The following is a 57,671-nucleotide window of genomic DNA, read 5'->3' as shown; positions in this document are numbered from 1 at the left end:
TAGCAAGATCAATTCTTCTGGAGTAATATGTCCTACTTTATTCTTTCGCGGATCACTGTGTGGCTCCAATACGATCTGCAGTTCGTTTTTATATTTGCCAAAGCGGTCATTCCCAACGACAACATCTCCTACGACAAATTCAAACTCAGTATCATGTACTTTGTTTTCGTCTTTTTGGTATTTTTTTCGAACTTCCGTTGATCGGATCACTTGGTCTGTGATGTCCCCTCGACGAACATGTTGCTCTTCCAATACGATTTGCCGTTCCACCTCATTTACATTTGCAACAAATTCAATTCTAAAAACAGTCTGGTAACGATCCAAATGCCCTAATGACTTCAATTCTTTTTCACTTGCGTATGCGTTTCCAATAATTATATCATCAATTAGGTTTGTGGCAAACAAATGCTTGGCCGCTGTTTCGACAGAAAGATGGCGATGCATTTCTAAAGTAGGCAGTCCATCATTGATATCCCATGGCCCGATTGTACCTGATTGTGAGGTAATGAAGGCTGCCGTTCGAATACCGTTTTTTTTGAATCGTTCACTACTTGATTGGAAAAAATGATACGGCAAAGCCGTTCCTTCTTGCGGGTAAAAATTATGACAGCCATATAGAAAAGATGTATTTGCCTGATGCGTCAAGATATTTTCTAGATAAGCGACATCATTACTCATATTCAACTCGATGGCCAAGTGATAAGGATTAAAAGTCAAAAGTGCTTCTTTTCGCCCATCAAATCCTAAGTCCAAGCGAATGCCATCTGCGCCTAATCTATGGAAAAAACCTAAATCATCATAAGAAATATTCAATTGTTCAAAGATAGCCGGCGAAACATCTACTATCGTTTCAAATCCCCTCTCTTTTGCAAAAAAGATTAATTGCTGGAATTTTTTCTGAACGACTTCCGGATCTTCCGTGACCTCAAGCATACTCATAAAAATCCTGCTAAATCCATACTGATGGGCTGTTTCGATATACTCACGATCTTTTTGAGGATCACTGTGGTCTGGGTAAAGGGAAATGCCTAATGAACGTTTCATGGTTTGTTCTCTTCTTTCTTTTCAATTATAGTCGTTCTTCGGTAACACCATCTGTCAGAGTGAGATCTGCTTGCTCTTTCGCTTGCTCCTCTGCTTCTCTAGTCAATTGTTGTTTTTCAAATACTTTGAAGAATGGATAATAAATAGCCAAAGTAATCAAGAAATTACCAATAACCAATAATCCTGCTGCAACACTCCAGTTCGTGCTCATCCAAGCAGCAATCGGCGCAGGCATCGCAAACGGCAAACGCGCAACCATCATTGGCACGACACCGCTGACAGTGAGAATATAAGAAAGAGTGGTCGTCACAAGAGGGGCAAGAATAAATGGAATCCCCAAAACTGGGTTCATCACTACTGGTGCACCGAAGATCATCGGTTCATTGATATTGAACAAACCCGGTAAAATGGACAAACGTCCTAAGCTTTTTAAATACTTGGATTTAGAAAACATGAATAAGACGACCAACGCAAGAGTGGTTCCTGCTCCGCCGATCCAAACGAACCATTGTAGAAATTGTTCAGTAAAAATATTTGGCATGGCGTGAGCACTTGTCCCTGCATTAAATGCATCGATATTTTCAGCAATCGAAATATCCCAAAACGGACGAATAACCGGACCCATGATTGCCGGACCATGGATTCCTAACACCCAGAAGAAACAAATCAGAAAGACAGTTAAGAGACCGCCAAACAAGCTGTTACCCGCTAATACACCTTTCAAAGGCATAAGTAGTTGACTCAAGAATCCATTTAAATCGAATCCAAGCATATGGCGAATGATCCAAAAGAAAATCAAGATGACTGCTCCTGGTATCAATGCAACGAAAGAGTTTGTTACTTCTGGCGGCACACCATCTGGCATTCGGATAGTTATTTTTTTCTCGATAAAAAACCGGTAGATCTCTACTGAAATAATTGCCGTAACGATCGCCCCAAATAATGAGCCCGATCCTAGATTAGCGATGTTGATGTAACGTCCGGCTGTGATTTCTCCTACATCTTCTAAGATGCGTGTAGGAGGAGCTGCCACGATTAGAAAAGACATTAATGCCAAGATACCTGCCGTCAATGAATCAAGCCGATAGCTTTTCGCTAAAGAAGAAGCAATCCCGAATGTCGCATAAAGAGCAAGGATACCAACTGTATAGCGAAAAGGAATATCTAATATCTCACGGTAAGGTTCAATGACTGCCGCAACTGATTCAATCGGGATATTCAGTAAAATCGTAAAAAATGAGCCTACGATCGTCAGTGGCATAGTGGCAATGATTCCTTTTCTGATGGCAGTCATATGTCGCTGAGTACCGATACGATTGGCTACAGGCATGATTTTTTGTTCGATAATTCCTATAAATTTATCCATTTTTCTTCTCCTTTTATAACATTATAATGTTTACAATTGAATAATAACATACTTTACTATAATTTGTAAACGCTTTTCGAAAGATGCATCCCTCCTTTGTTCTTTTGGTTTTACAAAGAAAAGGAGGTGCAACAAAAGTCGTGTCACACCCCTTTATTCAGAATATATGGTCATCCAGAGTCGGTCTTACATCTACGGTAACATGTACGACCAATTCAAAAACATGAGAAGCTGTTTTTTGAACTTGTTCCTTGTGACTCAAAGCTGAACGGCAGGGCTCATGACCTCTTGGTAAACGGTGTTCAAAAGCCAGTTTCTCGGTATTAAGCCAAATTTATGCAAAAATGTAGAAAGCCATTTTCACAAAATTTTTCTTAATACTCGAAACTAAGCGACTTTTTCACACCCTCTTTTTTATTTATGTTTCGTAATCAATATGGTAAGGATGCAGCTCCGTATGATAGATTGCTTCTGAATATTCAATCATTTTCCCTATTTGCGTAGACGATTGCCGTATCCGTTTGATGCCAATCTGTGCGTCTGTTTTCAGAATTTCTTGTTCTTCTTCTGTTAAAAATACTGCAGAGAAATCATCAGAAAATGAGTCAATGGTATACCCTTTTTTTGTCAGCAGACGATACAAAGATTCTTTGTCAAATTCTTCTCTGCTGAATTGCAACATTTCTTGTGGAAGATAGTGGACAAAATAAATATAAGGCTGATTGTTCAAATAATATAAGCGCTTAAAACAAACAGCTTGCTCACCGAAAAAGGAAAACAAAGGATCTTCCTTCTTTATATGGACCAATTGCAAATCCAGCGTTTCTTTCCGAACTTCATATTGAGAGTTCTTCAAGATCTGCGTAAAACTTGCCGCTTTGGATAATCGATTGTAAGGACGATTGCTTAGAACCGTCGTCCCACGACCACTTTTCTTTTCGACATATTCATCTGATGCCAGCAGCTCGATTGCCTTTCGGACAGTGATTTTGCTGACTTGAAACAGTTCTTCTAATTCACTTTCTGTCGGCAGCATCGAACCGACTGGATACTTTCCTGAGAAAATATCTTCTTTAATTTTATCTGCGACTTCCAAGTATAGTACACGTGTCCTTTTCATAACGTCACCCTTTGCTTTACTATTACTAAAAGAATAGCACATAAAAAATAAAAAAAGAACACAAATCACATGCGAGAAGTGTGTTCTTTTTAATTGCACTGTTTTAATTATAGATTTTCGCCATTTGAGGCAATTACTTCTTTATACCAATCAAAAGATTTTTTCTTCGACCGGTTCAATGTCCCGTTTCCTTCATCGTCTAGATCCACATAGATAAAGCCGTAACGTTTACTCATTTCTCCTGTCGATGCACTGACTAGATCGATACATCCCCAGGGGGTATAGCCCATCAAATCTACACCATCTGCAACTGCTTGGGACATTGCTTCGATATGACGACGTAGGTAATCGATCCGATAATCATCAATGATCGAGCCATCCTCTTCCACATGATCAATAGCACCAAGACCGTTTTCAACAATGAATAATGGTTTCTGGTAACGATTGTATAATTCATTCAATGCGATTCTCAACCCTTCTGGATCGATCTGCCAGCCCCATTCACTCGCCTCAAGAAACGGATTTTTTACGCCTCCTAGCAAGTTTCCTTCTGAAGTTGCGGCTTGCGGGTCAGTCTCATTGATTGCCGTAGACATATAGTAACTAAATCCGATGTAGTCAACTGGATATTCTTTTAGCAACTGGAAATCTTCTTCTGTTTGCTCTAATTTTTCCGAATCGACTCCATATTTTTTATAGGTACGGGCTGTGTACGCAGGGTATTCTCCGCGTACTTGAACATCCGTGCAGAAAAAATTGAATTCTTGATTTTGGATCATGGTTGCTGCCTGATTGACTGGATTGGCATCGATGCTATAAGTCGTTGCATAAATAATCATGCAGCCGATTTGTATATCCGAACGCAATTCGTGGCCGATTTTTACAGCTTTGCTACTTGCCACGAACTGATTATGCCATGCTTGGAAAATATTTTGGTACTCTCCTGCTCCGTTGCTTTTTACTAATCCTTGACTTAAAGCTGGAAAATGAAAGGCCGAGTTGATTTCATTGAAAGTCATCCAATATTTAACTTTACTGCTGTATCTCTTTAATACTGTCTGAGCAAATCGTTCATAGAAGTCGATCAGTTTTCGATTTTTCCAGCCACCGTATTCTTTTGCCAAATGAAGAGGCATTTCATAATGAGAAATCGTGATCACAGGTTCAATATCGTATTTTAAGCACTCATCAATCAGCTGATCGTAAAATTCTAATCCCGCTTCATTCGGCGTGCTTTCGTCTCCGTTTGGAAAAATCCGTGTCCAGGCAATCGAAAAACGATAACATTTAAACCCCATTTCCGCAAATAAGGCAAGATCTTCTTTGAAACGATCATAATGATCGATTCCGCGATGATTCGGGTAAATATATTTTTCTTGATCGATCGTCCAGTCAAATTCTTTACGACCAATGATTGCAAAACGCTGCTTACCTCCAGGCATAGCATCTGCAACGGATAACCCTTTTCCGTCTCGATCATAAGCTCCTTCTAATTGATTGGCAGCGGTTGCGCCACCCCATAAAAATTTTTCTGAAAAACGTGATTGCATCCTGATTTCCTCCTTATTTTACAATTGCTAGAACATCTTCATTCGCAATAATCTCTTTTTGGTCTAATTCAAGTATATCGGCAAATGCATCGGTATTTGTAATGACAACCGGTGTGATTACACTATAGCCGGCTGCTTTGATTGCTTCGATGTCAAAACGGATCAATAAATCTCCTGCTTTGACGAGGTCCCCTTGTTTGACTAAGATTTCATAACCATTCCCATTTAATTCTACCGTATCCATCCCGATATGAATCAAAATCTCCGCTCCGTCAGTCGTTGTGATCCCTACAGCATGTCCAGTTGGAAAAATAGTCGTGATCTCTCCATCTGCCGGGGCAACAAGTTCCCCTACTTCTGGATCAATAGCGATACCTTTTCCCATCACGCCAGAAGAAAAAACTTTGTCTGGCACTTCACTCAGTGGCAGTACTTTACCCGTTAAAGGACTCTTTAAGGTATGCCGTGCTGAAGTAATTGGTTCTCCTGCATTCGCATGTTTGTTTTCTAATTGATTATCTTGTGTTTGTTCGTCAAATCCTAAAATCAGCGTACCTACAAATGCTAGAACAAAAGCGATTCCTGTAGCTATTACTGCTACTGTCACATTTGACTCTACACCATCTACCGTACTAATGAAGGTTGGAATCGTTAATAAGCTGACCAAACTGCTAGAGAAAGCTTTTACTCCAGAAAACCCGATAATAGCCCCTCCAATCCCTCCAGAAACACACGCTGCAATAAATGGTTTCTTCAACGGTAACGTCACACCATACACAGTTGGTTCAGTGATCCCAAATAACGAAGTCACTGTAGAAGAAATCCCTAATGCTCGAAGCTTCGTATCTTTTGTTCGTAACGCTACAGCTAAAGCAGCACCACCTTGTGCCAAGATGGCTGGAAGAAGCATTGGCATCAATACATCAAACCCGTATTGTTCGATATTCAAAAACATGATCGGTACGAATCCCCAATGCATGCCGAACATCACGAATACTTGCCATAAACTTCCCATGATCAGACCTGCTACGATTGGACTAAATCCATAAATCGAGTTGAAGAGACCACCTAAAGCATTACCGGCCACCGTCCCGATTGGTCCTAAAGCAAGAAATGTTAATGGAACCATCACTACTAAAACAACAAGCGGAACTAAAATCATTTGCAGAAATTGCGGAATCACTTTTTTTACGAATGGCTCTAATTTACTTTGCACCCATACTGCTAGAATGATTGGTATGACAGAAGAAGTATAACCAGACGGCGAAAGAATCACTGGGATCCCAAAGAAACTGATAGCTTCTCCCGCACCAGCAACTGCTGTAATAGCTGGGTACACAAGTGCCATAGCAATTGCTACTGCTAAAAACTGGTTGGCTTTGAACTTTTTAGCTGCTGTAAAAGCAAGCATGACAGGTAAGAAGGTAAAGACACCATCTGCTGCAGCAAACAATATTTGATAAGTACCGCTATCAGCTGTCAGCCAGCCCATCACCGTTGCCAATGACAAGAATCCTTTCAATACCCCGGCGGCTGCCATCGCCCCTAGAAAAGGTGTAAATATACTAGAAATGATATCAATTAGACGATTCAAAATATTTTTGGACTCTTCTTTTCCATCCTCCGAAACTGCAAGTCCTTCCTCATCCACGATCGATTGATAAACATCTGCTACATTACTGCCAATCACTACTTGATACTGACCGCCACTTTGGACGACTTGGATCACGTCTGGGTCTTCTTTTAACTTTTGCGTATCTGCTAAGGATTCATCTTTTAATCTGAATCGCAAACGCGTAGCACAATGTACTAAACTTTTGACATTCTTTTGTCCTCCTACCGCTTCCCATACACGACGACCAACTGCTTGATTATCCATTGTTTTTTCCTTCTTTCTTTTTTTATTTAAAAAATAAAAACCCAGATTGAAAAAAACAGTCACAAACATTCGTGAACCTATTTTTTCAATCCAGGTTTTGCCTGCCATACAGTAACAATCCTTATGATTGGATGCTTTTTTTCTCACTTACTACTCTTTGAATATGGATCGTTAAATAAATCTGCTCTGCGATTCCCATTTCCTGTTTTTGCGTTTGTCGAAGATACTCATTGATCCGTTCCACACAATGAAACGCTTTTGGATACTTTCCTTGAACTAATGCGTAGAGAAACTCATCTTGTTCGTCAGATCCTTCCCCTTTGAGATAACGCTGGGCAAAAAACTGCAGATGAGTAATGATACGCTGATAATTCAAAGATTCTTCATCGAACACGATGCCGAAGAATTTACTGATGATACTCAGTATATCTCTTACCATTGTGGTAGCGGTCATCGTCACTTGCATGTCTTCGTTTCCTTGTTGGCTATTCACAAAATGAAAGGCAATAAAACCGGCTTCATCCTCAGAAAGTTCCACACCAGTCTTTTGTTTCACGAGCAAAAGAGCCTCTTTCGCTGCTTGATATTCTTTCGGATAAAATTTCTTTGTTTCAAATAATAATGGATTAGGCAGTTGGATATTTTCTTTCGCCCGTGTGATCGCATAATGAAGATGATCGGTCAATGTCAGATAAATATTAGGCGAAAATTCAACTTTTAGTTTATCTTCAGCCAATTCGACTACTTGTTTGACCCATTCGATCTCCTCTGCCGGAATATCAACCATCAGCTGTTGGAATTGGTTTTTAGCAAAAGAATCTCTTAAAACAAATTCTTTTTGGACCGCTTCTGGCGAAATCTCGTCCCCAATCTTTTTTTGAAAAGCTAAGCCTTTTCCCATACAAACGACTTCTTCCCCGAATCCATTTTTCGAAATGACGACGTTGTTATTCAAAATTTTATCAATTTTCATTTTGCTTCGCCCTCTCAAGAAAAATAAAAAAACCTAGAATTCGCCTACTGTTTCTTAGCTGAATTCTGGTTTTGCCTGCCGTACAGTAACAATCCATTTCTTATTTAAAATCATCATACCATCGAATTTTTATTTATGCAAGCCTTTTCATGCAAAAAAAAATAAAGAAACAGGAACACAAGTCTATCTAGAAAGCAACCAAATCAGAGATGCACCTCTTTGCGTTCCTCTTTTTTCAGCAAATCGGTTTTTCCTTATCGATTCATATCCTTTGGCTGTTTTTGATCTGTAACGACTTATGTCCCAGTATCCTAAAATGTTTTTGTCTCTAGATTGAAAGCAGTTCTCATATCATCTGTCGCATCCTTCATCGGTGTGACACTTTCCAGTTCTCCTTGTACAACTAGTCGCGTGACGGCATCCATGTCGCCACAAGTGATCAGCGTGACGATTTCTTTCCCCTCGACCTCGTTCAATAATTGTGTATCTGTAGGAGCAACTTTTTCTTTAAAAAATGTTTTATATGTATACACATTTTCTAAATCCGTCAAATAGATCTTGGCACCCATTTCCAAATTTTCCAGCGGTGTAAACAGTAATTCGGGATTGGTTGCACGATGGCTTGCTAAAGCATAGTTTCCTTTTCCCATCTCTTGATCTGGAGATAACGTCCCTGCACCGTAAAGCAGTGAAGTATTATCCAAGCCTTTGAAAATCGGTAAATTGATCGAAACAGAAGGTACTGCGATACTAGCAATCACTGGCAGATCTGTTCCGCTCATTTGTGACCTCATCACTCCTTCTGTTGTCATTGGTTCTACTGCGTCAAAGTCAAAACTGACATCTTTATCGTTATTCTTTTTCAAATCTTCTTTCGTTACATTCGCTATAGCATATCTGTCTCCTGTTAATCTGACAAGATAGTCTTTGATCTGTTCATTGAAAATCAAAGCTAGTCCTACTAATAACAAGAGGAACAAGAGGATATTGACTAGCCATCTTTTTGCTTTTCCTTTTTTCTTCATCTTCTCTCCCTCCAGTCTCATTTTACTGTTTTCCTTGTGCTCTTTCCAACAGCTGAATGACACATTTCTACAACTCTGTGTATTTTTTTCGTACACCTGCGCTTTTTTCTACAGGATATTTCAAATTATTTTTGATCAATTTTTCTTCAATGATCTCATCTAGATCCAACTGAAGGTTGTCTGCCATCATGTATGAATAGATCAATACATCTGCCAGTTCTTCTTTGATTCGTTCTAATTGTGTTTCTTTTACTTCTTCCGGCGTTTTCCATTGAAAAAGTTCTAACAATTCAGATGCTTCCAAAGAAATAGAGATAGCCAAATCTTTTTCGTTATGAAATTGTCGCCAATTACGTTCATCTCTAAACTGGTTGACTTTTTCCATACTATTCATTTGCTTGCCTTCTTCCAATCATTTCTTACTTGATTAATCATACCATTTTTTTACATAAAAAATAGATGATGCTTTTTAAAAAACTCCTGTTTTCTTTTATTTAAAATAAATGTCATAGAAAATCAGTAATTTAGGTAGCCACCATGTGTATGCAGTAATGTGACTGCTTCCCCTGAGGCTTTTTGTTTTTCGATACGTTCTTCTCCCCAAACAGACATCGCTACTAGAATCTCTCTTAATGATTTTCCTTCTTCGGTGAGCGAGTATTCTACTTTAGGCGGGACTTGGTTATAGACTTTTCGATGGACAATACCATCTTGTTCTAACTCTCTTAACTGCTGGGTCAGCATTTTTTGTGTGATCGTAGGGATTTTCTTCCGTAATTCACCCGGGCGAATGGGACCATTACCTAAATGACATAAAATAATCGGTTTCCATTTTCCTCCGATGACTTCCAATGTCGCTTCGACGCCAATATGATAGATTCTTTCCATTTTTATCTCTCCTTAAAAAAGATACGCATCGTATCATAGCATGCTCCTTTCATTTTGTGAACTAACAAAGTCTCTTCCTCTGCGGTTTTTATACTTTCACCAAAAAAGGAACTATATTTTGAAAAAAATAAGAATTTTTTCAAACGCTGAAACGTTTGAAGATCCACATTTGTTACCAAAAAGTGCCTATCATACAAAAAAGTCGGTACTTCACGAATGAAGGATGAAGGTCTATATTCTCTATTTGTCAGAAAAATTTGAGGAGGAAATAAAATTGAATAAAAAAATTTCACCAGTTTTTACGCTTATGGCTTTGGTAATCAATGCCTTTGCTATTGGATCTACAGAATTTATCAGCGTAGGGCTTATGCCTTTGATCGTTGATAGTTTTCATGTCAGTTTGGCTCAAGCAGGGCTGACGGTTTCACTTTACGCGATTGGTGTGACAGTAGGCGCACCATTACTCACTATTTTAACAGGAAAATGGAATCGTAAAATGCTGATGGCAGCAATCATGGTGGTTTTCATCATTGGGAATCTGCTGGCTGCTTTTTCTGGGGTATTTGTTTTATTGCTAGCTGGAAGAATCGTATCCGCACTTGCTCATGGGATTTTTATGTCTGTATCAAGTGTCATTGCCGCTGAAGTCGTCTCTCCTGACAAACGTGCAAGTGCGATTGCTGTCATGTTTACAGGGCTAACGGTCGCAACCGTTACCGGTGTTCCTTTGGGGACATTCATCGGTCAGCAAACAAGCTGGCATATGACTTTTCTTTTTATTGCTTTCGTTGGAGCTATCGGTCTACTCGCCAATCTATTGCTCATTCCAAAAGATCTCCCAATACCAGGAGTTGTCGATCTGGGTGGGATTCTTCGGATAGCTAAAAATAAATTTTTAGTGGGCTCTTTTTTGATCACAGCTCTTGGGTACGGAGGAACATTTGCTGCTTATACCTATTTGACTCCGATTCTTGAAGACAAAATCGGTTATTCATCAGAAGCTGTCGTTATTTTGTTGATTATCTACGGCGTAATGGTCGCTATTGGTAATACAATCGGTGGTCATTTTTCGAACCGACGTCCATTAAAAGCTTTAGGTATCATGTTTATCTTGTTATCCTTATCTTTAGTATTTTTATTTGGAACGATTCTCAGCGGGAACTTGTTCTTTGCTACAGCAGCTACCTTTGTTTTAGGGCTATTTTCTTTTATGAATGTTCCGGGTCTACAATTATATGTTGTACAATTAGCTGAAACATATACACCGAAGGATATTACGCTTGCTTCTGCCTTTAATATCGCTGCCTTCAACATTGGTATTGCATTCGGCTCTTTTGTTGGCGCACAAACGACCAAAACGATTGGTGTCACCTATGCTCCTTTATTTGGTGCCGTTATCGTTTTACTTGCTGTATTTTTAGTTTTCTGGTTACTGAATCAAGAAAAGAAAAATAAATAATCTTTCAAAATCAGTATGAAGAGGCTGGGACAGAAGCGTTTAACTCCAAGAAATAAGAAGGAATTTCCGAAGGAGTTGCTTCTGCTTCCGCCGTTTATACGTGTTTAGAGCGTGAGACAAAAGTGTTCTTTACTTTTGTCCCACGCTCCTTTTATAACTTTTCCATTTTTTTAGCGATCCGCTCATTCATTTTTCTTTTCAATTCATTGATTCTTGTCTTCGCCTGGATTTCATGTAACGTGTTTTCTGCAAATTGTCCTACGTCTTCTCCAACCAATTCTAAGACAGGAAGACCATTTGAAGCACCTTCTTCAAAAAAGTCAAGCAACTCATACATCGCTGACAACATATCCATCCCATCCCCTGCGGTAAATTCCCAAAGAAATTTTTGTATCTCATTGTAGACGATCTGATAGTCAGCAGGAAGTTTTTTCAGGCGAGCCATTTGTTCGCGATATTCCGCTTTGTCTTCCATCATTTTTTTGATATAGCCAACCAAATTTTTATTGCTCATTTTCTTTGTACTCCTTTAGTTTTTCGATTTGACCTGAAATAAAAGACCAGCGTTTCCAAAATAATTCTAATTCCTGCTTTCCAGCTTCATTCAAAGAATAAAATTTTCTCATGGGTCCTACAGAAGATTTTCTCTTCGTAACGGTAACTAATCCTTTCTTTTCCAATCTCAAAAGAATCGTATAGACAGTTCCTTCCACGATATCTTCAAACCCGTATTCCTGTAAATTTTTGGTGATTTCATATCCATAAGTCTCATGACGATCGATGATTTCCAGTATGATCCCTTCTAGGACCCCTTTTAACATTTCCGTAATTCCGTTCATTTTTTCACCTGTACTTTCGCTATACTCGCTTTCATCATATTTTGAAATCATTGACACGTCAATCATTTAAGCTGTTAATTTTGTTTTTTGCGATAAACGAAAACCGACAACAATTGAAAAACTACGATACTCCCAATGCTCCAAGCAAAAGCCGTCCATAAATCATCAGGTACTTTTCCAGCAGTCATGAGTGAACGGAGTCCATTGATAATAGGGGTTATCGGCTGATAATCAGCAAACCCTTGTAAAGCATGCGGCAGCGTTTCTGTAGGTACAAAGCCGGAACTGATAAATAAAAGCCCCATCAGCAAATAAGAGAAGACGCTAGCTGTTTCATTGCTTTTAGCAATGAGCCCAAAAAATACAGCAATCCATGACATAGCTAAGGTTACAAGTAGTAAAAGCCCTAGTGCCAATAACCACTCGCCAATATCCGCTTTTGGTCGAAACCCAATCAAGACCCCACTGAATAAAACAAGAGCAACGGACAATAAATTAAACAGCATACTTGTGACAACATGACTGTTCAAAATAGCAGATTTAGCAATCGGCATAGAGTGGAATCGTTCAAAAATCCCAGTAGTCACATCATTATTTAAACGAAAAGCTGTATAAGCCACACCGCTCATGACTGTCATTAGCAAGATGGCTGGGAGAATGAACCCTTTATAGCTAGCCACAGATATGGTCATTGCTCCTCCTAATATATAAATAAACGCAAGCATGATCATGATTGGCATCACTACGACCGTAATAATCGTATCAGCGCTTCGCGTCATATGCTTCATCATTCTTCCCGTTAGTGTCATCGTGTCTTGGATCACGTTCATTTTTCTTCCTCCTTCGTCTGATTGATGATTGAGAAAAAGACATCATCTAATGTTGGTTGTTTTTGTGCAAATTCCAGAACTTCGATCTTGTTTTGCTGAAGTAAAGTAAGAATCTCTGTTACTTTTTGAACATCGTTGTCAGTAGGAATCGATAAAGACAACAATGCTTCGTTCTTTTCTCCGCCTACCAGTCGATATGCGGCTTGGAATGTTTCTTCTTCTGCAAAAATCAGTTCGATCGTTCCTTGCGGTAAATATTTTTTAACCTCAGCTACACTTCCTTGAAGCGCAATCTTTCCTTGATCCAAAATAGCGATTTGATCCGCCAATTGATCTGCTTCTTCTAAATATTGTGTCGTCAAAAAGGCAGTCACACCGGCTTTTCTCAAATTCCTGATCGTTTCCCATAAAGAAGCTCTTGCTTGTGGGTCCAGACCTGTTGTCGGCTCATCTAAAAACAAAACGGTCGGATTCCCCAACAAACTCATCGCTAAGTCCAGTTTTCTTCTCATCCCTCCGGAATACGTATGCACTGGGCGATCGGCTGCTTCATGTAAGTCAAACGTGTGTAAGAATTCATCAATCTGCTGCTTATGATCTTTCAAGTGGCGAAGCTTTCCAATAAGCACTAAATTTTCTCTACCAGTCAGTACATCATCTACTGCAGTAAATTGCCCCGTCAAACTAATCCGTTCACGGACTTGGGTTCCTTGTTTTGCCACATCGAAATGAGCAATACGAATCTGTCCTTTATCCGGTGTAAGCAAAGTAGCTAACATCTTGACGATCGTTGTTTTCCCCGCACCATTTGTACCTAGCAAAGCAAAAATGCTGCCTTCGTCAACTGTAAAACTCACACCATCTATCACTTTTTTTCCTGAGAAAGACTTGTATAAATCTGTCACAGTAATCATCTTTTCCATTGTTTTCCCTCTTTTCTCCCTATCTACTTAGTATCACAAAGTATGTGAATATAGTAATACTAAGTAGTGAAAGTGTCAACTACTTTGCTTAACTACATAGCAAAACAAACAGAAGGGTGACAACGGTCATCACGCTTCTGTTTGTTTATGTTTACTTTTTGAATAAACTGTGTTGTTGAACTCCCTTTATATTTAATCTTTGTTCAAGCTGTTCTTCGCGATGTTAAGTCAGCAGACTGATTCACTGTTTCTGGTCGCCAGATACATTTCTACAAAGAAACAGTGATTCTGCTTTGAAAAATCGATTTTTAGTTCTGCATTTTCATAAGCATCCAACATTTTTTTCGCACTGTATAGACCTAACCCGCCATTTTTTTTAGAGGTTCTTCCTCTTTGGACCATTTCCGCTAGCGTCAAATTCGTCGGATTTGCCTTGTTCGCTATACTAAAACGTAATCCCTCTTTTTCTTCCAGCAGATTGATCGTAATCGGACTCTGATCGGCTACACGATGATCGAATGCGTTAGAAATAAAAATAGATAAACAGCGAATAAAAACAACCAAATCAATCGGGATTGTTTTCACTTCTACAGGAATAACTACTTGGATCGGTATTTTCTCCGATTCTGCTTTTTCTAGAAACTCTAAAAAGACGCCCCTAACAACTGGCGATAAAATCTTTGTCAGCTGTTGCTTTTGCGGTTCTTCCAAAATAATTGCAGAATAGTTTTCTAAGATTTCTAAAAATTTCAACGTTTCTTTTTTATTTTCCTGAATAGTATTTTTTAATGAAAACAACAAACTCTTATAATCATGTTTGAATTCTTCAAGATGATGGTAATATTCTTCGTTTATTTGATACAGTTGAAGTGATTCCTGATGCTGTCTTTCTTTTACTTGAAAGCTGATCAACATAATAGAAAAAAGCAACGAAAAAAAGCTGATCACAATCGATAAAAGAGACAAAAGCAGATAATCAGAGGAACGAAAATGTACACTTCCCAATACCAAGAAAATCACGATCCAACTTAATAAAATACACATACAGCCAAAATAATGCTCGGTTGGATAAGTAAAAAGCAAGTTGAGAAATTTCGTCCGTTTGTCTATACTTTTTACTAATAGGTAGAAAAGAAAGGCAACGAGCAGTGCAAGAATACTTGCTGTTCCGAGGTGTACTCTTCCTAAATAATTTACCAAGTCAAAAATCAGAAAAAAGCTGAACCCAGTGATAGCAAAAAAAAGATTACTGATCAAACAGCTGATAAACAGGTTTTTCGTAGTAGAATAAAAGAGAAGCATTAATAATAAGCCAACTAAATAAGGAAAACTTACTTTAGGAATAGGAAGAATAATGATCAGCGCCATCAAAGCTAAACAACCAAAGCTGATTTTTACTAGCAGCTGTTTCGAAAAGAATAAATAAATACCTAAATCTAAAATCAAAGTAAAGGTCAAATAAAGTGTCACTGTTGCGAACATCTTATTCCTCCATTGTTTTGTTTCATCATGTACACATATTTTTTTGATAGGAGCCTGCATATGAAAAAGTATTTTATCATAGAAGATAACCAGTTTCACAGCGAATGGATCATCAAAGAATTGGTCAATCATCATATCGAGAATATCGTGCAGCTCACTTCCATCTCCCAAATCAATCAGTTGATCCAGTTGGGTACTATTGATAATCACGATGTTTTCTTTATCGACATCGACTTGAAGCAATCACTCACAGGTATTGATGTCGCCGAACAAATACGTAAAAAAAACGCTCATAGCAATATCGTTTTTTTCACCGCCTATACGAACTTTGCAGTAGATATCATCAACCGGAAAATCCTTCCGATTGGATATATCAGAAAAGACAGGAATTTATCTGAACAAATTCATCAAGTGCTAGAACAGATCAATTGGAAAGAACAGCAGATCGTAAATGTCGATAAAATCTTCATTGATCAAAAAGGCGGGAGTCTCGTCCTATATCCTCGGGAAATTTTATATATTGAAAGTATTAAAGGATTGAAAAATCAAGTCATGGTCAAAACAACGACAGAAGATAAACTAGTAAGTACTTCATTAAAACAGTTGAAGATAGAGTTAGAAAAATACACTTACTTTTTACTTTTAAAATCCTACTGTATCAACTTATCACAATTGCAGAAAATCGATTCTGCTCATTATGTGTTAGAATTTTTCAACGGTGATTCCTTACTCGTTGGTCGGAAAATCTTTGAAAAGACAAAGGAACGTTTCCATGATTTCCAGCAAACTGCTTCAAGCTGATGAATGAGAGCTGCGAAGTAAGCAGAGCAGATTTCAGGGAGTGGAGCCAACTAAAGGCCCACTCCCTGAAATCGTTGATATGATTTTACGCTTCCTCTTCTGTAGGAGCATCTGTTAACGACCATGTAAATGTTGAAACGTAGTTGTCTACGGCATAATTGGATACAGGAACAAATAATTCCACTGATTGTCCCCCTTGTTCCGCATTTTCCCCTAGTGAATAAATCCATGTGCCAATCCCTTCATTTGCTCCTGCAGTTACTAGGTCTACTGCCTGATCTGCTGGGATCTCGATTCCTTCAGCGCCAGTTCCAGAAATGGTAGATGGCGTTCCACTGCTATTAGTTGCGCTATTTCGAATCACGGCGTTTTTGAATTTCACCTTTGAACCAGTTAGTTTATTCGTATCAGATGTTGTACCAATAAATTCTGTTCGTTTGACTGATAGTTTCCAACCGGCATAATTTCCGCTTTTATCCGTTACTTGTACGAAATTCTGTACTTGTGTTGGTGCCCCAGTACTGTCCGTTCCGCTTTGTAATGCAGCATATACTGTTTTTGCTGTGCCCAACTTGATTGTTCCGAAATCAAGATCTGGAGCTTGGTCAATCGTCAGTAATCCGGATGTTCCCTGATTTGGTTCGTCAGGTGTAAACGGCGTATCGGGATCATTTGGATCAACGGGAGGAACCGGAACGACGTCTTCAGGATTTGCGGCATCTGGTTTTGTTACAGAAATCGTTCCTTCTGTAGTGACTGAGCTCTTATTCTCAGCAAAAACACTTTGTGTACATAATAATAGACTTCCAGCTAGAACGGTACTTAATGCAATTGTTTTTTTCATTTCTTTTTCCTTCTTTCTTTTAAAATAAATAATCCAGCAAATAAGCCAATAAGAATGACTCCAACAAGTATCAGCCATCGCCAGTCAAATGTTTCTGGCTGATTTTTTAAATCAATATCCTTTTCATTCAATTGGTCCGCTGCATCATCAGTTATTTCAAAATCAGTATGAAGATTCCAGCGTTTTTCTTTCCAAGCACCCTTCACAACCGCTTGATAATGTCCCGGAGCTAATTTTTTTCCTTCTAATGGGACAAGTAAATCAAAATTTGTATTGGGTGCTACATCTATTTTTTCTTTTTTTATTGAAAGGTAAGGTTCTTTTGTTTCTTTTTTGTAGATTTCAACCGATGTAGTCAAGCCGAACATATAAGAAGCATTTGGATTTTGAAGATTCACCTTAATCACATTTCTTCCATCGCTTTGATCCGCATAAGCTTTTTTTAATTTCAAATCTGGGGAAGACTCTTTTTCGCTATTTCGAATCAAGATCGCTTTCACTTGAGAAAACTGATTGACGACACCAACGGTACTTTTGTTAGAAACGTTCTCTTTTTTTTCTTGAAACGTGATCCCTCCTGCGACCACACCAGCCAGCTCTTTTTCTGGAGCTTTCAGTGAAAGTGTCTCAGTGAACGCACTTTGAGGAGGAATAGTTATTTCTCCCACTGTTTTTGCTAAGTTTTTCATATCATAACTTAATGTTTCATCTAATTTACTTTTTGATTCTCCATATTCGATCACACCGTTTGAATTCGTCGTAGCAGAGTGGATCAATGTCTCAACTGTTACTGGTTTATCTGTTCGGTTAAAGACCGTGTAGGGGATTTCCTGTGTTTTCCCAGGCTCCATCCTTACATTTATATATGTTTTGTTCTTATTGATCTGATTAGCTGGTAATTCAAAATCTACCGCAAAATTGAATTCGGAGGCATGGACAGGTGTCTGCCAAAGGATGAATCCAAGGAGAAGGATCAGAAGTAAAGAGCAATTGTTTCGATGACTTTTATTCCATATTCGATTCATCAATCATCCTCCTTGATCTTTATTCTGTCGGCGCATCTGCTAATGTCCATGTCATCTCTGCTGAGTAATCACCAGCTATCTGATTTTCTTTGGTTAAGACAAGTTTAAACGCCCGACCGTTATTTAAATATTCTGAATAATCTGCTTGCGCATTCGTAGAATTTTGTCCTTCGACAATTTCCAGTTCTTCTTCATTCACTAATTGATACTCCTCGCCTTTCTTGAAATAAAGGACATCCTGCATAGAAAATCCTGAATCGTTTGTAAAGGGCTGAGATAGTTTTATTGTTAAGATCCATGGACTTTTTGTTTCTCGTTGGTCATAAATCCATAATTTTTCCTGCCCATCCATTTGGCCAAATGCTTCTTGCGTCAAACCAGTTGCTTTGATCTGTCCAAAATCGAGTTTGGAAGGGGCAAGAAATGAGAGACCACCTTCTACTACGATCTTCGTAGCAGGTGCAAAAGGCGGAGCATCATGATAGACAACTGGCGTATCACTTGGATTGTGATTCCCGATTTCATCGTTGGTACTTGGCTTGTTCTGCACACCCTTAGCAGCAGCTTCTCCTGCTTGGTCGTTTAATCCGATTTCTAATACATCTCCTGCAAAAAGCTGATTTTCTGGGATAGAAAGAACAAATTTCCCTGTATCATCAATAGTGGTTTCTGACAAAACAGCTTGATTTTTTTTCAATGAAACCAAAGCTCCTGCTTCGCCTGTACCTGTGATTGAGCGAGAAGCTGCATTGATCAATGTGGTACTTAATTTAGCAGGCTCAGGAGGAATGACATCGACTGTCGTTTTGGCAGAGTCCAGTTCTGTCACTTCTTGGCCGCCTCTTATTTTTTTAGCAGCAACAACTTGCACTTGATCCCCCGTTTTTAATCTCTCATCATTGGGTACTTGAACTTCGAACAAGCCGCCTTGTTCGCCTTCTCCCCATGGGTTATATCCTGCCCCTTCATTTTCATCTGTTTGTCCTTGCGTGAGAGCAGTAATTTCTACAGGTGATTTCGTCGTATCTGCGTAAGTAATACGTAAAGTCACTTCTACTTCGCCTGTCCAAGAATCTCTTGGCTTTGCCTCGACACCTTCGGGAACAACGACATGCCCATAGATTTTTTTATCTGCATTCGTTGGCACTCTTAAGGATTCAATCATCGGGAGCTGATTATTGGCACTGATTCGATTATAATTTTTCATTCCGGCACCTGTCTGAGCAAATTCATTTGTTAACCCTGCACTAGGGCTTGATACGAAATTGCCTAAGTCGGTCCCATTGATCGATAAGTCTGTCATATCAGAAAAATAATCCGGGTCTTTTTCAAAATTATCGAATGTTGCGCCTGTTTTTCGCCATAAAGCGATTTCTGAATGGGCGATCTTTAAAGAAGAATCTCCATTTCCTTGGAATACCCAGCCGCCTATGCCATTGGTCTCGCTTCCGATCCGTTTGTTTTGGAAATCAAAATAGGTAGGAGATTCTAAGTCCACATTCAACACATCCCCACTGATGATGCCGGTCTTATCTTCCCCTGTTTTCCCGACCATGACTAAATAAGTTTTTTCTCCTGCCATAAAATTTAAATCAATATCTCCAGTTGTATCTACGGTGGCTCCGGAATCTGCGCGTATATCGATATTTGATTTTTCTCCAGTGACCGTAAAATCAGCTGACCCTGGACTTTCTAGAAAACCAGAAGCGTCATAAAATTGGATCGCTTGGTTTCCTTGATTGAGTCTGTTCACGTAAGATTTGCCATCCCCTGCATTTCTTACCCTCAATGAGCCTCCATTGGTTACTGTCAGCTTTTGCGTACCGTTCTCAAAACGAACTGCGCTGGAACGCCCACTCTGCTTATCGATGTCGATAACTGATCCGGCTCCTTCTACGATCAAAGAAAGGCCTTTTCCTACAAAACGCATCCCATTGTTCCCGGGTTGATCGTCATCTCCAGCCATTTTGACCGAGATTTGTCCACCACTTGATACATGGATTTGACTAGAATCTCCTTGCAAGCGAAATCCGCCCGTAGTTGCTGTATTGATGGTGATTTTCCCACCATTCGATACAGTGACTTTCGATCCTGAACCTCTCATTTGGATGATTCCGCGATTATTGTCATTGGTAATATTGATCTTTGTATTTACCGAAAATTCGCTTCCCGAACCACTGACTTCAAACATGACATTACCAGGTAGCGTATCGACTGCCTCTCCTTCATCGCTAACGCCATCTGCCCGATCATAATCAAGAGAGACCTTTGAACCGCTTAAGATATGGATTCCTGGCGCTGTTTTTCCACTACCAGTCTCATCTCCTGAATCTAGAAAACCGTAGAATTTCCCTAGATACGGTCCATAAAGTTGACTACCATTGATCACATTCAATTGATAGCTTCTACAAAAATAGGCTTTACCCGGAGCGGCATTCAGTCCTTCCTTCACTGGTTGGACATCCAACACACCGGAAACACCATCTAATGTGACAGTTGCACGAGGAGCGTAAATCAGTCCTAATTTGGACCCATCATACAAATCAAGTGTCCCGGTAAATTTTATTTCTCCCGTAAAATGATATCTGCTTCCCCAAAAATCGGTCATATAAGCAATGATAATGGCATTTCCATCGATATTTGGTGTCAATCCACCTGGATGTGCAGCTGTTCCTTTAAAATTCTGGAACTCGATCGACTGAGGTATTTCATTGATATAAATATGGTGTGTGCCGAAATTGTGAGCGAATCCACCAAAATCAATAACGATATCTCGTTTGATCTCTAATTCCCTGTCTAAAGTCAAAGGCTGAGTCAGTCGGATCTTAGTTACTGATTCGTCTGCGAGAAGCTGCGCCAGTTCTTCTGTTGTGGCAGCTTCGCTGTACCCATCCGCTGAAACAGCTCTTGCCAGTACCGTTTCACTGCTATCAGACCTTTGTTCAGCTACTTCTGAGGTCTCACTTATCTTATTTTCTTCTTGCCTTTTATTAGTAGGAGCCTCACTTTGGGATTCTGTAGTTTCAGAAGTAACCGATTCTTCTGGAAAAGTAGTCTTGTCAAAACTTTGATTCTCTGATTGCGTTGATTCGTTTGTTTTCTCTACATCGGCAAAAACGGATGTCACCATCAAGAGAGGGAAGACAAACAAAATCGACGCAATCAGCTTTTTTACATATTGATTCATTCTCCACCATCCTCTCTGACGTTTTGACAATTTTATTTTATCGTTTTAATCTATTTCCAATTGTACTTTCATATTTAAAATATGTATTTTTATGGAAAAATTTTTCTATTAGGTGAAAATTTCTTTTTTGTACAAAAAAAAGGCTGTGACAAAAGTCTTGTCACAGTCCCTTATCCCGAACAAGCGGTGTTCTCTCGCCAACTCCTCGGTCACAACCTCCATTTTAACAATAAACCTGTAAATGTGAGGGCAATACTTTGATATTTACAGGTAATTTGTCCCCTTCATCACCATCAACATTCGTCGTCAATTCTTCCTCATCAGCTAATGACACAACTAATTGCTCACAAGTAAGGTAGGCTAGATTTTTCGTTGATCCATCTACTCCTTTTAATAGGTCTGGCAATGTTTTAAGCGTATCGATCAAAGAAGAATCTTTTAAATAAACCAAATGGAGCTTACCATCATCCACTTTTGCATTTGGAAGCAATGTCTCAAATCCGCCGACTGAGTTAGTTAGTCCTATCAGTAGGGTACTACTCTCAATTTCTTCCTTCTTTCCATCAACTTCTACGTGAAACGAGTAGGATTGTGTGGAAGCTAACTGTTTGATTCCTGACATGAAATAAGCTAGTTTTCCGAATTTCGTCTTCTTCTCCGCATCTACATCATTGATTGCTTCAGGAATAGAGCCAATTGCAACAACATTCATAAAATAGTCATCATTTATTTTTCCAATATCCAATGGTTTGACTGATTCAATCGAAAAATGATTGATCGCTTCCTCAGGTTCTAGCGGTATCCCTAATGCTCGAGCCAAGTCATTCACCGTACCTAATGGGAAAAAGCCGAAATTTGGCCGATGTTCTTGTTCAGCGATTCCACTGATTCCTTCGTTGACTGTTCCGTCTCCTCCCATGACAAATACACTATGATACCCTTCCACAGCCGCCTCGCGAGTAAAGTTTTTTGCATCCCCTGCTTTTTTTGTATGCAAGACGACCACTTCATCAAACACCGATTCCAATTTTGCTATCGCTAATTGCTCAAATTCCTTTGCTTGTTCACCGCCTGAACTGGGGTTTACCACTAATAAAACTTTTTTCATCACTTTCTTTCCCTTCTGATTGATTTCTTTAATATAACGATAGCATAAAGAAAAAAATTAGGCTGTGATGAAGTACTGTTCATGAAACATTCATTTATTTTTTGACAAAATAAAACAGCCATACTATGAAACTGAAGAAACTTAAAACAATGATATAGGAAATAAAAGAAAATGATAGGCGTTGCACACCTAATAAGGTAAAAATTTTAGGCGGCAGATAAAAGCACAAAAATAGCAGGAGAATGTAATAGCGTCTCTTCCAATTTTTGTTGTCAGACCTCATAGCGATAAGAGGAATGCCACATGCATAACTGAAAAACTCTTTATGTATCGTTAACGTTTTATGGTCTTGAATAATAAATGCTACAATCCCTGCTATAATAAGGGTGCCTAACACCAAAACGGAAAATCGATGAATATATTTTATATACAAATGATCCATTGTACTTCCTGCCTTTTTATTTGTGTGAAAAACCAATCCTTATACGTGAATAACTTCTAGAAATAAAAGAAATTTGCAAAATCACTCCATTTATCTACTTATACGTATATTTTTTGATATCGTTTTCTTTATTTAAGATTATACAGAAAAATATCTAGGGTGGCTATCTTGGATTCCAATTAAAACAAAGAGTTTTTTAAATAAAAAGAACTAAATCAAGTAGTAATGAAACTACTGTTGATTTAGTTCTAATAAAAAGATTTAGATGAACGGTTTTATTGATTTAAATAGTTCATACTTTTTTATTTATTCCGCTTATTTACTACTTGCTGTACTGGAATCTGAAGTGAATGTACTCAAAACATTTTCAAAGTCTTTGTCTTTGATTTTTACATTAGCATCTTTCAATACTTCGCCAATTACTTTATTCTGGAAGGTACTGTCACTTAATTTTGTGTCTGTTGCAATTTCTTTCAATTCTTTTTCGTACTTATCCATGTCGTTGCCTTTGTTTTGGTTTTTCACCATTTTAACCACATAGTATTCTGGAGCATAAGTTGAAGCATTGGTAGCAGTGATCACATCAGAAACTTGACCGTCTTTCAATTTGAAAGCTGCTTCTTTGACTTCCGCAGGAACTGTCGTGGTAGTCGAATCAAATTTCACTTTTCCGCCATCTTCTTTTGTTTTAGTATCCGTTGACTTGTCTTTGGCTAATTTAGAGAAATCGTCTCCCTTATCAGCAGCTTTCTTAACATCTTTTGCATCGTTTTCACTTGCTACTTGGATGATTTGAGCTTCCACTTCTGGATGGAAAGTTTTCCAAGCCGTTTTTAGATCTTCATCAGTCAATTTGATATGTTTCTTTAGGCCTTCTTGGAAGGCTAAGCTTTGTTTGATACTGTCTTTGAATGTTTCTTTTGTTAAGCCAGCTGTCTTCAATTGGGAATCAAACGAATCGCCTAATTGTTTCTTTGCTTGATCATATTGGGAATCGATTTCTTTGGTTGATACGTCATCTCCATATTTATCTTCAAATACTTGATAAACAATCAATTGTTGCACAGCTGAGTCTGCTCCTTGCATTTTCTTCAAGCTATCCATTACTTCTTGTTCGCTGATTGTGCCGCCTTTATAACTAACGGCTGTTTTTTCACCAGCATTCGTACAGCCTGACAATAAACCAGCGCCTAGTACGATGGCAAGTGCTAAAAATCTTTTCTTCATTTATTTGTTCTCCTACTTTTCGTTTTTTGCGAATTGCTAAAAACAAAGGTGTTCAAGATGAAAATCATCAAGAACACCTTTACTAATCTGCTCGATACGTCCTGAATAGATAGAAGTCTATACCATCCAGAAAGTTCACTCAGCAGAATAAATGTCAAGTAGCATATCACACCTTAATATACTACTTCTTTTGTTATCGTTTTTCAAGTCTATCTTGCGTTACGCTTTTAACGTAACTAATTCTTAGAACAAATGTTATCAATTTTGTTTTTCTTTACCGCTGTTGTCATCTTAAAAATAGACGCTTTTATGTCTGATTTTTTAGACATTTTTTTGTTGTTTTTATTGGAAAAAAGGTTGATTTTTCATTTGTTTCCTAAAGTATGATCATCTTGTTTCCTATTTTGGTCAGATATGGATCATGCGTGACCACGATAACTAATGTACCTTGGGAAGCCTGTTGCGATAAGATTTCAACGACTTGCTCCTTATTTCGTTTATCTAATGATCCAGTTGGTTCATCGGCTAAAATGATTTTGCTATTCTTCAATAAGACTCTCGCACAGGCGATTCTTTGCTTCTCACCACCAGATAATGTATAGATAGGCGTACTTAGCTTCTTGTTTATATTTACTTTTTTCAATGCCTCATACTTTACTGTTCGTTTATCTGAAGCATTTAAATTCGAAAACTTCAATCCAATATCTAAATTAAAATCGATCGTTTCATATTCAATCAACCCGAAGTCTTGAACAAGAAAAGAGAGGACATTTCTTTTTATCAAGCGCTTCTCTCTTCCAGTTAATTGTTTCGTTTCTTGATCGAACAAATAGAATTGTCCTGAACTGAACTGATCATTCAATCCTAATATATTCAATAACGTACTTTTACCTGCTCCACTTTCTCCAACAACAGTCACAAGATCCCCAGCATCCGCAGTGAAACGATCCAAATGAAGAATCGTTTTGTTTCGAATGATTTTTTTCGCACCTTTTATCACTATCAACGGCTCCAATTGTTAACCTCCATTCATCAACAATAACTGACTTTTCTTTTCTGTAGACAAAATAAAAACAACTGAAAGAATAAAATCAATGAAACTAAAGAAAAAAATATTAAAAAGATATTTAGGCTCTCTTTCTATAAGGAAAAGGAAGATTACACTTGTCGTTCCCCATTTGATGAGGTTCATCATGAAGAAATTTTTATACGTTTCAAAGAGCGAATAACCACTTGAACGAAAGATAGCGATTTTCCGACAATTGTAGACAAAATATATGCATAACATGACATAGCTCAACAAGAAGAAAGAAAAGAAAGTGAGTAAAAATATCTGTATCAAGTAATGAAATGATCTGCTTAACACTTTGACAGCTATCTCTTCAGTCTGAGGATACGGAAATGATAACTGCAAGTTATCACGTAACTGACTTTCTTCAATCAGCTCAAATAACCTTTCTTTCGACAAAGAGCCTATCTTGATCTTTAACGGCGGATAGATTTCTCCGCTGAGAATATTTCTTTCCCAATACGTACTGTTTTTCAATGTCAGTATTTCAACAACCGGATAATGTTCGATCCATGGGATAGAAGGAATAAATGTATAAATGGGTTGATTGTTTTTTATAAATAGAAATTTCGGTTCTTTTTCACTGATTTCTTGATAATATTCTGTTATTTGAGCTAGGTCATTTTTTAAATCTGTATGTCTATATCGTTCAGGGATCAATATAACAGGATGCGTTTCTTCTTCGGTTATTTGGATCAACCTTCCAGAGACATCAACCAAAGGAAATTTCTTAAGATAATTCAGATTTATTTTTATTCCTCTGCCAAACTGTTCATTTTCTTCATTCAAGTAATCTGATACATTGACTAATATACTTCCGTTTTTATTCAAAGTTTCATATAATTCTTGATCTGCTGCTGATGCAAAACGATTGGAATAAATAAAATCCACATGGTTTTTCCCGATGGTTACTGGATAAAACACATGATAGTCTTCATCAGCGATTTCTTTTGGCGGTTCATGGGAAACAGCTAACTGTGAAGAAGAAAAAACGATAGTTGCTAATTCGACATTGGCAACAGTCAAAAGAAGAGAAAACAACAATCCAAATGTAAAAAGAATGTATTGGATATAGTTGAACGCTTCTCTTAACGAAGCGATTTTTTCAACTAATAAAAGAGAAATCAAAGAGATACCATATATTCCGCTGAACAAGAAAACGTACATCTGGAACAAATAAAGAAATTGCTCCTTATAATACATAAAAATAAAACCACCAATAATTCCTGCAATTATGAATGTAGTAATGATTTTCTTTTTCCCCAATAAACACCACAATACTTGATGTAATGAAAAGCCATTATTCAACAATAAACTGATTTCTTTATTCATCAATAAGAAAAAGGATGGTAACAAAAGGAATAAAAGAATCAACCCAATAGTTAAATACACTCGATAATTATATACGTCTGTACTTGAAATAACCGAATACAGATAGCTATTTTCAAAATCTTCAAAAACATCAGTCGCATAACCAGTGTGAAATGCTTGATTGAATCGTTCCACAAATAGTGAAATGAACCGTTCATAGTCTTCTTTTTCTCTCGTCATCAAGAAAAATTCACCTTCAAAATCTTTTATTTTGATCGATTCTTTAATAGCCATTACGCGAAAGGAGGTATTAGAATAGGGTACCTTCTCGTGAGAAGATTTGACATTTCCTTGATAATACAATGTCATTTCAAGCTTTGGCTGTATCTTGAAGTTCCAAGATGTATCTACTTCATTGGATTCGTTTACGGTTTTTTTCATATAAGAAAGCTCAGTTTCTGAAGATACATTTTCAAATACCATGATTAGCTGCTCATATTCTTCTCGCCCAATAAAATGTTGTGGCAATCGAATCGGAGTATAAGCATCCGTTTGGTGGAAAAATTCATTTGTCCGATAGAGTACCTGTTTATTTATACTAACCAAAGCAAAACCAATCATGATACCGATCACTATGATTGTGAGTAAAACTGTGAACTTTTTTTTGATTATCACCACTCTCCTTTCCTTAAAACTATTCTTTGATAAAATCATACCGTTTTTCATCAAAAAAACGTATCTATCAAGCGTATAGGTCATGTAGAATAAATCTATATACTGTAGAATCGAAAGGAGAAGAAGATGAACATTGGAGAAAAAATACGAACTTATCGCAGAAATTGTAACCTTACGCAAAAAGAATTAGGCGAAAAAATCGGTGTTTCCGATAAAACGATCTCTAGTTGGGAAAATTCTCGTACAATGCCAGATTTTGAAATGCTGTCACTTTTACATCAGACTTTAGATCTGCCGATTGATTTTCCTTCTATTGAGCCAACTGCCGAATCAATAGAACCGACATTGCCGGATGAACCTCTTGTTATCAAGAAATCTTATTCATCAAAACCACCATTATCACTCAAAAAGGCACTATCTTTCTTTCTGCTCGGCTTTTGTTTGGTCTATCTTTTTCTTATCAATTACCAATACAAAAATGAAACGGTTGATCGATTCAATCCTTTTTTGAAACCACAAATCGGCTATACCACACTCCCTGTAGGATACGTGGACAATTCCATCGAACATTGGGTATGTAATGATATCTTTGGTCATGGTACATGGCTGTCTTTTCACGCTGGAGAGGTAGAAAAAGAGAAAAACCATGCTGTAATCAAACACAAAGGAAAACACGTCATGAACGTTCGCCTGCTCTCTTGGGAAGCCATTCCCTCAGATTATCAAGAGATTCTCAGCCAAGACTATGACGACGCCTTAAAAAGAACCCCTCAGGAGCCAGATAGGCATTAAGTAGGAGATGAACGTAGAGATAGCAAAATCAATGCACATGATCTTATCCAAAAAACATGGGTCAAGTTAATTGAAAAAGCTTTGAGATGAAAGTCGTCAAATAAATAAAAATCTCTGCCTAATCGAAAAATTTGATTAGACAGAGATTTTTATTCTGGAGAAGCACTGCTCTCACAACCTCATTAACCGATCCGAGACGCTTTGAACGTTGTCTAATGCCGCATCTACCCATTGGCCTTTGGCGGCAACAGAAACATTGTTTTTATAGGTATCACTGGCATTCTTCAGTTTAGTTGCTCCTTGGCTTTTTCTTTCTCGTGTGAGGGATTTTCTAGTTTGGGATGTAGCTTTGCTGGGACTTGCTACAAGTAAACGGATGAGTTGTTTTTCCAGATTCTTTCGTTGCTGGATTAATTCATTATTTGCTCCTTCAAGTAATGCATCTACACCATTCATAATCCAATCGAATTCAAACATAGGATTCTCCCTCTCTTTTTGATTTTCTGTATTCTTCTTCATACTGACGGATCTTTTTGTTATATATAGATTGATTTTCATGTAGTCGTTCTTCCAGATTCCGTTGGATTGCTCGTGTTCGTTGCCGGGATTCTTCACTTGCTTGTTCTAAGAGACGATAGACTGCCCTTTTATTTTCGGGAGGGTTGGTCTCATAATGTTTAGCGGTGGCATTGATTTGCACAGAGATATTTTCTAAATAGCGTTGAAATTTTCTTTGCTCATTCGACAGATAATCTAGATGGGTTTCTAATGATACGCGATTTTTACGATACATTTCTTCGGTTTCTTCTATTTTCCTTCTGATTTCTTGTTCCATTTATTCACCTCTAAAATAAGTAATGGCTGAGCTCATGATCAGAATCTACTTGCCTATTGATCGTTTGTTCAATGTTTCTTAACAGCCTTTCAAGCTCTTCTTCTGATTTTCTAAGCGTTGCTACTGTTCGTTCATATTCATTTATTGGGTCTATCCGTATACTCCGTTCCGTTACTCCACAAGAATCAAGTGCTTCCAGTTCTTCATAATATGTCAGACTTGCTCCCCAATAGCGGGCGTCTAATTTTGTCGTTTGCCATAATTCATTGGCATTTCTGATTTCTGTTTGGAACCATTTCTTTAATTCACTAATTTCTGTCTCCACTGTTTTTTTGTACCCACTAGTAATCGCTTTGGCTTGTGATGCATCCAAAAATATTTTTTGAGCAGAAGATAGACTGCCTTTTGCTAGAAAGTGTCTCTTCATGTTTTCGATGCCGGCAAGACGCTGCTGGGTTTCCAATCCGATCACATCAGGTTCTCCTTTCGTATCAAGCAAGACATTCCCGAATTGGTCATACTGATATCCACCCCACATGTGCTGGTCGACCCACCCGACTTTTTTAGACAACACTGGGCGCATTCGGCCGACCATCGGCTTGTCTTTGCTATAGCCGATTGGTACCAAGTCTTTCTCATCGACATAATTATGCAGTTTTCCTGACCTCGTCAGAAGATCAGCGGTCACGCGCTGACTTGACGTCAATACCGTATAAATATTGGGTCCTTGGAAAAAATACCCTCCACCAAGCCTCCTGCTTTCCTCCAATGACAAATCAGCAACAGCATATTGTCCATTCATGGAGCCTAAAGAATGACCATAGACGAAAAACTGGGCATTAGGATACTGGCGCATCGCTTCCTTCAAGGTCTCCGCAGACGTTCTTAATTGCGGGGGCGGTGCGCCTTGTTCAGCCGCGAGGATCTTACGTGCCATATCCACATTGTTGACGACCCAGTCTTGCCACACATCGCCAGTTTGTTTCTTGATTTTGTCTAAGCCTGTCGAACCGCGATAAAGCACCGTTACTTCTTTAACCGCCAATCTTTCCGGCAATGGCGCAACCGGGGAAACGAAGCGGTCCGTATGGGTAATGACAAAAGACTGTTCGCCAGAGGGTTTGTTGATGACTTGGGAGACGTAGCCGATTGTCTTTTTATCATTTTTAATTATTATTTTTACTGGATCAGATTCTTTATAATCTTTGTATTCTTGTTCTGCTATCGTAACTCTAACCTGATCTGAATAATTACTTGACATATTTATCCCCCTCCAATAATTTTTCTAAATCAGAAGAATTGCCGCCACCTCCGTCTTTTAACTCGCCACTCTCGTTCTTTTTCAAGGTAAAAAACACATAAAGATTTTCTTTACTATTAGCTAATATAGTTACATTTATCCCACCCATCGGATTGTGTTCTATACTGTCGTAATCGATTTCATAAGATTGGATCACTCCTTCTGGGGTCAATGCTTTAGGGTCCAAGTTCTTCAAACCTTCTTCAACTACCTGTTTTGCCTCTTCGCTCTTCACGACTTCGATCATTTCTTTTTGTAACTTTTCTTTGTCTATCACTAGTTTTCCTCCCATTCCTAAAAGTATGAGTATGCCGATCAGAGGGACCAACCACCATTTTTTCTTTTTCATTTAGGCTCCTTTTTTAGTTTTATTTATCTCACCAGTCTTTCAGGCAATGGTGCAACCGGGGAAACGAAGCGGTCCGTATGGTTGATGACAAAAGACTGTTCTCCAGAGAGGTTGTTGATGACTTGGGAGACGTATCCGATTGTCGTTTTATTTTCATTAATTTTTATTGGGTAGCTAATTTTCAAATTATCGTACTCTTTTCTAGCAATCATTACTTTCTCCTCATCAGTGTACATTTTTTTCTCCTTCTTCTCCTTTTTGTAGTAATCGATCTAATATCGGGGAATAACTAGAAGAGTCAACTTTTACATCACAATTATCATATTTCATCAATATAGGATGATAATCTAATTCCTTCTTTCCATTAATATGAATAGTCAGCATGATTCCACCCATCGGATTTTTTCTGATACTTGTATAATCTACTTCATATGTTTGAATGATTCCTTCTGAAGAAAAAGCATTCCTATCTAAAATAATTAGACTCCTTTCTATAGCTTTTTTTGCCTCCTCGCTTTTCACGATCTTGACCATTTCTTCTTGCAACTTTTCTGTTTCCTTTTGCTGGTCTATCACTAGTTTTCCTCCTATTCCTAAAAGTATGAGTACGCCGATCAGTGGGATCAGCCATCGTTTTTTCTTTTTCATTTAGGCTCCTTTTTTAGTTAGTAAAGTGATCCGGGATTTATAAATTCATCACAAAGTTTATAATTTTAATGGTTTATTTATCTTCTCTATACAAAATCCTAACTATATAAAAGCGCATTCATTTAAATATTAACATAAAAGCCTTTATACAGGATTCCATATTTTTACTATAAAAATAAAAAAAGTTTATAAAATAATAGTTAGATAATGAAAAAATATCATACTCTTGCGTAATTTAAACAAAGAGAATGATATCCTATATATTTAAGTCTTTTCTGTCTATTTTTGGGTTATCTTCAAAATTGTTAATCATTAGAACGAGTTCTATCAATCTTGTCCTTTCTTTACCCCTGTTACCATCTCAAAAACAAACACTTTTATGTCCGATTTTTCAGACATTTTTTGTTGTTTTTATTAGAAAAAGTTTGTTTTTTCATTATGATAGTTAGAAAAAAATACCATTCTCTTACATAAATGAAATGAAGCAAAGAGAATGGTCAATTAAGAAAAAAATGATTAACTATTCTATTATTAGGCTATTTGTATTATTCTTCTGTCATTTTTCTATCAAAAAAGCCATAAACACCTAGATATAGGTATTTCTGGCTTATAATATAATATTTACGCCACAGCCTCCCAATGATTCTTTTTGGAATCATAATCTATGATGATTTGCAGTAACATAAATAAATATGATCATCGCTGGTAGTTTATTCAAGAGTACTCAAGAAAATACAAAATGTATTGTTCAAGCGCCTAACGTGATGATAAAATGAAACAAATAAACGATACAAGGAGGAAGAGACTTTGAGTAATGGCAAAAAAATTTTTTTCATTGTAAAAATCGTTCAGTTGCTAATCTATGGGATTTCGGTAGCGTGGGCATTTTTTTATAGAGGAATCACACCAAACTGGCCATTTTATCTCTTGTTAGTGGGAATATTAGTAGGAAATTTTGTCCCCCTTCACTATCGTACCAACTTTTTTTCAACTGGTCCTGGTCTTTTTCTTAAAACAAAGACGCGAAAATTAGAAAACATTATTGAAATGACAATTACCTGTATAGTCATTTTCTTAGTTATATTCCTAAACGTTTTCTAATAAGAATCTCTTAAAATTAGCTGGTTACAGTTAGTTACCTAGTTTGTATTTTCCTAGTTTATATAACACAGTAATCTTATCTTCCTTATCACCATCTTTTGCCACCTCTTTGTCTTAAATTTGAAACATACAAGCAGTGCTACGAACACTAAGACTGTTTCGGCTCTGTTTTTTGCATCAAATTTACTCTCATATAGCTAGCTGATAGCTTCGTTCATTTGAATGAAATTATTTTCATTTCACCTTATTACGAAAGGAGCTGTGACAAAAGTCTTGTCGCAGCTCCTTTTTCCGAATAAACGGTGCTCAAAAGCTTGCATCTGCGGTAATAAGCTCAACCAAACGTAAAATATGAGGAACTATTTTTGTTTGGCTGTTCTTATTACTTGATGCAGGCCAGCTTTTTCACAACCTCTGATACACGGTGTTCCAGAAGTAGCTTCTTCGGAAATAAGCCGAAATTTCACAAAAATTTGAGAAGCAATTTTCGTAAATTCCTTCTTATTTCTTGAAGCTGCCCACTTCTGTCACAACCTCTATATTTAAGTATTACCCCACAGACCCTTCCATCTCATAACTGATCAATCGGTTGAGTTCGACTGCATATTCCATTGGGAGTTCTTTGGTGAATGGTTCGACAAAGCCCATGACGATCATTTCAGTGGCTTCAGATTCGGTCAGGCCTCGGCTCATCAGATAGTAGAGTTGTTCCTCTGAGATTTTTGAGACTTTGGCTTCGTGCTCTAAAGAGACTTGGCTGTTGTGGATCTCATTGAATGGGATCGTATCGGATTTCGACCATTCGTCCATGATGATCGTGTCACATTCGATATGAGAGATCGAACCCGCACTGTTTTTGGCAAAGGTTACTTGTCCTCGATAGTTTACTTCGCCGCCGTCTTTTGAGATTGATTTAGAGACGATAGAGCTAGATGTATTTGGTGCATTGTGGATCATTTTTGCACCCGTATCTTGGATTTGGTTTGCTCCTGCAAAGGCGATGGAGAGCATGGTGCCTCGTGCACCTTTTCCATCTAAGTAAACACTTGGGTATTTCATCGTTGTTTTTGCACCTAAGTTTCCGTCGATCCATTCAACGGTTGCGCCTTCGTATGCTTTTGCTCGTTTGGTTACTAAGTTGTACACATTGTCTGACCAGTTTTGGATCGTGGTGTAACGGCAATACGCATCTTTTCTTGTAAAGATTTCTACGATGGCGGCATGCAGACTATTACTTGAATAAGTAGGTGCCGTACAACCTTCGACATAGTGGATGCTTGCTCCTTCGTCAACGATAATCAGCGTACGTTCGAATTGTCCCGTGTTTTCCGCATTGATCCGGAAGTACGTTTGTAATGGAACATCGACTTTGACGCCTTTTGGCACGTAAATAAAGGTTCCACCCGACCATACGGCTGAATTCAGCGCTGCTAATTTGTTGTCGGTTGGCGGTACAAGTTTTGAAAAGTACTCTTTGAATAATTCAGGGTATTCTTTCAAAGCAGAGTCAGTGTCAGTAAAGACGATTCCTAACTTTTCGAATTCATCTTTCATATTATGGTACACGACTTCTGATTCATATTGTGCGGAAGCACCGGCTAGATAAGCTCGTTCTGCTTCTGGGATACCGATCTTTTCAAATGTATCTTTGATTTTTTCTGGTACGTCTTCCCAGTCACGAGCGGGTTTGTCACTTGGTTTTTGGTAATATTTGATGGCATCGAAATCGATGTCTGAAAGGTCGGGGCCCCATGTTTGCATTGGCATTTTATTGAATGTTTCTAGAGATTTCAGACGGAATTCAAGCATCCATTCTGGTTCGCCTTTGATTCTTGACATCTCACGGATCACTTCTTCTGTCAAGCCTTCTCCTGTACTGAAAACCGGTTCGACATCATCGTGAAACCCGAATTTATATTCTTCTAATTCTGGTACGCCCATGTTCTCACTCCTCTTCCTTGTGGTAATGATGGAAAGCTGCGGTACCATCGTTTTCCATTGCTTTTCCTAGTGCTTTCCAGGCAAGTGTCGCACATTTGATCCGAGCGGGAAATTTAGCTACACCACCAAGCATAGCAGCATCGCCTAATTGGTCGGGATCTTGGACTTCTTTTCCTTGGACAAGCTGTAGAAAGTCTACAGTTAAATGTTCTGCTTCTTCTATTGATTTTCCAATGACGGCATCTGTCATCATCGAGGCACTTGCTGTACTGATGGAGCAGCCGCTGCCGTCAAAGGCGATATTTTTGATGATTCCGTCTTTTACATCGACTTGCAATTCGATCACATCTCCACATGTGGGGTTGTTCAATTCAATCTTGCTTGTCGAGTCGGTCAAGCTTCCACGATGATGCGGATGGGAAGAATGATCCAAGATCACCTGACGGTATAAATTGTCTAATTTAGATAGTCCCATGTTGGAAAAACTCCTTTGTTGCCATGATTGCTTCAACTAAACGGTCGGCGTCGTGCGTCGTGTTGTAGAAATAAAAGCTGGCGCGAGCAGTCGCTGATACTTCAAGGTACTTCAATAGCGGTTGCGCACAATGATGACCTGCTCTAACGGCTACCCCTTCCATGTCTAAAGCTGTCGCGACATCATGTGGATGTAACCCATCCAAATTGAACGCAACGACTCCTGTCCGAAAATTCGGGTCTTGCGGACCATAAACAGTCAATCCATCGATTGCTTGTAATTTTGGCAACACATAAGCGGCTAGTTCTTCTTCATATCGATGGATATTGTCCATGCCGAGTTCTTGCAAATAATCGATTGCATGGCCGAATGCGATAGCGCCAGCGATATTTGGTGTCCCTGCTTCGAATTTCCAAGGTAGTTCTTTCCATGTACTGTCGTATAATTCGACAAAATCGATCATTTCGCCACCAAATTCAACAGGTTCCATTTCTTCTAACCATTTTCGTTTACCATATAAAACACCGATACCTGTTGGTCCGCACATTTTGTGTCCGCTGAAAGCAAAGAAATCACAGTCTAGTGCTTGAACATCAATGGTCATGTGCGGGGCAGATTGTGCACCATCTACTACGATGATCCCGCCGTTTTCATGGACAAGTTCAGCTAATTCTTGAACAGGATTGATGACACCTAAGACATTGGATACATGAGCAATAGAGACGATTTTAGTTTTGTCCGTAATCTTTTTCGCTGCATCCTCCATATCCAGGAAGCCTTCTTCTGTTAGTTCGATATATTTCAGGACGGCACCTGTTCGTTTTGCTAACTGCTGCCATGGGATAATATTAGAATGATGTTCCATGTAAGAGATCACTATCTCGTCTCCTGCTTTGATATAGCGGTCGCCGAAGCTTCTGGCTACCCAATTCAAGCTTGTCGTCGTACCACGAGTAAATAGAACTTCTGCTGTTTCTTCTGCATGGATGAACGCTCGTACTTTTTCTCTTGCTTGTTCATACTCATGGGTCGCGCGTTCTGCTAACGTATGGACACCGCGATGAACATTGGCGTTATCGTGTTCGTAATAATGCGCTAATGCCTGGAGTACTTGTTTTGGCTTTTGGGTCGTCGCTGCATTATCCAGATAAACTAAAGGTTCATCATTGACGTCTTGAAATAAAATAGGAAAATCATTGCGTAGCTTTTTAGCATCGATCATCCATTCAACTTCCCTTCGATTACTTCGACTAATTCTTTCCGAACTTGTTCTACAGGGATTGCCGTTAAGACAGAACCGAGGAATCCTCGAATCACTAATCGCTCTGCTTCTTCTTTATGCAATCCTCGACTCATCAGATAGTACATTTCTTCTGGATCAACTCGTCCTACACTGGCAGCATGTCCAGCAGTTACTTCGTTTTCATCGATCAAAAGAATAGGGTTCGCGTCACCACGTGCTTTGTCAGAAAGCATCAAGACACGGCTTTCTTGTTGGGCATCTGCACCTTTTGCTCCTTTCAGGATGTGGCCGATACCGTTAAAGGTCAATGTTCCTTTTTCTCGGATCACTCCGTGTTGCAAAATATGCCCGATCGTATGAGGGGCTTTATTGGTTACTCGTGTATCGATTCCTTGGATTTGTCTGCCTGAGCTGATTGCCACGATTTTGACTTCTGCGTGTGCACCTTCTCCTGCTAAATCTGAGTCAAAGTCAGCGATCACATGACCGTCATTCATGACACCAATTGCCCAGTCGACAGAAGCATCTCGTAAAATGTGCCCACGGCGATTCATATAAGAAGTAATATTCTCTCCTAATTGATCTACAGCTGAATATTTGATTTTTGAACCAGCTTTAGCGATGACTTCCACGATGATGTTACCTGATGATTTTGCTACTTGTTCTTTGGTTGTCTGGAAACGTTCCAGATAAGAAAATTCACTATGTTCATCTGCCACGATCAGCACATGCTTGAAGAAGTGCTCATCGGATGCGCCATCTTGAATGAATAAGGACTCGAGTGGTTCATCGATCACGACATTTTTAGGTACATACAGGAAAATACCGCTGTTCATAAAAGCTACATGGAGTGCAGTCAATTGGTCTTCGTCCATGTTTACTGCTTTTTTCATATAATATTCTTGGACTAGTTCTGGGAATTCGATCATTGCAGTGAACAAGTCGGTAAAAATAACTCCTTTTTCTGCTAATTCCACAGGTAGTTGTTCAAAAATCGTCCATGAACCTTGTTGGACAAGCACAGGATTGTCTTTCATTGCATCAAATGCAGGAATCGTGCCTGTTTCACTGATGGTTTGTGTTTCTTTCACATCGAATAACGACCAGCGATGGAATTTCACCCGATCGATATGCGGCAATGGCAGTTCATCTGCTTTCGCTAGTGCGTCTTGACGGAAGGTTCTCATCCAATCAGGTTCGCCTTTACTTAAAGAAAAATCATTTACCGCGTCAAGATAATCGAGCCAGTTTTTTTCTTTCATTCTTGCTCCCCCTTACGCTTCTTCTTCTTTATAGTCGATTCCTAATTCTTTACTGATTCCAGCGTAACCTTCTGCTTCCAGGCGTTTAGCTAAGTCAGCATTTCCTGTCATGACTACTCGACCTTCCATCATGATGTGAACGACATCAGGTGTGATATAGTTCAATAATCGTTGATAGTGGGTGATGATCAATGCACCGAAATTGTCTCCGCGCATTTCATTTACTCCTTTAGCAACGACTTTCAAAGCATCGATATCCAGACCCGAGTCGATTTCGTCTAAAATCGCAAATGTTGGTTCTAACATCAACAATTGTAGGATCTCATTCCGTTTCTTTTCCCCGCCAGAAAAACCTTCGTTCAGATAACGTTCAGCCATTTCTTCTGGCATATTCAGTAAAGCCATTTTTTCATCTAACTTATTCAAAAATGCCATAACAGAAATCTTATCGTTTTCATCACGTTTCGCATTGATCGCTGCACGCATGAATTCCGCATTCGTGATACCTGGTATTTCACTTGGATATTGCATAGCTAAAAACAAACCAAGTCGTGCACGTTCGTCTACTTCCAAGTCTAAAACATTTTTCCCGTCAAACAAGATTTCGCCTTCTGTTACTTCATAGTTTGGATTGCCCATGATAGCGGCAGATAAGGTTGATTTTCCTGTGCCGTTAGGTCCCATGATGGCGTGAATTTCTCCGGTTTTCATTGTTAGGTTTACGCCTTTAAGGATTTCTTTTTCCTCGATCGACACATGTAGATTTTTTATTTCTAAGACAGACATGCTTTATACCCCCAAATTCTCTTTCGTTCTCACTCATTTTAGACTAATTGAGAATGAAGCGCAATGATCTTCCTTACTAAAATCAAATATCTTTTATTGATTATTAAACAATTTTGATTTCTAAATTAGAATAGATATAAAAAAGATGAGGAATAAGCCGTTACAGACTTATTTCTCATCTTTTTTGTTTCATTTCCTTATTTTGCATCAGCCTTTACTGGTTTAACAGAGCCGCCCCATTTGTCTGTGATCCATTCTTGGACTTCTTTACGGTGAAGCACTTCAATCAGTTTTTTGATTTTGTCACTGTCTTCATCACCTTTGCGAGTCGCAATGATATTCACGTAAGGAGAGTTGTCTTTTTCAAGCAATACGGCATCTTCTAATGGATTCAATCCTGCGCCATAAGCGAAGTTTGCATTGATTGCGACTAGGTCACCTTCATCATTTTGGTACGTAGAAGCTAAAAGTGATGGGTCGATCGTATGGTTGAACTTCAAGTTCTTAGGGTTTTCTGCAATATCATCGAATGTGGCTGTTTCCAGATCTACTCCATCTTTGACTTTGACTAGCCCAGCATCTTGTAAAATCGTGATGATGCGTCCCCAGTCTGATTCAGAATTCGAAGTGATGATCGTTGCACCATCTTTTAGTTCAGAAACATCTTTGACTTTTTTAGAGTACAAGCCCATTGGTTCGATGTGGACAGCACCGGCATTGACAAAGTCATACCCTTTTTCTTTGATTTCTTTGTTCAAATAAGGAATATGCTGGAAGTAATTGGCATCGATGTCGCCTTCTTCCAAAGATTGGTTCGGTAATACATAGTCATCGAATTTGACGATTTCAAGATCGATTCCTTCATCTTTCAATAATGGTTTCACATGTTCCAAAATCTCTGCGTGCGGTGTCGGTGAAGCGCCGACTTTCAATGTCGTGTCGTCTGCTTTATTTGCTGAATCTTTGCTGTCGCTGTTGTTACCGCATGCTGCTAATCCTACAGTCAGCAAAAGCGCTGCTGCTAATCCAAAAATCTTCTTTTTCATATCCTATATCCCCCTATATCCTATTATCTTTTGTCTGTTTTCTTAGTTAAGAAATCACCGATTCCTTGAACGATAAATACGATTAGTAAAATAATTAAAGTCGCAACAAATGTCACTGTCAGATTACCACGCTGGTAGCCTTCCTGCCAAGCAAGACCTCCAAGTCCACCTGCGCCGATCGCGCCGGCCATGGCGGTAAATCCGATCATCGAGATCGTTGTAACTGTTAATCCAGAAATCAACGCGGGAATACTTTCAGGTATCAAGACCTTCCAGATGATTTCCCAGTAACTTGCACCCATTGCATCTGCTGCTTCCAGTACGCCAGGGCTGACTTCACGAAAAGCAATCTCTACTAGACGGGCATAAAATGGTGCCGCGGATAAAACAAGAGCTGGAATGGCTGCTTGCGCACCTAACATAGTGCCTACGATTGCTTTAGTAAATGGAATGATCAAAACCATCAGGATCATAAATGGTGTTGACCGGAAAATATTACTGATGATCGATACGATCCCGTAAATGATTCGAGCATACGGTTTGTTTTTGCGTCCAATAGAGTAAAGAATCAATCCCAAGACTAATCCGATGATCGTCACTAAGACCATTGAGATCAATGTCATATATAGTGTATCAAGGATAGCCTGATTCATCGTTTCCGGATTGATTTGTTTAAAATCTAGATATGTTTCTGAAAAGCTTTTATCCACGATGGATCACCTCAATTCCTACTCCTTGTTCTTTAATGAACACTTCTGCTTGATCTAATTCTTTAGTTTCACCTGTCATCAAGACAGTCAATGAACCAAAGGAACCTTCTTTTACTTGTTTGATTTTCCCGTATACGACGTTGACATCAATGTTATAGCGTCGAATTGCTTGGGAAATGACTGGCTCGTTGGCATTTCTTTCGCTAAAGGTCAAAGTTGCCAAACGGCCGCTTGGATTTTCTTTGATGAGTTCAGCTAATAGTTCTGTCGAATCGGCTTCTGGTTCGATGTCTTGTTGTACAAAACGTTTGGTTACTTCTTTTTTCGGTTGTCTGAAGACAGTCAACACGTCTCCTTCTTCTACGACTTTCCCCAACTCCATCACAGCGACTTTGTTGCAGATTTTGCGGATCACATTCATTTCATGTGTGATCAAGACGATGGTCAAATTCAATTTCTTATTGATTGCTAACAATAAGTCTAATACTTCTTCTGTTGTTTGCGGGTCCAATGCGCTCGTAGCCTCATCACAAAGCAAGATCTCAGGATCATTTGCCAATGCTCGTGCGATACCGACACGTTGTTTCTGTCCGCCGGAAAGTTGTGAAGGATACGCTTGTCCGCGTCCTTCTAACCCGACTAAACGCAACAATTCTTCTGCTCGTTCTTTGCGTTTGCTCTTTGGTACACCAGCTAATTCCAACGGCAGCTGAATATTTTCAAGTACAGTTCTTGACCATAACAGGTTGAAATGCTGGAAGATCATACCGATTTTCTTTCGGAATGTACGTAATTCTTTGTTTTTTAACTTTGTGATATCTTGATCGTTTACGATCACTTCGCCGCTCGTGGGAAGCTCAAGTCCATTCAGGAGACGGACTAATGTACTTTTTCCTGCGCCAGAATAGCCGACGATTCCATAAATATCCCCTTTTTCAACGTTTAGTGAAACGTCATTGACGGCTTGGATGTTTCCGTTTTTCCCATTGAATGTCTTTTTGACATTCGTTAGTTGGATTAATGACATGCCATTCACATCTTTCTCTTATGATTTTTCAAACAAAAAAGCCTTCGCCCTCTTGCCTTAAGCAAAAGGACGAAAGCTTGAACTTCCGTGTTACCACCTTGATTTACCGTTACTTCGCAATAACAGCCTCTTCCAGTACTTGGACTTAGATTCTTTCCGTATACTGTCGCGCTGTAACGGGCACTCCCGTAGTAAGTTTGCTTACGCTCGCTTACTCTGCTCTAAGACCATCTTCCATCTCATTTTCGTTACCCATTTTCAGCAAACAGGGCTCTCTTCAAACGTCCGTGACATGTACTCTTCTTTTCAAAGCTTTCTCATTTCATATAGGATTGCTTATGATTATAGCAACTGGAAGAATCAGTGTCAACTTTTTTCAAGTGATTTTCTGATTTTATAATTCGTCAAATTCTTTTGGATCAACATCTTTGAAACTTAAGATCCACGCATTCATTTCATCTGAATCATTCAAGATATTGATATCTTCACCGATTTTATCATTCACAGAAGAAACTGTACCCGTTAGCGGGCTAGCAAATTCATTGACCGCTTTTTCCGCTTCGACTTCGATCAGAGGTTCATCTTTTTTTAGCGATTGTCCTGCTTTTGGCAGATTGGCAAACGTGATGTCTCCCAGTTCTTCTTGCGCTTCATTTGTCAAACCAACACAGTATTCTTTTCCATTAAATAAGATCCAAAGGTTGTCCTTTTTCTTCAAATGTTTGCCTGCCATTTTATATCAGTTCTCCTTCATAAATTTTTTCATTGAATCCAATTGCAACAAGCTGGTCCTCTTGCACGATCAGCGGCCGCTTGATCAGCATGCCATCTGTCGATAAGACTTGGCTTGCTTTTGAAGCCGTAAACTCGCCTACTTGATCTTTCAGTCCAAGTTCCCGATATTTCATCCCGCTTGTGTTGAACAGGCGACGAATTGGTACTTGACTCGTTTCTAGCCAAGTCTCAATCGTTGAGGCCTTCGGTACTTCTTTGATCATATCAACAGTTTGATAACTAACGCCATGCTGGTCTAACCACGCTTTGGCTTTTTTGCATGTTGAACATTTCGGGTACCAGTAAAAGGTGTACAATTTTCTTACCTCCTTGAAGATCTTGCAGGTGCTTCATTTTGGTATCTCATCGATAATATCAACCCGATACCGATCATGTTCCCTAAAATCGAAGATCCTCCTTGGCTAATGAAAGGCAATGGGATCCCTGTTAAAGGAAGTAATCCGATATTTGCTCCAATGTTCTCAAAGACATGGAACAGCAGCATCATGATCAAACCGCTTGCGATATAGGCGTAAAATTCATTATTCGTATCGAAACACACCCGAATCATACGATAAATCAAAATAAAATACAAGAAAATGACGAATGCACCACCGATAAAGCCGAAGTTTTCACCGATAACGGTAAAAATCATATCGGACTCACGAACAGGCACATAAATATTGCTTACATTGAATCCTTTACCAAACAAGCCACCGGTGCCGATTGCCAAAAGTCCTTGTGCCGGCTGATAACTCATCCCAGACGTATCATGGAAAGGATCCAGCCATGAATCAATACGTGCAAATTGATAAGATTTGAAGCCCACTTTGTAAAGCAAGTCTCTTCCGCCTTCAGTCGTCACTAAGAAAATCGTTCCTGCACCAACGACTACTGCCAAGATCACTACAGGGGCGATGATGCGCCAAGAGATCCCAGACATCAAGAATATCCCGCCGAAGATCGCAAGGAAGACGAGCATCGTTCCAAAGTCATCTTGGGCCATGATCAACGCTAAAACCGGTATCGTCACGATCAAGAGCTTCCCAATCAGCCAAAAGTCCGATTTCATCGTCCGTTCTTTTACTTGCGTATTATGTTTGGTCACGATCAGCGCCATCATCAAGATGTACGCGATCTTCATTAGCTCTGCTGGCTGGAAGGTGAACGCACCGAATCGGAACCAGTTTTTAGAACCTGTAGAATCGGCTAAATTCTTATCATAGAATTCAAGTAAGAGTCCCATTACTACTAATCCCAAGCCATAAAGGTAAGGAGTCAGTTTCCAGATCCATTTGGAATTCAAATGCATGATGACAACGATTGCTGCCGCCCCAACTAAATACCAGACAACTTGCATCCCTACGCCTTTCAAGACTGCTGGATTGTTTGGATCATGGCTAAGTGCTACATATAATGAGAGCAGACCAATCAAACATAACAGAAAGACTGGTAAAATCACGCCATAATCAATACGATTATCGTTCGAAGCTTTTAATTTTTTTTCCATGTTTCATCCCTTTTCTTAAAAACCATACTGCTGATTATTATAGCGGTCCAGTTAGATAATGGAAAGTCTTTCCACAGACATTTGGGAAAAATTAACTTTCCGTTTGTGCAGCTGCTTGAGCAAACAAAAGGCAAAAGCCTACTGCTTATCTTTAGTGTATCATAGAACTTTTTTTGATACATGCAATTATCTATCAGCTGAGATTCTCCTCGCTGTGAGAAGTTTCTGTGCTTTCATTGTATCGAAGGATCTCTTCAGCAATCTCTAACAGCTGATCAGAAACCAGATTGGTTCGTTGGATGAAATAAAAATACCGATGGAAATTCAACGGAATCATTGGTACGTCTTCTGGCACAGAGCGCTTAGATAAAATCGAGCGTCCGATTCCTTCCTTCAGCAACGCAACGATCACATCATTGCTTTTCACGATCATTTTCTTATCTTGGATATTCATTTCTTCAAAATAACGTTGCGTGTAGTGAAAAACACCAGAATTTGCTTCTCTTACAAGCCACAATTTGCTTTTTGGGTCCCCAGCAATGACTAGCTGGTCTTCCATCAAAGAGTATCTTTGCACGCCGGAAGTCTCTAAGGGCTTTTCGATAAAACCAAAATCGGATTCATGTTTCGCTACTTGTTCTAATGATTCATGTGAATTCGCGATCTCGATCTCAAAATGCACTTTAGGAAACCTTTTGATCAGATGTTTCATCAACTGAGGCAAAAGATAGACAGCAAATGTGTGGGAAGCAACGATCCGACATACTTCTTCTTCATTTTGTTCATTGAGCAATTTTTGCTGGGTCTCTTCCCATTCTTCTAATAAAACCAGCGTCCGCTCGTATAATAAATCGGCTTGCTTAGTTGGAAGCATCTCTTTTCTGCCATTACGCTGAAAAAGATCAATATTCAACTCCCGCTCTAATTGTTTGATTTGATTCGAGACGGCTGGCTGAGATAAAAACAGTACTTCTGCTGCTCTAGAAAAATTTCTTGTTTCATATACTGCTCGAAAAGTCGTTAATAACTTAAACATGGCACCACTTCCATAACTTTTTATGATAATTACTATAAAAACTATTTGATTTAAATATACAAAAAACCATCTATAATAGAAATGTACAACAAAACAGTTGCTGATCCAACTAGTAACTCAGACAAAGACAATCAGCTGTCTGCTTTGCTCGTAATCATACAGACCTATTCATTTTACAATGTATTCGTTCATCTTGGTACTAAAATCTATTAAATAAAAAGGAGAATATATATATGAAGAACTTTTTGAAAATTATTCCGATCCCGATCTGCGGGTTGATCCTTGGGTTAGCTTCCCTTGGAAATCTGTTTAAAGACTATCACCATGTTGCTTTAGGCAATCTAACTGGCGGTATCTCAATGATTCTTATGATATTCATTTTTGTTAAATTGTTTATCTTATTTGAGCATACGAAACAAACGTTGCATGATCCGATCATCGCCTCCGTTTCACCAACTTTTACGATGTCACTCATGGTTATTTGTACTTATTTTGTTTCATATGAAAGTATTGCACCGATTGTCAAATTCATTTGGTTGTGCGCAGTTATTTTCCAAGTGATACTTGTCTTTTATTTCAATTATCACCATGTCATCAAAGCTGATCTTTCTATTGAAGCAATTTATCCAAGCTGGTTTATCATTTACGTTGGATTTGGGGTCATCACTGTAACTGCTGGGAACTTCTTCCCACTTATTGGAAAAATCTTCTTTTGGATTTCATTGGTCTGCTATGCGTTCTTATTGCCAATCATCATCAAACGTGTCTTTTTCGTAAGAAATATGGCTCATCCGACACGTCCGCTGATTACGATCGTTGCAGCACCTGGTTCTCTTTGCCTGACAGGTTACCTGAAAAACTTTGCAGAACCTAACTTTTATCTTGTCGTAGCATTGTTCGTTTTATCTCAAGTATTGTATTTCGTTGTACTGTCTATGCTGCCACGCTTGTTCAAGCTTCGTTTTTATCCAAGCTACGCAGCCTTTACATTCCCACTTGTTATCTCTGCAACAGCTCTATTTACTACTGTTCATTACTTCAACAGTTTAGGTATTTATAGTAGCGTATTAGATTTCTTAAAAATTGCGGAATGTCTGTTTGCCAGTGTAGTTGTCTTCTACGTGCTTGCTCATTACGTACGTTTCTTAACTAAAGAACATAGCAAACACGGAAAATTCGTTTCTAAAAAAATCGCTTCATAATTGATTCGATCGGTTGTGAAAAAGCAGTTCTGCATCAAGTCATAAGAACAGCCAAACAAAAACAGCTTCTCACGTTTTTGAATTGGTTGGGCTTAATACCGATAAACTGGCTTTTAAACACCGTTTATTCGAAATAAGAGGTTGTGACAAGACTTTTGTCACGACCTCTTATTCTTTTGTCAAAATACTGGTTTAGTGCTACTATGTTCGAGTATGCTTTTAGTATTTATTGACGAAAGGAACCAATCAAATGAAATCATTGTCACATCCAATAAAATCTGTAAAGGATTCAGCGGTCCGCGAGATTTTGCCCGGGTTACTGCTTTCTTTTGCCATCGCTGCCGTCAGCCGGCTTCTTGCTATTTATCTGCCACAGTTAGGTGGAGCGACTATTGCTATTTTATTGGGTATTTTATTAGGAAATACTTTTTTTAAACAGCCTGTTCTAGCAATCGGCACAAAATTCGCTGAAAGCAAACTATTGGAATTCTCTGTTTTTTTACTAGGTGCAACTGTCACCGCTCAAACGATTGCTCAAATTGGTGTAAAAGGAATTGTTTTTGTGTTACTACAGATGTCAGTCACTATCATCGGTGCTTACTTGATTGGTAAGAAACTGCAATTCAGCGATACTTCTTCTTTGATGATGGCTGGAGGAAACGCTGTTTGTGGTTCTTCTGCTATTGCTTCGATCGCCCCTTCCATTCATGCAAAAGAGGAAGAAAAAGGACAGATCATCACACTGGTCAATCTACTAGGTACTGTGATGATGTTGACCCTCCCTTTTCTTGGATTACAGCTATTCGGCGGAAATCTCATTGAAAAAAGCGCACTTTTGGGTGGTACACTCCAATCTGTGGGTCAAGTAGTCGCTGGTGCAAGTTTGCTTGACAGTTCTGTTGTCGAATTTGCCATGTTGTTTAAGATTCTACGTATCATGATGCTTGTTGTTGTTGTCTATTTGTTTGAAAAATTCATGCACAAGAAACAACCAGCTCTGTTTGAAACACCGACTGATACGCAGAAAAAACGAAAATTACCGCTTCCTTGGTATGTATTAGGGTTTGTGATCTTTTGTTTGGTCAACAGCTTGTTTTCTTTACCTTTAGTTATTGACCAATCGGCACATTTTATCAGTAGCTGGTTTGAGATCACTGCTTTAGCGGCAATTGGGCTGCGTTTAGACTTTGCAAAATTCATGAAAGAAGGTACACGTTTCTTATCTTACGGATTGGCTGTCGGGATTCTCCAAACAGTGATGGCTTTACTATTTATTTGGCTGATCAAACTTTAGAATAAACACGAAAAAACAGTTGTGATTCTCGCATGGAACAATGTTCGAATCACAACTGTTTTTTAATTTTGCAGATACCCTTCTAATAGCAACAATTGGCGTTTGATTTCGACTCCATCTGTTGCGTTTCCCATATATCCTGTCAGTTTTCCATTTTGCCCGATCACTCGATGACAAGGAATAACGATTGGCAATGGATTGGTTCGATTTGCCTGTCCAATCGCTCGCACAGCTTTCGGACTATCGACAGCAACGGCTACTTCTTTATACGTTCGGATTTCTCCATAAGGAATGGTCGACAAAGCTTTCCAGACATTTTGCTGAAAAGGCGTACCTCTCTTTATAGATAAAGGAACTACAAATTCTTTTCTTTTTCCCGCAAAATATTCTTCAAACTGTTCTTGTGTGCGCGTTAAAATTTGCTGATTCGCTTCTTCGCTTTCCGAAATTGGCTGAAAAGATACGGCAGTCAATCCGGATTCATCTGCATCTAACCATAAAAAGCCGATAGGTGTGTGTATTTTCATTTTGTTTGCTCCTGGTCAACAGACTGGAGCTTCCTCCTTTTTCTCTGTCCGAAATTACTTGCCAACTACTAAAAATTGTTCTTAAAAGTTTGATAAACCGAGGAAACATGGTAAACTAAATACGGCAGTTTACCAAAAGAATACCTGTTCTTTTACGTAAAATCAAATTTAAAAGGTGTTATTTAAGGTTTATTAAATTTTGAATGTAAACCATATATAAACATACGATTGAAAGGATAGAAACGATGAAAGTATCAATTGTTGTCCCATGTTTCAATGAAGAAAAAACGGTTCCTCTTTTTTTTGATGAGGTTGAAAAATTCAAAGGTGCCCATGAGTTCGAATATTTATTTATTGACGATGGATCAAAAGACGGTACGTTAGCAGCAATCAAGAAGCTAGCTGCAGCTTATCCTTATGTCCGCTTTGTCTCATTTTCCAGAAATTTCGGGAAAGAAGCGGCTCTATACGCTGGATTACAAGCTTCTACAGGAGATTTAGTGACTGTTATGGATGTTGACTTACAAGATCCGCCTGAACTGCTTCCTGAGATGATTGAACGAATCACTACTTCTGATATCGATTGTGTCGGCACCCGGCGTTCGACTCGTGAAGGTGAGCCTGCAATCCGCAGTTTCTTCGCGAAAAAATTCTACCAGTTGATCAATAAAATCAGCGATACAGAAATGGTCGATGGCGCTCGTGATTTCCGTTTGATGACCCGACAAATGGTGGATGCTGTCCTAGAACTAACAGAATACAACCGATTTTCAAAAGGATTATTCAGTTGGGTCGGATTCAAAACAGAATATATTTCTTATGAAAACCGCGAACGTGTAGCTGGTGAAACATCTTGGTCCTTCTGGAAATTGTTCAACTACTCGATTGATGGTATCGTGAACTTCTCCGATGCGCCATTGACGATTGCTTCATTTATCGGCGCTTTGTCTTGTGTTTGTTCTGGTATTGCGATCTTGTTCATTATTTTGCGAGCATTGCTGTTTGGTGATCCTACATCAGGATGGCCTTCCATGGTCTCGATCTTCCTATTCATCGGCGGAATCCAACTGTTATGTCTTGGAATCATCGGAAAATATATCGGAAAAATTTTCTTAGAAACGAAACAACGTCCTGTTTATATTATTAGAGAAACAGAAAAAGTGAAGCCAAATGAATTGAAGCCTCACCAATAATATACGTCAAATGAAGTGAACATTTTTTTAAATGAAGAGGGACTGTGACAAAAATCTTGTCACAGTCCCTCTTTCCGAACAAACGGTGTTCCACATCTTCTTACTTTTTCATTGCCGCTTTTAGTGCTGCTGCTAATGGGCTTTCTTCTGGTTCTTCTGCCTGTGCATATTTTTTCAGCAAGCGACGTTCTTCATGTTTGGTCATTTTCTTCTTCTGCTCTTTTTTATCAAGCATTTTTTCTGTCGTTCCGTCGTATTTACAACGGAAATAAGCACCATTTTTGCCTTCGATGATTTCCATTTTCCGGTGACATTGTGGGCAGCGATGGTTGGAGACTTTTGGATCTTTTCTTCTGCGGTAGCTGCAATCTGAATTGGTGCAGACATAAATTTTGCCGTCTCGTGTGTTTTTCTCACGCAGATTGGCCCCACATTCTGGACATTTCTTTTGGGTGATCGAGAAATCTTGATATTCTTGTTTGCTTGATTTGATCTCATTCACCAAGCGTTTTGTTTCTTTTTCGATTCCATTCAAGAAGGTTCCTGCTTGTTTCTTTCCTGCAGCAATCGCTTCAAGGTCTTTTTCCCAGCTTTCTGTCAGATCCGGCGTCACTAAAGATGGGTTGACTAATACTAATAATTGTTTACCTTTAGGGGATACTTGCAGTCCTTGAGGGGTACGTTCCATCAGCTCTGATTTGATCAGTTTCTCAATGATCTCTGCACGAGTAGCCGGTGTTCCCAGACTGTATTTTTCCATTTGTCCAAGCAAGCTTGCTTCTGTCAATGGTTTAGGCGGTGCAGATAATTCTTTTTTGATGGTGAAATCAGGATTGATCCGCATTCCTTTTTCCCATTTGACTGTTTCTGTTTCAGATTCCGTTTCGCCTTTCCACCCTGCTTGGACGACACGATTTTGTCGGAAAATGAATTGTTCTTTACCAAATTCAACCGTGACTTTTGTCTGACTGACTTTGTGTGGTTGAGCAAACAAGCCTAAGAAACGAGAGACGATCATCTGATAGATTTTTTGCTCTTCATTACTTAGTTTTTCATAACGTGCTCGGTTTTCAGTTGGCAAAAGCGCATGGTGATCGGTCACTTTATTGTCTTGGAATACTTTTGTCTGTTGGACGATGGCTCCGTTTTTCAAATACTGCTTGACCTCAGGAGCAAAGTCGCTGACTGCTTGCAGTCGTTCTTTCATCGTACTTTTCATGTCGTTTGTCAGATATTTGCTGTCTGTACGCGGATAAGTAACGATTTTATGGGTCTCATATAAACTTTGTACAAGACTTAATGTTTTCTTTGCAGAATAGCCATAGCGTTGATTGGCTTCTCTTTGGATCTCTGTTAAATCATAAGGTAGCGGCGCAGATTCCGTTTTTAATTTTTCTTGGATATCTGTGACAGTTCCTTTGCTTGTACTGATCAATTGAACAAGTTTTTGTGCTTCTTCTTGTGTTTTTAAAGCAAATTGATTTTTTTGAACCATTTTGGCTTGTTCTTTTCCAGCGTGCAACGTGATCGTAAAATACGTTTGTGGACGGAACTGTTCGATTTTCTTTTCTTGATCTCTCACTAATGCTAGTGTCGGTGTCTGCACACGGCCTGCTGATAAATTATCGGCGTACTTCACAGTTAAGGCTCTGGTCACATTCAATCCTACCAACCAGTCCGCTTTTGCCCGGGCAAGAGCAGATTCATACAATGCATCATATTCTTTTGCAGGTCTTAGTTGCTTGAATCCTGTTTTGATTGCTTTATCTGTTTGAGAAGAGATCCATAACCGCTTCACTGGTTTATTGAAATGCACATACTCTAAGATCCAGCGAGCAACAAGTTCCCCTTCCCTTCCGGCATCTGTCGCAATGACTGCTTCTGAGACATCTTTTCGTTGAGCCAGCTGCTTGATTGCTTTTAATTGATGTCCTGTTTTAGGAAGTGGTTTGATTCCTAGTTTTTTAGGGATCATTGGCAACGTGTCCATTTGCCAGCTCTGCCATTCCTTATTCAGATCTTCCGGCATTTTCAATCCTAATAAATGACCAAGGGCCCAAGTAACGATCACCTTGGGTCCTTCATAATAATTTTTGTGCTTTTGATTAGCACCAAGCACCTTGCTTAGGTCTTTCGCAACGCTTGGTTTTTCCGCTAGAATTAGTTGTTTCATAAAATTCCTTTCTGCTTTCTACTGTGATGGGCTGATGATTTTTCAACAACGCAAGTCCCTTGTATTGCTGTAAATCATCGTCACACTCTTCACACCAGCGCTCATCTCCGTCATTCCAAAAGGCGCTGAGAAAGTTGCTTTTTGCATTGATATATTCATAATTTTGATGGATCGCGATCCATTGTTTTTCGTACGCTTGTCGTGCTTCTTCAAAAGACTCGAATGTTTCTTCTGCTTCAATATCTTCTTCCCAGTCTTCAAAGAACCACCAAGGCTCATTGTCCCCGAACATGGTAATTACTTGATACATACTCGTGCTCCTTCTTTCAGCTTTTCTAGACTCATCTTAGTCACTTTTCAAGAAAGTTGCAAGAATTTTCTCTTATAAAAGGATCATTTAATGAACATCTTGAAAATGATATAAATGAATCTGATTGTTTAAGGCAAAGTAGCGATAAAGTCATTGATCATCCAAAAATAGCTGTCCTCTGGATCGATTGTCGGTTCTTTTGTAAAGTATCCTAAAAAACGCAAGGAAAGATAACCGTGGATCATACTACGTAATTCTCTGCTTCGGTGGACTTTTTCTTCTTTCATTAATTGAAAAGCCTCAAAGATCTGCAAAATGATCTGGTTCGTTTCATGGATTCCCTCTAATAATACTGCTTCATTGGTGTGGGGCACACTGATCAGCAACTCATACACTGCTTGATTCGAAAAAGCAAAGGATCGATAAGTTTCTGCATAGATCTGCAGTGCTTCCTGACCACTTTTTCCCACAAGAGCCCGACGCAGCTGGTCATTAAGTTCCTGCAGAAGTTTTGCTGTTAACGCTGTTTTGACATCACGAATATTTTTGAAATGGTTATACAGCGAGGGAGCCTTGATATCCAAGCGTTTTGCTAAATGCTGAAAGGTTATTTGCTGAACATCCATCTCTTCTGCTAGTTCTCGAAAGCAGTCGATGATTTTCTCTTGAGACAGATTTCTTTTTTTCATTTCCATGTTTCCTCTCATAAAATAAATCCTTCACTCTTTCAGTTTACCACGAAAAAGAAAGAGAAAAAAGAGACTTTCATTGATAAACTACATATTGTAGTTTATAATAAAGAGTTGTAGATGAAAATTTTCAGAAAGAAGGAGTCTAATTGGCTGCAAGAATAAAGGAAAAATTATTTAGGAAAAGAGAAACTTGGGAACAAAACTTGTTTGTCTTATGGTTTGGAACATTTATGGCTGGTATCGGATTTAGTTTAGTCATGCCTTTTATGTCACTTTACATAGATACGTTAGGTAATTATAGTACGGCACAATTGAACTTTTGGAGCGGATTGACTTTTTCATCTACTTTCTTGGTGACTACGCTGATCTCTCCTTGGTGGGGGAAATTAGCCGACCAAAAAGGAAGAAAATTGATGCTGCTGCGTGCTTCATTAGGAATGGCAATCGTCATTTCTTTGATGGGTTGTGTAACTAGTGTGTATCAATTAGTCGCATTGCGTCTGCTTCAAGGGATTTTTTCTGGTTATATCAGTAATGCCACTGCCCTTGTCGCAACTGGGACGCCAAAAGAAAAAAGTGGTCAAGTTCTTGGGACCTTAGCAACTGGTTCTGTTACAGGAACATTACTTGGACCGCTTCTTGGCGGGATCTCTGCTTCAGCGTTTGGCTATCGCCCTACCTTTTTCATTACAGGGATCATCTTATTTTTCGTCTTCTTGCTGAGTCTGTTTTTCGTCCATGAAAAATTTGTCCCAGTGAAAAAAGAAAACATGGTTTCTGCCAAACAGATTTTCAAAGACTTGAAATATCCACACGTCGTCATCGGTATGTTCGTCACAACGATGATCATCCAAGCATCCAACAATTCTATCAGCCCAATCATCAGTCTGTACATTCGTCAATTGCTGCATGGACATGGGAATGTTACATTGATCAGCGGAATCATCGCTTCGATACCTGGAATTGCTACTTTGATAGCCGCTCCAAGATTTGGTCGCTTAGGTGACAAGATTGGGAGTGAAAGAATACTTGCGATTGGTTTGGGTTTTGCGATTTTGGTTTATATCCCAATGGCATTCGTCACGAATGTTTGGCAATTAGCTGCCTTACGTTTTTTGATTGGTATCTCTGATGCTTGTCTGCTCCCTGCTGTCCAAGCATTGATCACAAAATATTCGCCTCATCAAGCTGCTGGACGGATCTTCAGTTATAACCAATCTTTCCAAGCAACTGGTAACGTAGTAGGACCTATGATCGGCTCCAGTGTTTCCAGTGCATTTGGTTATCGTGGCGTTTTTCTTTCGACTTCTCTTCTTGTTTTGGTCAACTTCTTGCTTGTACGACACAATACACAAGAGATCCATCAGCAAGAAACTGCAGAAGAAAAAGCTTCAGGAGTCTCCATATCTTCAGAGCACTCTCCTTCTCATAGACAATAAGCCTAACTGAAAAACACTGCTTGAACAGTTGTCACAGACTGTCCTTGCAGTGTTTTTGTTTAGGCCTGTTTTTTCAAGAATTCAGATAAGAGGAATAATCCCTTTTCCAAGGTTTCTTTTTTACAACAGTAACCTAGTCGGGCATGCTTCGGTAAATCAAAGGCACTTCCTGGTACTAATAGTACTCCTGTTTCTTCTAATAAATTGGTACAAAATGTCTGATCATCTTCTTCGATGGCTAATTTGATGAAAGAAGTAGAGACGTAATTGGGAGCGACAAGTTCAACTTTCGGTTCATTTGCTACCCATTGTTTTAAAATCGCAAGGTTCTCTGTAATGATCTTTTTGTTTCGCTCCAAGATTTTTTCTTTATTCTTCAATGCATGTACAGCAAGATCATCTGACAGGACTCCGCCGCAAATCATCGTGTAGTCTCGATATTTTCGAAAAACCTCTGCCAATTCAGGTCCAGTAGCTGTCCAGCCAATACGGATACCTGGAATGGAGTAGGTTTTGGATAGGGAATTGGTTGCTATACCTTTCTCATAGACATCTACGATCGACAAGAATTCACCATTATCCGTTAAAGGCGCATATACTTCATCTATCAATACATATGCATCTACTGTACGAGCAATTTCTGCGATTTTTTCTAAAGTTTTCCGATTTAGCAATGTGCCTGTAGGATTGTTTGCACTATTCAAACAGATGATTTTTGTTTCAGGTTTGACTAAAGCTTCCAGCTGTTCTAAATCAAACTGCCAATCTTCTTCTTCCTTCAAATGAACAAAGTCAACAGTGGCACCTAAAGATTTGGGGATGTCATATAATTGCTGATAAGTAGGAAGCATCGAAACAACATGGTCTCCTGCTTCCACTAACGCGTATAGAGCTAAAAGATTAGCACCAGTCGCTCCGTTCGTTTGTAAGATGTTTTCTGGATCGACGGTTTGATAAAGAGAAGCGACTTCTTGTTTGAACGCATCTGATCCTTCAATCCAGCCATAGTCCAATGGTTCATTTTTGCGTTTTTCGAAAAACTCACTTACGTTGGTCCCGTCTAAGCCAACGAGTTCGTCTAATGTCAATGCTTCGATCGAACTTTGTGCAATATCATATACCGCTTTCTTTTCCCATTTATTTAGCCATTCTTCTACACCGAAATTTGCGATTTCCATGTTTCTTTCCCCCTTATATCTTGATCCAGCCTACAGCAAGCAACCCGATTGAAAGCAGCGCGGCCACACAAATCAGCCCAATCATTACTTTTTCTTTTCCCGTAATTTGATGGTTGTTTTCCCGACAAGCAATCCAGTAGAAGCAAAAACCAGGAAGATAGGCAATACTACATAAAAGGACATAAGAAAATCCTGCTAAAGTGATTCCCATCAATTCAAAAACTACAGCAATCCCACCGATCACTACTTGTTTTTTGATTCCTTCTTTTAAAGAAAACTGGACTTGATAGATCCCGACAAGCAGATAACAAATCAAGATTGCCGCTGTACATAAAGAATAGGCAAATTGATAGGCATAATCAGTAACTAAGAAAGTCAATAAGAATAGATTAGTCAAGATGGCAGTAACAATTAACGAATAAGTTGGGGCATTTTTTTTATTCGTTTTTCCCCAAGCTTTCGGCAACAGACCGTCTCGAGCCATCAACATCGTTGTTTCTGCTGGGAGCATCGTCCAAGACAGCCAAGAACCGATGATCGAAATGATCAACCCGATATTGATCAGTGCCGCTCCCCAATTTCCCACGATTCCTTTTAAAATATTTGCCATAGCAGGTTGTGAAATAGTTGCTAACTCTTCTTGAGATAAGACACCGTATGGCAAGATCGAAGCAAGGATATAGATAAACAATAAACAAAGCAGCCCAATGATGGATGCTTGCTGGGCTTCTGAACGTTTCTTCGCGCGGTTAGCTAAAACACTTGCACCTTCGATCCCTACAAAGACCCACATCATGACCATCAAACAACCTTTGATCTGCAACCAGATCGTTCCTTGCTGTCCTGATCCGTTCACTAGATTATCAGATACGTTGCCCCAAAAATCAGTAGTGAATATATTCACTTTAAATGCGATAAATACAAATATTAAAAATAGGAATAATGGCACTAATTTACAGATCGTCACGATCGTATTGATCACGCTCGCTCCTTCGATCCCATTGTTTACTAATAAAGTCAGACCCCAAATAAAAAGACTTGCAAATAAAATAGAAGGAACATTTTGTCCTCCTTTGAATATCGGAAAAAATTCTCCCATGGCACTCATTAGCATCGTCGCAAAAGCAACATTTCCTAGCCACGCAGACAACCAATAGCCCCAGCCACTAATGAAGCCACCTAACTTCCCAAATGAAGCTTCTGCATACCCAAAAATCCCGCCATCCAGATCTGGGCGTTTTTCTCCTAAATGATTCAGCGATAATACCAAAGCTAAAATACCAATCCCGACGATTATCCATGAAAGGATTGCTGGCCCAGGGGCTGCAGAACTAGCCAAATCACTCGTGATTCCAAACACACCGCTTCCGATTGACGAACTGACAACGAGAGCAACCAGTCCCCACTTACTAATACCTGTCGATTTCTTTTCCATTTCCATCACCTTCACTTATAAAATTGAACAAACCACCTGCAAAAGATATCCTTTATTTTGCAACTGCTCTTGCTTACCAAAAAGCAACTTTATTCATATTATTGGATATTATGGACTGTTTTCACTGAAATTACAAGTATAAAATGAATAAAAATTAATTTTATTGCAAAAAAACAGCTATGCTGTCCAAAAGAAAAGGGGTTTCTTTTGTTAGCCATAGCTGTTTTGATTCATTTCATATCGCTTAAACGTATTGTAAAACTTTTGTTTCTTGGTATGCGTGGTCGATCAAACCGCCACCTAGACATTCCATTCCGTCATAAAATACAACTGCTTGTCCAGGAGTGATGGCACGTACAGGTTCGTCGAATACGACTTCTGCACGGTTATCATCCAATAAGCGAACTGTCACAGGAACATCTTGTTGACGGTAACGGAATTTCGCTGTGCACTTGAATTCTTTTGGCATTGGTTCATTCGTCGTAAAGTGGATTTCACTTGCATCCAAGCTTGTGGCGTACAGTGCAGGATGGTGGAACCCTTGACCCACGTATAATGTGTTCGTCGCTAAATCTTTCCCTACGACAAACCAAGGTTCTTGCGAATCTCCTCCGCCACCGATTCCTAGGCCTTGACGTTGACCGATCGTATAGTACATCAAGCCAGCATGTTGCCCTTTGACTTCACCGTCAAGAGTGACCATATTTCCTTTTTTCGCTGGTAGGTAGTTGCTCAAAAATTGTTTGAAGTTCTTTTCACCAATAAAGCAGATTCCTGTTGAATCTTTTTTCTTAGCAGTCGCAAGGCCTGCGCGTTCAGCAATTGCCCGCACTTCTGATTTTTCCATACCGCCTAGAGGGAACATCGTTTTTGAAAGCTGTTCTTGTGATAATTGACTAAGGAAGTAAGTTTGATCTTTATTGTTGTCTACTCCGCGAAGCATATGGACCACACCGTTTTCATCGCGAGTGACTTGCGCATAATGTCCAGTAGCTACATAATCAGCACCAAGATCCATTGCATAGTCCAAGAATGCTTTGAATTTGATTTCTTTGTTACACATCACGTCTGGGTTAGGTGTACGTCCTGCGCGGTATTCGGCTAGGAAATATTCAAATACACGGTCCCAATATTCTTTTTCGAAATTCACAGAATAATAAGGAATCCCGATTTGAGCAGCTACTTTCGCTACATCCTTATAATCTTCCGTGGCCGTACATACGCCGTTTTCGTCCGTATCATCCCAATTTTTCATGAAGATTCCGATCACGTCGTATCCTTGTTCCTTTAATAAAAGTGCTGTTACAGATGAGTCGACACCGCCGCTCATCCCTACGACAACGCGTGTTTGGCTGTTGTCTGTCATGATATCACCATCATTTCAATTAGATTCTGAAACATCTACGAGTTGAAGGTCGCAACTTTTCAGTATTTTACATTATACGTCATATTTCTGAAAATTTCATCCCTTAATTATCAGCGTTCGAATACATAACATATTATAGGGAAAAAACAGCGCTATCTTCATACTCCAGTGATTCTCATGATCAAAAGAGGAACGGCAGTTTCGATTCATAAGAAAAACAAAAGAACAATATTGTAATAAGTAGCAAATAAGTAATTCATCCCTAATAGCAGCCACTTTATTCGATTATCTTCAAGTTTTGTAGAGAAATAGAGACCCATCAAGCCGGAAATCATCATGAAAAGCAACAAAGGGATAACAAGCCAAGATTTAATAGTATTTGAATGGAAAGCCAACAAGTAATGGATCCCAATAAGCGAACTGATCGATATCAGCATCGGTAGACCTAGACCGAACAGGTAGAATGTTTTTTTCTTTTTTTGATAGTCTAATGTTACGACTGCTCCAAAATACAATACACATACTAACAACAACTCCCACCTAGGTAAACTTATCCACCCGATGATCCACCCAATGATGTAAACAAGCCCTACTCCGCAAGTCAAAAGAAAATGGAGAGCAATCACTAGCCATTTTACTTTTATAGAATCCATTCTTCTTGTAAAAACTAGACTGATACCACTTAAAATCCAACATGAATACTGGACGATTAGAAACCCTATCACTTCATGACGAATATACAAATGACTGCTGAGCAAAATCATACAGAAGACTAACAGAACCATCGATACCCGCTTACTTTTCTTACTTTCTATTGATAACATCCAACTCTCTCCTTTTAATTGACCCATACATCGCCTTCCTCATACCCCAATGATTCTCATGATTAAATGAAATGAGGAACGGCAGTTTCGATTCATAAGAAAAACAAAAGAACAATATTGTAATAAGTAGCAAATA

56 protein-coding genes and 1 other annotated feature (1 of these 57 cut by a window edge) are annotated in these 57,671 nt (G+C 39.0%); of the genes, 8 read left to right on the top strand and 48 right to left on the bottom strand.

Annotation, left to right across the window (positions count from 1 at the left end; translation table 11 throughout):
• The 9 genes from A5816_RS00725 to A5816_RS00685 all read right to left on the bottom strand — a co-directional run.
• A protein-coding gene (locus A5816_RS00725) for a DUF871 domain-containing protein (RefSeq protein WP_002373712.1) crosses the window boundary here: on the bottom strand, window positions 1-1,044 show its 5' portion. Its footprint begins 45 nt before the window's first position; the window shows 1,044 of its 1,089 coding nt (coding positions 1-1,044); it begins with the start codon at window positions 1,042-1,044; the stop codon falls past the left edge of the window.
• 25 nt (window positions 1,045-1,069) lie between these two features.
• Complete coding sequence (locus A5816_RS00720; protein WP_086310476.1) at window positions 1,070-2,410, bottom strand: PTS sugar transporter subunit IIC; 1,341 nt, start codon at window positions 2,408-2,410, stop codon at window positions 1,070-1,072.
• Window positions 2,411-2,828: 418 nt separating this feature from the next.
• On the bottom strand, window positions 2,829-3,530 hold the full coding sequence (locus A5816_RS00715; protein WP_086310475.1) for a GntR family transcriptional regulator: 702 nt from the start codon (window positions 3,528-3,530) through the stop codon (window positions 2,829-2,831).
• A gap of 107 nt (window positions 3,531-3,637) precedes the next feature.
• Window positions 3,638-5,080, bottom strand: a complete 1,443-nt coding sequence (locus A5816_RS00710) for a glycoside hydrolase family 1 protein (RefSeq protein WP_086310474.1) — start codon at window positions 5,078-5,080, stop codon at window positions 3,638-3,640.
• Window positions 5,081-5,093: 13 nt separating this feature from the next.
• On the bottom strand, window positions 5,094-6,959 hold the full coding sequence (locus A5816_RS00705) for a beta-glucoside-specific PTS transporter subunit IIABC (protein ID WP_086310473.1): 1,866 nt from the start codon (window positions 6,957-6,959) through the stop codon (window positions 5,094-5,096).
• A 121-nt stretch (window positions 6,960-7,080) separates the two neighbouring features.
• Window positions 7,081-7,932, bottom strand: a complete 852-nt coding sequence (gene licT / locus A5816_RS00700; protein ID WP_086310472.1) for a BglG family transcription antiterminator LicT — start codon at window positions 7,930-7,932, stop codon at window positions 7,081-7,083.
• Between the two features lie 311 nt (window positions 7,933-8,243).
• Entirely contained in the window at window positions 8,244-8,957 is a 714-nt protein-coding gene (locus A5816_RS00695) for a class A sortase (protein ID WP_038398462.1), read from the bottom strand.
• A 67-nt stretch (window positions 8,958-9,024) separates the two neighbouring features.
• Window positions 9,025-9,351 (bottom strand): nucleotide pyrophosphohydrolase, encoded by a 327-nt coding sequence (locus A5816_RS00690; RefSeq protein WP_002291148.1) that lies wholly within the window; start codon window positions 9,349-9,351, stop codon window positions 9,025-9,027.
• 122 nt (window positions 9,352-9,473) lie between these two features.
• The gene (locus A5816_RS00685; RefSeq protein WP_002373730.1) at window positions 9,474-9,845 is read right to left on the bottom strand and encodes a helix-turn-helix domain-containing protein; all 372 of its coding nucleotides are present in this window, start codon (window positions 9,843-9,845) and stop codon (window positions 9,474-9,476) included.
• A gap of 274 nt (window positions 9,846-10,119) precedes the next feature.
• Between A5816_RS00685 and A5816_RS00680 the strand changes: the two genes are divergently transcribed.
• Window positions 10,120-11,304 carry an MFS transporter gene (locus tag A5816_RS00680; protein WP_086310471.1) on the top strand — a complete coding sequence of 395 codons (1,185 nt, stop codon included), beginning with the start codon at window positions 10,120-10,122 and terminating at the stop codon, window positions 11,302-11,304.
• A gap of 151 nt (window positions 11,305-11,455) precedes the next feature.
• On the opposite strand, the gene A5816_RS00675 is transcribed toward A5816_RS00680, so the two are convergent.
• From A5816_RS00675 to A5816_RS00655, 5 genes are all read right to left on the bottom strand, one after another.
• Complete coding sequence (locus A5816_RS00675; RefSeq protein ID WP_002339072.1) at window positions 11,456-11,818, bottom strand: DUF1048 domain-containing protein; 363 nt, start codon at window positions 11,816-11,818, stop codon at window positions 11,456-11,458.
• Entirely contained in the window at window positions 11,808-12,143 is a 336-nt protein-coding gene (locus A5816_RS00670) for a PadR family transcriptional regulator (RefSeq protein ID WP_002308273.1), read from the bottom strand. Before A5816_RS00670 ends, A5816_RS00675 begins: the two co-directional genes overlap by 11 nt.
• 74 nt (window positions 12,144-12,217) lie before the next feature.
• Complete coding sequence (locus A5816_RS00665; protein ID WP_002373736.1) at window positions 12,218-12,973, bottom strand: ABC transporter permease; 756 nt, start codon at window positions 12,971-12,973, stop codon at window positions 12,218-12,220.
• Entirely contained in the window at window positions 12,970-13,896 is a 927-nt protein-coding gene (locus tag A5816_RS00660) for an ATP-binding cassette domain-containing protein (protein WP_086310470.1), read from the bottom strand. The genes A5816_RS00665 and A5816_RS00660 overlap by 4 nt, the downstream gene beginning before the upstream one ends.
• A 228-nt stretch (window positions 13,897-14,124) precedes the next feature.
• Window positions 14,125-15,378, bottom strand: a complete 1,254-nt coding sequence (locus tag A5816_RS00655; protein WP_086310469.1) for a GHKL domain-containing protein — start codon at window positions 15,376-15,378, stop codon at window positions 14,125-14,127.
• Window positions 15,379-15,438: 60 nt separating this feature from the next.
• Between A5816_RS00655 and A5816_RS00650 the strand changes: the two genes are divergently transcribed.
• Window positions 15,439-16,179, top strand: a complete 741-nt coding sequence (locus A5816_RS00650) for a LytTR family DNA-binding domain-containing protein (protein WP_002345337.1) — start codon at window positions 15,439-15,441, stop codon at window positions 16,177-16,179.
• A gap of 85 nt (window positions 16,180-16,264) precedes the next feature.
• Here A5816_RS00650 and A5816_RS00645 read toward each other — a convergent pair whose 3' ends face one another.
• From A5816_RS00645 to A5816_RS00605, 8 genes are all read right to left on the bottom strand, one after another.
• Window positions 16,265-17,023 carry a WxL domain-containing protein gene (locus tag A5816_RS00645; RefSeq protein WP_086310468.1) on the bottom strand — a complete coding sequence of 253 codons (759 nt, stop codon included), beginning with the start codon at window positions 17,021-17,023 and terminating at the stop codon, window positions 16,265-16,267.
• Entirely contained in the window at window positions 17,020-18,048 is a 1,029-nt protein-coding gene (locus A5816_RS00640) for a DUF916 and DUF3324 domain-containing protein (protein WP_086310467.1), read from the bottom strand. The genes A5816_RS00645 and A5816_RS00640 overlap by 4 nt, the downstream gene beginning before the upstream one ends.
• A 19-nt stretch (window positions 18,049-18,067) precedes the next feature.
• Window positions 18,068-21,235 (bottom strand): Ig-like domain-containing protein, encoded by a 3,168-nt coding sequence (locus tag A5816_RS00635; RefSeq protein WP_086310466.1) that lies wholly within the window; start codon window positions 21,233-21,235, stop codon window positions 18,068-18,070.
• A gap of 223 nt (window positions 21,236-21,458) precedes the next feature.
• On the bottom strand, window positions 21,459-22,343 hold the full coding sequence (locus A5816_RS00625; protein WP_086310465.1) for a diacylglycerol kinase family protein: 885 nt from the start codon (window positions 22,341-22,343) through the stop codon (window positions 21,459-21,461).
• Window positions 22,344-22,437: 94 nt separating this feature from the next.
• A complete protein-coding gene (locus A5816_RS00620; protein WP_002373752.1) occupies window positions 22,438-22,785 on the bottom strand; it encodes a hypothetical protein in 348 nt (115 codons plus the stop codon).
• Window positions 22,786-23,100: 315 nt separating this feature from the next.
• On the bottom strand, window positions 23,101-24,012 hold the full coding sequence (locus tag A5816_RS00615; protein ID WP_086310464.1) for a peptidylprolyl isomerase: 912 nt from the start codon (window positions 24,010-24,012) through the stop codon (window positions 23,101-23,103).
• A gap of 376 nt (window positions 24,013-24,388) precedes the next feature.
• A complete protein-coding gene (locus A5816_RS00610; RefSeq protein ID WP_086310463.1) occupies window positions 24,389-25,027 on the bottom strand; it encodes an ABC transporter ATP-binding protein in 639 nt (212 codons plus the stop codon).
• Between the two features lie 3 nt (window positions 25,028-25,030).
• The gene (locus A5816_RS00605; protein WP_086311152.1) at window positions 25,031-27,067 is read right to left on the bottom strand and encodes a DUF1430 domain-containing protein; all 2,037 of its coding nucleotides are present in this window, start codon (window positions 27,065-27,067) and stop codon (window positions 25,031-25,033) included.
• Window positions 27,068-27,193: 126 nt separating this feature from the next.
• Between A5816_RS00605 and A5816_RS00600 the strand changes: the two genes are divergently transcribed.
• Window positions 27,194-27,859 (top strand): helix-turn-helix domain-containing protein, encoded by a 666-nt coding sequence (locus A5816_RS00600; RefSeq protein ID WP_086310462.1) that lies wholly within the window; start codon window positions 27,194-27,196, stop codon window positions 27,857-27,859.
• A gap of 171 nt (window positions 27,860-28,030) precedes the next feature.
• Here the strand turns inward: A5816_RS00600 and A5816_RS00595 are convergent, their stop codons facing one another.
• From A5816_RS00595 to A5816_RS00570, 6 genes are read right to left on the bottom strand one after another with little or no spacing between them, the layout of a single operon-like run.
• Window positions 28,031-28,336: a hypothetical protein gene (locus A5816_RS00595; protein ID WP_086310461.1), complete on the bottom strand. Its 306-nt coding sequence runs from the start codon at window positions 28,334-28,336 to the stop codon at window positions 28,031-28,033.
• A complete protein-coding gene (locus A5816_RS00590; RefSeq protein ID WP_086310460.1) occupies window positions 28,329-28,694 on the bottom strand; it encodes a hypothetical protein in 366 nt (121 codons plus the stop codon). Before A5816_RS00590 ends, A5816_RS00595 begins: the two co-directional genes overlap by 8 nt.
• Before the next feature lie 10 nt (window positions 28,695-28,704).
• On the bottom strand, window positions 28,705-29,955 hold the full coding sequence (locus A5816_RS00585; protein ID WP_086310459.1) for a hypothetical protein: 1,251 nt from the start codon (window positions 29,953-29,955) through the stop codon (window positions 28,705-28,707).
• Window positions 29,945-30,343 carry a DUF1310 family protein gene (locus A5816_RS00580; RefSeq protein WP_086310458.1) on the bottom strand — a complete coding sequence of 133 codons (399 nt, stop codon included), beginning with the start codon at window positions 30,341-30,343 and terminating at the stop codon, window positions 29,945-29,947. Before A5816_RS00580 ends, A5816_RS00585 begins: the two co-directional genes overlap by 11 nt.
• 23 nt (window positions 30,344-30,366) lie before the next feature.
• Window positions 30,367-30,579 carry a hypothetical protein gene (locus A5816_RS00575; protein ID WP_086310457.1) on the bottom strand — a complete coding sequence of 71 codons (213 nt, stop codon included), beginning with the start codon at window positions 30,577-30,579 and terminating at the stop codon, window positions 30,367-30,369.
• Window positions 30,569-30,991: a DUF1310 family protein gene (locus A5816_RS00570; protein WP_086310456.1), complete on the bottom strand. Its 423-nt coding sequence runs from the start codon at window positions 30,989-30,991 to the stop codon at window positions 30,569-30,571. Before A5816_RS00570 ends, A5816_RS00575 begins: the two co-directional genes overlap by 11 nt.
• Window positions 30,992-31,798: 807 nt before the next feature.
• Between A5816_RS00570 and A5816_RS00565 the strand changes: the two genes are divergently transcribed.
• Window positions 31,799-32,092 carry a hypothetical protein gene (locus A5816_RS00565; RefSeq protein WP_086310455.1) on the top strand — a complete coding sequence of 98 codons (294 nt, stop codon included), beginning with the start codon at window positions 31,799-31,801 and terminating at the stop codon, window positions 32,090-32,092.
• A gap of 549 nt (window positions 32,093-32,641) precedes the next feature.
• On the opposite strand, the gene sufB is transcribed toward A5816_RS00565, so the two are convergent.
• From sufB to A5816_RS00495, 12 genes are all read right to left on the bottom strand, one after another.
• Window positions 32,642-34,033 (bottom strand): Fe-S cluster assembly protein SufB, encoded by a 1,392-nt coding sequence (sufB, locus tag A5816_RS00555; protein WP_002287686.1) that lies wholly within the window; start codon window positions 34,031-34,033, stop codon window positions 32,642-32,644.
• Between the two features lie 4 nt (window positions 34,034-34,037).
• On the bottom strand, window positions 34,038-34,508 hold the full coding sequence (sufU, locus tag A5816_RS00550) for a Fe-S cluster assembly sulfur transfer protein SufU (RefSeq protein ID WP_002308248.1): 471 nt from the start codon (window positions 34,506-34,508) through the stop codon (window positions 34,038-34,040).
• Entirely contained in the window at window positions 34,495-35,730 is a 1,236-nt protein-coding gene (locus tag A5816_RS00545) for a cysteine desulfurase (RefSeq protein ID WP_086310454.1), read from the bottom strand. Before A5816_RS00545 ends, sufU begins: the two co-directional genes overlap by 14 nt.
• Window positions 35,727-37,013: a Fe-S cluster assembly protein SufD gene (gene sufD, locus A5816_RS00540; protein WP_086310453.1), complete on the bottom strand. Its 1,287-nt coding sequence runs from the start codon at window positions 37,011-37,013 to the stop codon at window positions 35,727-35,729. Before sufD ends, A5816_RS00545 begins: the two co-directional genes overlap by 4 nt.
• Before the next feature lie 12 nt (window positions 37,014-37,025).
• A complete protein-coding gene (gene sufC / locus A5816_RS00535) occupies window positions 37,026-37,799 on the bottom strand; it encodes a Fe-S cluster assembly ATPase SufC (RefSeq protein ID WP_086310452.1) in 774 nt (257 codons plus the stop codon).
• A gap of 197 nt (window positions 37,800-37,996) precedes the next feature.
• Window positions 37,997-38,845 carry a MetQ/NlpA family ABC transporter substrate-binding protein gene (locus A5816_RS00530; protein ID WP_002375018.1) on the bottom strand — a complete coding sequence of 283 codons (849 nt, stop codon included), beginning with the start codon at window positions 38,843-38,845 and terminating at the stop codon, window positions 37,997-37,999.
• A gap of 23 nt (window positions 38,846-38,868) precedes the next feature.
• Window positions 38,869-39,555 (bottom strand): methionine ABC transporter permease, encoded by a 687-nt coding sequence (locus A5816_RS00525; protein WP_002287674.1) that lies wholly within the window; start codon window positions 39,553-39,555, stop codon window positions 38,869-38,871.
• On the bottom strand, window positions 39,548-40,582 hold the full coding sequence (locus tag A5816_RS00520; RefSeq protein ID WP_002304234.1) for a methionine ABC transporter ATP-binding protein: 1,035 nt from the start codon (window positions 40,580-40,582) through the stop codon (window positions 39,548-39,550). The genes A5816_RS00525 and A5816_RS00520 overlap by 8 nt, the downstream gene beginning before the upstream one ends.
• 62 nt (window positions 40,583-40,644) lie before the next feature.
• Window positions 40,645-40,901 (bottom strand) — a binding site (T-box leader).
• A gap of 75 nt (window positions 40,902-40,976) precedes the next feature.
• On the bottom strand, window positions 40,977-41,315 hold the full coding sequence (locus A5816_RS00515) for a glycine cleavage system protein H (RefSeq protein WP_002291179.1): 339 nt from the start codon (window positions 41,313-41,315) through the stop codon (window positions 40,977-40,979).
• 1 nt (window position 41,316) lies between these two features.
• On the bottom strand, window positions 41,317-41,673 hold the full coding sequence (locus A5816_RS00510; protein WP_002308244.1) for an arsenate reductase family protein: 357 nt from the start codon (window positions 41,671-41,673) through the stop codon (window positions 41,317-41,319).
• 5 nt (window positions 41,674-41,678) lie between these two features.
• Window positions 41,679-42,866, bottom strand: a complete 1,188-nt coding sequence (locus A5816_RS00505; protein WP_002312069.1) for an FtsW/RodA/SpoVE family cell cycle protein — start codon at window positions 42,864-42,866, stop codon at window positions 41,679-41,681.
• Window positions 42,867-43,059: 193 nt separating this feature from the next.
• Window positions 43,060-43,902 (bottom strand): LysR family transcriptional regulator, encoded by an 843-nt coding sequence (locus A5816_RS00495; RefSeq protein ID WP_002375016.1) that lies wholly within the window; start codon window positions 43,900-43,902, stop codon window positions 43,060-43,062.
• Window positions 43,903-44,135: 233 nt separating this feature from the next.
• Between A5816_RS00495 and A5816_RS00490 the strand changes: the two genes are divergently transcribed.
• Together A5816_RS00490 and A5816_RS00485 are read left to right on the top strand one after the other, a co-directional pair.
• Window positions 44,136-45,104 (top strand): TDT family transporter, encoded by a 969-nt coding sequence (locus tag A5816_RS00490; RefSeq protein WP_002375011.1) that lies wholly within the window; start codon window positions 44,136-44,138, stop codon window positions 45,102-45,104.
• Between the two features lie 250 nt (window positions 45,105-45,354).
• Window positions 45,355-46,398: a YeiH family protein gene (locus A5816_RS00485; RefSeq protein ID WP_002375009.1), complete on the top strand. Its 1,044-nt coding sequence runs from the start codon at window positions 45,355-45,357 to the stop codon at window positions 46,396-46,398.
• 62 nt (window positions 46,399-46,460) lie between these two features.
• Here the strand turns inward: A5816_RS00485 and A5816_RS00480 are convergent, their stop codons facing one another.
• A complete protein-coding gene (locus A5816_RS00480; protein ID WP_033795758.1) occupies window positions 46,461-46,925 on the bottom strand; it encodes a methylated-DNA--[protein]-cysteine S-methyltransferase in 465 nt (154 codons plus the stop codon).
• 245 nt (window positions 46,926-47,170) lie between these two features.
• On the opposite strand from A5816_RS00480, the gene A5816_RS00475 reads away from it, so the two are divergent.
• Window positions 47,171-48,118: a glycosyltransferase family 2 protein gene (locus A5816_RS00475; protein WP_002375005.1), complete on the top strand. Its 948-nt coding sequence runs from the start codon at window positions 47,171-47,173 to the stop codon at window positions 48,116-48,118.
• Between the two features lie 100 nt (window positions 48,119-48,218).
• Here the strand turns inward: A5816_RS00475 and A5816_RS00470 are convergent, their stop codons facing one another.
• From A5816_RS00470 to A5816_RS00460, 3 genes are all read right to left on the bottom strand, one after another.
• Window positions 48,219-50,291 (bottom strand): DNA topoisomerase III, encoded by a 2,073-nt coding sequence (locus tag A5816_RS00470; RefSeq protein WP_073994822.1) that lies wholly within the window; start codon window positions 50,289-50,291, stop codon window positions 48,219-48,221.
• Entirely contained in the window at window positions 50,224-50,601 is a 378-nt protein-coding gene (locus tag A5816_RS00465; RefSeq protein WP_002312065.1) for a DUF1033 family protein, read from the bottom strand. The genes A5816_RS00470 and A5816_RS00465 overlap by 68 nt, the downstream gene beginning before the upstream one ends.
• A 128-nt stretch (window positions 50,602-50,729) precedes the next feature.
• A complete protein-coding gene (locus A5816_RS00460; protein ID WP_086311151.1) occupies window positions 50,730-51,290 on the bottom strand; it encodes a TetR/AcrR family transcriptional regulator in 561 nt (186 codons plus the stop codon).
• A gap of 149 nt (window positions 51,291-51,439) precedes the next feature.
• Between A5816_RS00460 and A5816_RS00455 the strand changes: the two genes are divergently transcribed.
• Window positions 51,440-52,732, top strand: coding sequence for a multidrug efflux MFS transporter (locus A5816_RS00455; protein ID WP_002329559.1), 1,293 nt, complete (start codon window positions 51,440-51,442; stop codon window positions 52,730-52,732).
• A gap of 59 nt (window positions 52,733-52,791) precedes the next feature.
• Here the strand turns inward: A5816_RS00455 and A5816_RS00450 are convergent, their stop codons facing one another.
• The 4 genes from A5816_RS00450 to A5816_RS00435 all read right to left on the bottom strand — a co-directional run bounded on the left by A5816_RS00450 (window position 52,792) and on the right by A5816_RS00435 (window position 57,535).
• Window positions 52,792-53,910 carry an aminotransferase gene (locus A5816_RS00450; protein ID WP_086310451.1) on the bottom strand — a complete coding sequence of 373 codons (1,119 nt, stop codon included), beginning with the start codon at window positions 53,908-53,910 and terminating at the stop codon, window positions 52,792-52,794.
• A 13-nt stretch (window positions 53,911-53,923) separates the two neighbouring features.
• Window positions 53,924-55,345, bottom strand: coding sequence for an arginine-ornithine antiporter (gene arcD, locus A5816_RS00445; protein WP_010731990.1), 1,422 nt, complete (start codon window positions 55,343-55,345; stop codon window positions 53,924-53,926).
• A gap of 244 nt (window positions 55,346-55,589) precedes the next feature.
• On the bottom strand, window positions 55,590-56,711 hold the full coding sequence (mnmA, locus tag A5816_RS00440; RefSeq protein WP_002313365.1) for a tRNA 2-thiouridine(34) synthase MnmA: 1,122 nt from the start codon (window positions 56,709-56,711) through the stop codon (window positions 55,590-55,592).
• Between the two features lie 206 nt (window positions 56,712-56,917).
• A complete protein-coding gene (locus A5816_RS00435; RefSeq protein WP_086311150.1) occupies window positions 56,918-57,535 on the bottom strand; it encodes a hypothetical protein in 618 nt (205 codons plus the stop codon).
• Between the last annotated feature and the right edge of the window lie 136 nt (window positions 57,536-57,671).

The organism is Enterococcus sp. 3G1_DIV0629 (assembly GCF_002141285.1).
In the GTDB taxonomy this organism is placed as follows: domain Bacteria; phylum Bacillota; class Bacilli; order Lactobacillales; family Enterococcaceae; genus Enterococcus_B; species Enterococcus_B lactis.
Note: the sequence above shows the minus strand (reverse complement) of the source record. Positions and strands in the feature narration are given on the sequence as shown.

What these genes read in the sequence shown, in the direction of transcription:
- A5816_RS00720 (WP_086310476.1), bottom strand. Translation starts at nt 2,410, where the DNA reads ATGGATAAATTTATAGGAATTATCGAACAAAAAATCATGCCTGTAGCC.
- A5816_RS00715 (WP_086310475.1), bottom strand. Translation starts at nt 3,530, where the DNA reads ATGAAAAGGACACGTGTACTATACTTGGAAGTCGCAGATAAAATTAAA.
- A5816_RS00710 (WP_086310474.1), bottom strand. Translation starts at nt 5,080, where the DNA reads ATGCAATCACGTTTTTCAGAAAAATTTTTATGGGGTGGCGCAACCGCT.
- A5816_RS00705 (WP_086310473.1), bottom strand. Translation starts at nt 6,959, where the DNA reads ATGGATAATCAAGCAGTTGGTCGTCGTGTATGGGAAGCGGTAGGAGGA.
- licT (WP_086310472.1), bottom strand. Translation starts at nt 7,932, where the DNA reads ATGAAAATTGATAAAATTTTGAATAACAACGTCGTCATTTCGAAAAAT.
- A5816_RS00695 (WP_038398462.1), bottom strand. Translation starts at nt 8,957, where the DNA reads ATGAAGAAAAAAGGAAAAGCAAAAAGATGGCTAGTCAATATCCTCTTG.
- A5816_RS00690 (WP_002291148.1), bottom strand. Translation starts at nt 9,351, where the DNA reads ATGAATAGTATGGAAAAAGTCAACCAGTTTAGAGATGAACGTAATTGG.
- A5816_RS00685 (WP_002373730.1), bottom strand. Translation starts at nt 9,845, where the DNA reads ATGGAAAGAATCTATCATATTGGCGTCGAAGCGACATTGGAAGTCATC.
- A5816_RS00675 (WP_002339072.1), bottom strand. Translation starts at nt 11,818, where the DNA reads ATGAGCAATAAAAATTTGGTTGGCTATATCAAAAAAATGATGGAAGAC.
- A5816_RS00670 (WP_002308273.1), bottom strand. Translation starts at nt 12,143, where the DNA reads ATGAACGGAATTACGGAAATGTTAAAAGGGGTCCTAGAAGGGATCATA.
- A5816_RS00665 (WP_002373736.1), bottom strand. Translation starts at nt 12,973, where the DNA reads ATGAACGTGATCCAAGACACGATGACACTAACGGGAAGAATGATGAAG.
- A5816_RS00660 (WP_086310470.1), bottom strand. Translation starts at nt 13,896, where the DNA reads ATGGAAAAGATGATTACTGTGACAGATTTATACAAGTCTTTCTCAGGA.
- A5816_RS00655 (WP_086310469.1), bottom strand. Translation starts at nt 15,378, where the DNA reads ATGTTCGCAACAGTGACACTTTATTTGACCTTTACTTTGATTTTAGAT.
- A5816_RS00650 (WP_002345337.1), top strand. Translation starts at nt 15,439, where the DNA reads ATGAAAAAGTATTTTATCATAGAAGATAACCAGTTTCACAGCGAATGG.
- A5816_RS00645 (WP_086310468.1), bottom strand. Translation starts at nt 17,023, where the DNA reads ATGAAAAAAACAATTGCATTAAGTACCGTTCTAGCTGGAAGTCTATTA.
- A5816_RS00640 (WP_086310467.1), bottom strand. Translation starts at nt 18,048, where the DNA reads ATGAATCGAATATGGAATAAAAGTCATCGAAACAATTGCTCTTTACTT.
- A5816_RS00635 (WP_086310466.1), bottom strand. Translation starts at nt 21,235, where the DNA reads ATGAATCAATATGTAAAAAAGCTGATTGCGTCGATTTTGTTTGTCTTC.
- A5816_RS00625 (WP_086310465.1), bottom strand. Translation starts at nt 22,343, where the DNA reads ATGAAAAAAGTTTTATTAGTGGTAAACCCCAGTTCAGGCGGTGAACAA.
- A5816_RS00620 (WP_002373752.1), bottom strand. Translation starts at nt 22,785, where the DNA reads ATGGATCATTTGTATATAAAATATATTCATCGATTTTCCGTTTTGGTG.
- A5816_RS00615 (WP_086310464.1), bottom strand. Translation starts at nt 24,012, where the DNA reads ATGAAGAAAAGATTTTTAGCACTTGCCATCGTACTAGGCGCTGGTTTA.
- A5816_RS00600 (WP_086310462.1), top strand. Translation starts at nt 27,194, where the DNA reads ATGAACATTGGAGAAAAAATACGAACTTATCGCAGAAATTGTAACCTT.
- A5816_RS00595 (WP_086310461.1), bottom strand. Translation starts at nt 28,336, where the DNA reads ATGTTTGAATTCGATTGGATTATGAATGGTGTAGATGCATTACTTGAA.
- A5816_RS00590 (WP_086310460.1), bottom strand. Translation starts at nt 28,694, where the DNA reads ATGGAACAAGAAATCAGAAGGAAAATAGAAGAAACCGAAGAAATGTAT.
- A5816_RS00585 (WP_086310459.1), bottom strand. Translation starts at nt 29,955, where the DNA reads ATGTCAAGTAATTATTCAGATCAGGTTAGAGTTACGATAGCAGAACAA.
- A5816_RS00580 (WP_086310458.1), bottom strand. Translation starts at nt 30,343, where the DNA reads ATGAAAAAGAAAAAATGGTGGTTGGTCCCTCTGATCGGCATACTCATA.
- A5816_RS00575 (WP_086310457.1), bottom strand. Translation starts at nt 30,579, where the DNA reads ATGTACACTGATGAGGAGAAAGTAATGATTGCTAGAAAAGAGTACGAT.
- A5816_RS00570 (WP_086310456.1), bottom strand. Translation starts at nt 30,991, where the DNA reads ATGAAAAAGAAAAAACGATGGCTGATCCCACTGATCGGCGTACTCATA.
- sufB (WP_002287686.1), bottom strand. Translation starts at nt 34,033, where the DNA reads ATGGGCGTACCAGAATTAGAAGAATATAAATTCGGGTTTCACGATGAT.
- sufU (WP_002308248.1), bottom strand. Translation starts at nt 34,508, where the DNA reads ATGGGACTATCTAAATTAGACAATTTATACCGTCAGGTGATCTTGGAT.
- A5816_RS00545 (WP_086310454.1), bottom strand. Translation starts at nt 35,730, where the DNA reads ATGATCGATGCTAAAAAGCTACGCAATGATTTTCCTATTTTATTTCAA.
- sufD (WP_086310453.1), bottom strand. Translation starts at nt 37,013, where the DNA reads ATGAAAGAAAAAAACTGGCTCGATTATCTTGACGCGGTAAATGATTTT.
- sufC (WP_086310452.1), bottom strand. Translation starts at nt 37,799, where the DNA reads ATGTCTGTCTTAGAAATAAAAAATCTACATGTGTCGATCGAGGAAAAA.
- A5816_RS00530 (WP_002375018.1), bottom strand. Translation starts at nt 38,845, where the DNA reads ATGAAAAAGAAGATTTTTGGATTAGCAGCAGCGCTTTTGCTGACTGTA.
- A5816_RS00520 (WP_002304234.1), bottom strand. Translation starts at nt 40,582, where the DNA reads ATGTCATTAATCCAACTAACGAATGTCAAAAAGACATTCAATGGGAAA.
- A5816_RS00515 (WP_002291179.1), bottom strand. Translation starts at nt 41,315, where the DNA reads ATGGCAGGCAAACATTTGAAGAAAAAGGACAACCTTTGGATCTTATTT.
- A5816_RS00505 (WP_002312069.1), bottom strand. Translation starts at nt 42,866, where the DNA reads ATGGAAAAAAAATTAAAAGCTTCGAACGATAATCGTATTGATTATGGC.
- A5816_RS00495 (WP_002375016.1), bottom strand. Translation starts at nt 43,902, where the DNA reads ATGTTTAAGTTATTAACGACTTTTCGAGCAGTATATGAAACAAGAAAT.
- A5816_RS00490 (WP_002375011.1), top strand. Translation starts at nt 44,136, where the DNA reads ATGAAGAACTTTTTGAAAATTATTCCGATCCCGATCTGCGGGTTGATC.
- A5816_RS00485 (WP_002375009.1), top strand. Translation starts at nt 45,355, where the DNA reads ATGAAATCATTGTCACATCCAATAAAATCTGTAAAGGATTCAGCGGTC.
- A5816_RS00480 (WP_033795758.1), bottom strand. Translation starts at nt 46,925, where the DNA reads ATGAAAATACACACACCTATCGGCTTTTTATGGTTAGATGCAGATGAA.
- A5816_RS00475 (WP_002375005.1), top strand. Translation starts at nt 47,171, where the DNA reads ATGAAAGTATCAATTGTTGTCCCATGTTTCAATGAAGAAAAAACGGTT.
- A5816_RS00470 (WP_073994822.1), bottom strand. Translation starts at nt 50,291, where the DNA reads ATGAAACAACTAATTCTAGCGGAAAAACCAAGCGTTGCGAAAGACCTA.
- A5816_RS00465 (WP_002312065.1), bottom strand. Translation starts at nt 50,601, where the DNA reads ATGTATCAAGTAATTACCATGTTCGGGGACAATGAGCCTTGGTGGTTC.
- A5816_RS00460 (WP_086311151.1), bottom strand. Translation starts at nt 51,290, where the DNA reads ATGAAAAAAAGAAATCTGTCTCAAGAGAAAATCATCGACTGCTTTCGA.
- A5816_RS00450 (WP_086310451.1), bottom strand. Translation starts at nt 53,910, where the DNA reads ATGGAAATCGCAAATTTCGGTGTAGAAGAATGGCTAAATAAATGGGAA.
- arcD (WP_010731990.1), bottom strand. Translation starts at nt 55,345, where the DNA reads ATGGAAAAGAAATCGACAGGTATTAGTAAGTGGGGACTGGTTGCTCTC.
- mnmA (WP_002313365.1), bottom strand. Translation starts at nt 56,711, where the DNA reads ATGACAGACAACAGCCAAACACGCGTTGTCGTAGGGATGAGCGGCGGT.
- A5816_RS00435 (WP_086311150.1), bottom strand. Translation starts at nt 57,535, where the DNA reads ATGTTATCAATAGAAAGTAAGAAAAGTAAGCGGGTATCGATGGTTCTG.